The 57,671-nt window shown below is 60.9% G+C and carries 46 protein-coding genes and 1 other RNA gene (1 of these 47 running past the window's edge); 18 read left to right on the top strand and 29 right to left on the bottom strand.

Annotated elements, in window-relative coordinates:
- On the top strand, nucleotides 1-42 hold the 3' portion of the coding sequence (gene groL, locus JJB74_RS26135) for a chaperonin GroEL (protein ID WP_200597054.1). 1,608 nt of this gene lie to the left of the window's left edge; the window shows 42 of its 1,650 coding nt (coding positions 1,609-1,650); the start codon falls outside the window, past its left edge; it ends in the stop codon at nucleotides 40-42.
- Between the two features lie 111 nt (nucleotides 43-153).
- Here groL and JJB74_RS26130 read toward each other — a convergent pair whose 3' ends face one another.
- The 5 genes from JJB74_RS26130 to JJB74_RS26110 all read right to left on the bottom strand — a co-directional run bounded on the left by JJB74_RS26130 (nucleotide 154) and on the right by JJB74_RS26110 (nucleotide 6,167).
- Complete coding sequence (locus JJB74_RS26130; RefSeq protein ID WP_200597053.1) at nucleotides 154-1,935, bottom strand: hypothetical protein; 1,782 nt, start codon at nucleotides 1,933-1,935, stop codon at nucleotides 154-156.
- Nucleotides 1,936-2,064: 129 nt separating this feature from the next.
- Nucleotides 2,065-3,558, bottom strand: a complete 1,494-nt coding sequence (locus tag JJB74_RS26125) for a hypothetical protein (protein ID WP_200597051.1) — start codon at nucleotides 3,556-3,558, stop codon at nucleotides 2,065-2,067.
- A gap of 13 nt (nucleotides 3,559-3,571) precedes the next feature.
- Complete coding sequence (locus tag JJB74_RS26120; protein WP_200597050.1) at nucleotides 3,572-4,021, bottom strand: type III secretion system chaperone family protein; 450 nt, start codon at nucleotides 4,019-4,021, stop codon at nucleotides 3,572-3,574.
- A gap of 212 nt (nucleotides 4,022-4,233) precedes the next feature.
- Nucleotides 4,234-5,154, bottom strand: a complete 921-nt coding sequence (gene ylqF, locus JJB74_RS26115; protein WP_200597048.1) for a ribosome biogenesis GTPase YlqF — start codon at nucleotides 5,152-5,154, stop codon at nucleotides 4,234-4,236.
- Nucleotides 5,155-5,219: 65 nt separating this feature from the next.
- Nucleotides 5,220-6,167 carry a histone deacetylase family protein gene (locus tag JJB74_RS26110; RefSeq protein WP_200597164.1) on the bottom strand — a complete coding sequence of 316 codons (948 nt, stop codon included), beginning with the start codon at nucleotides 6,165-6,167 and terminating at the stop codon, nucleotides 5,220-5,222.
- A gap of 178 nt (nucleotides 6,168-6,345) precedes the next feature.
- Between JJB74_RS26110 and JJB74_RS26105 the strand changes: the two genes are divergently transcribed.
- From JJB74_RS26105 to JJB74_RS26075, 7 genes are all read left to right on the top strand, one after another.
- Nucleotides 6,346-7,266, top strand: coding sequence for an AAA family ATPase (locus tag JJB74_RS26105; protein WP_200597046.1), 921 nt, complete (start codon nucleotides 6,346-6,348; stop codon nucleotides 7,264-7,266).
- 7 nt (nucleotides 7,267-7,273) lie between these two features.
- Complete coding sequence (locus tag JJB74_RS26100) at nucleotides 7,274-8,272, top strand: DUF58 domain-containing protein (protein ID WP_200597045.1); 999 nt, start codon at nucleotides 7,274-7,276, stop codon at nucleotides 8,270-8,272.
- Nucleotides 8,269-10,284 (top strand): transglutaminase family protein, encoded by a 2,016-nt coding sequence (locus JJB74_RS26095; protein ID WP_200597043.1) that lies wholly within the window; start codon nucleotides 8,269-8,271, stop codon nucleotides 10,282-10,284. Before JJB74_RS26100 ends, JJB74_RS26095 begins: the two co-directional genes overlap by 4 nt.
- A complete protein-coding gene (gene mltB / locus JJB74_RS26090; RefSeq protein WP_200597041.1) occupies nucleotides 10,281-11,402 on the top strand; it encodes a lytic murein transglycosylase B in 1,122 nt (373 codons plus the stop codon). The genes JJB74_RS26095 and mltB overlap by 4 nt, the downstream gene beginning before the upstream one ends.
- A gap of 796 nt (nucleotides 11,403-12,198) precedes the next feature.
- Nucleotides 12,199-13,608, top strand: a complete 1,410-nt coding sequence (locus tag JJB74_RS26085) for a methyl-accepting chemotaxis protein (protein WP_407672430.1) — start codon at nucleotides 12,199-12,201, stop codon at nucleotides 13,606-13,608.
- A gap of 96 nt (nucleotides 13,609-13,704) precedes the next feature.
- On the top strand, nucleotides 13,705-18,834 hold the full coding sequence (locus JJB74_RS26080) for a YDG domain-containing protein (RefSeq protein WP_200597038.1): 5,130 nt from the start codon (nucleotides 13,705-13,707) through the stop codon (nucleotides 18,832-18,834).
- Nucleotides 18,835-19,107: 273 nt separating this feature from the next.
- Nucleotides 19,108-20,760: a ShlB/FhaC/HecB family hemolysin secretion/activation protein gene (locus tag JJB74_RS26075; protein WP_200597036.1), complete on the top strand. Its 1,653-nt coding sequence runs from the start codon at nucleotides 19,108-19,110 to the stop codon at nucleotides 20,758-20,760.
- A 137-nt stretch (nucleotides 20,761-20,897) separates the two neighbouring features.
- Here the strand turns inward: JJB74_RS26075 and pepA are convergent, their stop codons facing one another.
- Both pepA and JJB74_RS26065 read right to left on the bottom strand, forming a co-directional pair.
- Nucleotides 20,898-21,734 carry a flocculation-associated PEP-CTERM protein PepA gene (gene pepA, locus JJB74_RS26070; RefSeq protein WP_200597035.1) on the bottom strand — a complete coding sequence of 279 codons (837 nt, stop codon included), beginning with the start codon at nucleotides 21,732-21,734 and terminating at the stop codon, nucleotides 20,898-20,900.
- Between the two features lie 502 nt (nucleotides 21,735-22,236).
- Nucleotides 22,237-22,776 (bottom strand): YaeQ family protein, encoded by a 540-nt coding sequence (locus JJB74_RS26065; RefSeq protein WP_200597033.1) that lies wholly within the window; start codon nucleotides 22,774-22,776, stop codon nucleotides 22,237-22,239.
- A gap of 98 nt (nucleotides 22,777-22,874) precedes the next feature.
- On the opposite strand from JJB74_RS26065, the gene JJB74_RS26060 reads away from it, so the two are divergent.
- Nucleotides 22,875-23,420, top strand: a complete 546-nt coding sequence (locus JJB74_RS26060) for a DUF1415 domain-containing protein (protein ID WP_200597032.1) — start codon at nucleotides 22,875-22,877, stop codon at nucleotides 23,418-23,420.
- 277 nt (nucleotides 23,421-23,697) lie between these two features.
- A complete protein-coding gene (locus tag JJB74_RS26055) occupies nucleotides 23,698-24,048 on the top strand; it encodes a hypothetical protein (protein WP_200597031.1) in 351 nt (116 codons plus the stop codon).
- Between the two features lie 5 nt (nucleotides 24,049-24,053).
- Here the strand turns inward: JJB74_RS26055 and cysM are convergent, their stop codons facing one another.
- The 13 genes from cysM to gyrA form a co-directional block, all read right to left on the bottom strand.
- Entirely contained in the window at nucleotides 24,054-24,956 is a 903-nt protein-coding gene (gene cysM / locus JJB74_RS26050; protein WP_200597029.1) for a cysteine synthase CysM, read from the bottom strand.
- 149 nt (nucleotides 24,957-25,105) lie between these two features.
- Complete coding sequence (locus JJB74_RS26045; protein WP_234484867.1) at nucleotides 25,106-25,537, bottom strand: ComEA family DNA-binding protein; 432 nt, start codon at nucleotides 25,535-25,537, stop codon at nucleotides 25,106-25,108.
- Between the two features lie 30 nt (nucleotides 25,538-25,567).
- Entirely contained in the window at nucleotides 25,568-26,527 is a 960-nt protein-coding gene (rfaE1, locus tag JJB74_RS26040; RefSeq protein WP_200597027.1) for a D-glycero-beta-D-manno-heptose-7-phosphate kinase, read from the bottom strand.
- 19 nt (nucleotides 26,528-26,546) lie between these two features.
- Nucleotides 26,547-27,722, bottom strand: coding sequence for a lipopolysaccharide assembly protein LapB (gene lapB, locus JJB74_RS26035; RefSeq protein WP_200597025.1), 1,176 nt, complete (start codon nucleotides 27,720-27,722; stop codon nucleotides 26,547-26,549).
- A gap of 105 nt (nucleotides 27,723-27,827) precedes the next feature.
- Nucleotides 27,828-28,220 carry a LapA family protein gene (locus JJB74_RS26030; protein ID WP_407672427.1) on the bottom strand — a complete coding sequence of 131 codons (393 nt, stop codon included), beginning with the start codon at nucleotides 28,218-28,220 and terminating at the stop codon, nucleotides 27,828-27,830.
- Between the two features lie 4 nt (nucleotides 28,221-28,224).
- On the bottom strand, nucleotides 28,225-28,530 hold the full coding sequence (locus JJB74_RS26025) for an integration host factor subunit beta (RefSeq protein ID WP_200597021.1): 306 nt from the start codon (nucleotides 28,528-28,530) through the stop codon (nucleotides 28,225-28,227).
- Nucleotides 28,531-28,548: 18 nt separating this feature from the next.
- Nucleotides 28,549-30,255 carry a 30S ribosomal protein S1 gene (rpsA, locus tag JJB74_RS26020; RefSeq protein WP_200597019.1) on the bottom strand — a complete coding sequence of 569 codons (1,707 nt, stop codon included), beginning with the start codon at nucleotides 30,253-30,255 and terminating at the stop codon, nucleotides 28,549-28,551.
- Between the two features lie 200 nt (nucleotides 30,256-30,455).
- A complete protein-coding gene (gene cmk, locus JJB74_RS26015) occupies nucleotides 30,456-31,130 on the bottom strand; it encodes a (d)CMP kinase (protein WP_200597017.1) in 675 nt (224 codons plus the stop codon).
- Nucleotides 31,130-32,461, bottom strand: coding sequence for a 3-phosphoshikimate 1-carboxyvinyltransferase (gene aroA, locus JJB74_RS26010; RefSeq protein ID WP_200597016.1), 1,332 nt, complete (start codon nucleotides 32,459-32,461; stop codon nucleotides 31,130-31,132). The genes cmk and aroA overlap by 1 nt, the downstream gene beginning before the upstream one ends.
- A 15-nt stretch (nucleotides 32,462-32,476) precedes the next feature.
- On the bottom strand, nucleotides 32,477-33,409 hold the full coding sequence (locus tag JJB74_RS26005) for a prephenate dehydrogenase (RefSeq protein ID WP_234484865.1): 933 nt from the start codon (nucleotides 33,407-33,409) through the stop codon (nucleotides 32,477-32,479).
- Nucleotides 33,406-34,515, bottom strand: coding sequence for a histidinol-phosphate transaminase (gene hisC / locus JJB74_RS26000; protein ID WP_200597014.1), 1,110 nt, complete (start codon nucleotides 34,513-34,515; stop codon nucleotides 33,406-33,408). The genes JJB74_RS26005 and hisC overlap by 4 nt, the downstream gene beginning before the upstream one ends.
- Nucleotides 34,516-34,552: 37 nt before the next feature.
- The gene (gene pheA, locus JJB74_RS25995; RefSeq protein ID WP_200597013.1) at nucleotides 34,553-35,626 is read right to left on the bottom strand and encodes a prephenate dehydratase; all 1,074 of its coding nucleotides are present in this window, start codon (nucleotides 35,624-35,626) and stop codon (nucleotides 34,553-34,555) included.
- 25 nt (nucleotides 35,627-35,651) lie between these two features.
- The gene (gene gyrA, locus JJB74_RS25990) at nucleotides 35,652-38,321 is read right to left on the bottom strand and encodes a DNA gyrase subunit A (protein ID WP_200597011.1); all 2,670 of its coding nucleotides are present in this window, start codon (nucleotides 38,319-38,321) and stop codon (nucleotides 35,652-35,654) included.
- Between the two features lie 541 nt (nucleotides 38,322-38,862).
- Here gyrA and ompA point away from each other — a divergent pair.
- From ompA to ssrA, 4 genes are all read left to right on the top strand, one after another.
- Nucleotides 38,863-39,510 carry an outer membrane protein OmpA gene (gene ompA, locus JJB74_RS25985; RefSeq protein WP_200597010.1) on the top strand — a complete coding sequence of 216 codons (648 nt, stop codon included), beginning with the start codon at nucleotides 38,863-38,865 and terminating at the stop codon, nucleotides 39,508-39,510.
- 111 nt (nucleotides 39,511-39,621) lie between these two features.
- On the top strand, nucleotides 39,622-40,317 hold the full coding sequence (ubiG, locus tag JJB74_RS25980; RefSeq protein ID WP_200597008.1) for a bifunctional 2-polyprenyl-6-hydroxyphenol methylase/3-demethylubiquinol 3-O-methyltransferase UbiG: 696 nt from the start codon (nucleotides 39,622-39,624) through the stop codon (nucleotides 40,315-40,317).
- Nucleotides 40,318-40,331: 14 nt separating this feature from the next.
- Nucleotides 40,332-41,006, top strand: coding sequence for an HAD family hydrolase (locus JJB74_RS25975; RefSeq protein ID WP_200597007.1), 675 nt, complete (start codon nucleotides 40,332-40,334; stop codon nucleotides 41,004-41,006).
- Nucleotides 41,007-41,055: 49 nt separating this feature from the next.
- Nucleotides 41,056-41,431: a transfer-messenger RNA gene (gene ssrA / locus JJB74_RS25970) on the top strand.
- A gap of 375 nt (nucleotides 41,432-41,806) precedes the next feature.
- Here ssrA and JJB74_RS25965 read toward each other — a convergent pair.
- Nucleotides 41,807-42,148, bottom strand: a complete 342-nt coding sequence (locus JJB74_RS25965) for a TM2 domain-containing protein (protein WP_200597005.1) — start codon at nucleotides 42,146-42,148, stop codon at nucleotides 41,807-41,809.
- Nucleotides 42,149-42,316: 168 nt separating this feature from the next.
- On the opposite strand from JJB74_RS25965, the gene JJB74_RS25960 reads away from it, so the two are divergent.
- Both JJB74_RS25960 and JJB74_RS25955 read left to right on the top strand, forming a co-directional pair.
- Nucleotides 42,317-42,967 carry a protocatechuate 3,4-dioxygenase gene (locus tag JJB74_RS25960; protein ID WP_234484864.1) on the top strand — a complete coding sequence of 217 codons (651 nt, stop codon included), beginning with the start codon at nucleotides 42,317-42,319 and terminating at the stop codon, nucleotides 42,965-42,967.
- A gap of 131 nt (nucleotides 42,968-43,098) precedes the next feature.
- Nucleotides 43,099-43,734, top strand: coding sequence for an energy transducer TonB (locus JJB74_RS25955; RefSeq protein WP_200597004.1), 636 nt, complete (start codon nucleotides 43,099-43,101; stop codon nucleotides 43,732-43,734).
- A 12-nt stretch (nucleotides 43,735-43,746) separates the two neighbouring features.
- On the opposite strand, the gene JJB74_RS25950 is transcribed toward JJB74_RS25955, so the two are convergent.
- The 8 genes from JJB74_RS25950 to JJB74_RS25915 all read right to left on the bottom strand — a co-directional run bounded on the left by JJB74_RS25950 (nucleotide 43,747) and on the right by JJB74_RS25915 (nucleotide 54,187).
- Nucleotides 43,747-44,208 (bottom strand): type IV pilin protein, encoded by a 462-nt coding sequence (locus tag JJB74_RS25950; RefSeq protein WP_200597002.1) that lies wholly within the window; start codon nucleotides 44,206-44,208, stop codon nucleotides 43,747-43,749.
- A gap of 11 nt (nucleotides 44,209-44,219) precedes the next feature.
- Nucleotides 44,220-47,423 (bottom strand): pilus assembly protein, encoded by a 3,204-nt coding sequence (locus tag JJB74_RS25945; RefSeq protein ID WP_200597000.1) that lies wholly within the window; start codon nucleotides 47,421-47,423, stop codon nucleotides 44,220-44,222.
- Between the two features lie 15 nt (nucleotides 47,424-47,438).
- A complete protein-coding gene (gene ltrA / locus JJB74_RS25940) occupies nucleotides 47,439-49,109 on the bottom strand; it encodes a group II intron reverse transcriptase/maturase (protein ID WP_200596998.1) in 1,671 nt (556 codons plus the stop codon).
- Between the two features lie 572 nt (nucleotides 49,110-49,681).
- The gene (locus tag JJB74_RS25935; protein ID WP_200596996.1) at nucleotides 49,682-51,517 is read right to left on the bottom strand and encodes a hypothetical protein; all 1,836 of its coding nucleotides are present in this window, start codon (nucleotides 51,515-51,517) and stop codon (nucleotides 49,682-49,684) included.
- 16 nt (nucleotides 51,518-51,533) lie between these two features.
- Nucleotides 51,534-52,124, bottom strand: a complete 591-nt coding sequence (locus tag JJB74_RS25930) for a pilus assembly PilX family protein (RefSeq protein WP_200596994.1) — start codon at nucleotides 52,122-52,124, stop codon at nucleotides 51,534-51,536.
- Between the two features lie 4 nt (nucleotides 52,125-52,128).
- The gene (locus JJB74_RS25925) at nucleotides 52,129-53,052 is read right to left on the bottom strand and encodes a PilW family protein (RefSeq protein ID WP_200596992.1); all 924 of its coding nucleotides are present in this window, start codon (nucleotides 53,050-53,052) and stop codon (nucleotides 52,129-52,131) included.
- Nucleotides 53,049-53,633, bottom strand: a complete 585-nt coding sequence (gene pilV, locus JJB74_RS25920; RefSeq protein ID WP_200596990.1) for a type IV pilus modification protein PilV — start codon at nucleotides 53,631-53,633, stop codon at nucleotides 53,049-53,051. Before pilV ends, JJB74_RS25925 begins: the two co-directional genes overlap by 4 nt.
- Nucleotides 53,630-54,187 carry a GspH/FimT family pseudopilin gene (locus JJB74_RS25915; RefSeq protein WP_200596988.1) on the bottom strand — a complete coding sequence of 186 codons (558 nt, stop codon included), beginning with the start codon at nucleotides 54,185-54,187 and terminating at the stop codon, nucleotides 53,630-53,632. Before JJB74_RS25915 ends, pilV begins: the two co-directional genes overlap by 4 nt.
- Before the next feature lie 444 nt (nucleotides 54,188-54,631).
- Here JJB74_RS25915 and JJB74_RS25910 point away from each other — a divergent pair, with 444 nt between their 5' ends.
- Nucleotides 54,632-55,651 (top strand): TRAP transporter substrate-binding protein, encoded by a 1,020-nt coding sequence (locus JJB74_RS25910; protein ID WP_200596986.1) that lies wholly within the window; start codon nucleotides 54,632-54,634, stop codon nucleotides 55,649-55,651.
- A 25-nt stretch (nucleotides 55,652-55,676) separates the two neighbouring features.
- Nucleotides 55,677-57,548 carry a TRAP transporter large permease gene (locus JJB74_RS25905; RefSeq protein WP_200596984.1) on the top strand — a complete coding sequence of 624 codons (1,872 nt, stop codon included), beginning with the start codon at nucleotides 55,677-55,679 and terminating at the stop codon, nucleotides 57,546-57,548.
- The last annotated feature ends 123 nt before the right edge of the window (nucleotides 57,549-57,671 follow it).

Below are 57,671 nucleotides of genomic sequence, written 5' to 3'. Positions count from 1 at the left end.
GGTGGCATGGGCGGCATGGGTGGCATGGACGGCATGATGTAATTGTTGGTGCAAGCCAGTCGGCTGTAATTGGCTGAAAAGGAAACGCCCGCGAAAGCGGGCGTTTTTTATTGCTTGCGGCCGTCGGGTTTTTCCCAAAAAGCTGCTTGCGGCTCAGGCGCCGCGCAAGAGCGGAAAAGCAGAAGAGCTCAACCCAAAGCCTGGACTTTCTATGACTGATGCGACATAGCGCATTAAGCCTCCGGGCTGCTGTTTTCGCTCCGGTTCCGCCGGTACTGGAATGGGCTGCGATTCAGTTTCGATCACGTAATCGAGGCCGAATAGCGGTGCAAGATTTAACTTTAACCATTCAATCCGCTTTTCCGGGCTCTCCTGATTCTCCGATTCAATCAGAAGAGAACCAAGATGTTCAGGACGCATGCCAAGTTCGGTGAGGAAATTCGTAGTGCACATTTCCTTTGTCGAAACCTTACTCGGGCTCAAACCGGGTGTTGGATTCTCTTCTACGAGCTTCTCAACAAGCTGATGCAGCGCGATATAGCGATTGTTTTGCGGAAGCTCCTTCTCCCCTTCTTTTGCCAGGTATGAATTCGCTTCCCGCCTTTCTTCCTGCATCTTCCTGCCCGCGACATATCCGCGATAAGCAAACCAGCAGGCTGCCGCTAGAAAGCCAGCGAGCACAACGCCTGCCAAAATCTTCAATGCCGCGATAACAACTGGAATGGTTATAGCCAGGCCTACCAGATGCAGCACATGCGCATGCTGCAAGTAGAGAACGAGATTGCTCGCAATCAGCGCGATTCCGGATGAAGTCAGTATCGAGCCCCGTACCAAACGCACGTCAGTCATTTTCCATTCGTCCTCTGCCTGCTGCAGATTGGCATTGAAACACTGTTGAATGGATGAAAGAAGATCAAATTCGGATTCTGCCTTCTTCTTCTCGAAGTCGTTCAACGTCTTCTGCTCCTGCCCACTCTTTTCGTGATCAAGATTTTTTTTCCATTTTTTCAAATATTCTGATGCATTGTCCGACTGCTTTTTCTTTTCCCGAACAATGTCTTTGTCGGCCAAGGCTTGATTGATATCCAGCGGGCCAGCGATAACTTGTGCGGCGCCTTGAGCAAGGATCAGTCCTTCACTCGAAATGGAAGCGACCTTGAAGACCTTCTTTATATACTCGAGCAAGGAAATTATGGTGCGCGGCATCATTCCCAGCGATTCGCGACCAAATGCGGATCGCGCGCTGCCGTGCATCCGATCTCCAGTATTTTTCAGAAAACTGATTCCTTCCTTTCTGCGCATGAACTCGTTGAATAGCGCAGCTTCCTCCACGCGTATTTCGTTTTTCGCACCCAATTTTTTTACAACGTCGTCCAATTCTTTCTGGTTGTTCAGAATCCAGCATAAATTTTCGCCTTCGGACTGAAAAAGCGATGCCATTCTCGTCGCCGCCAGAGCACCGTTAACCGAGGTGGTAACGAAATATACACATGTCATGATCAGGCCGAATATACCCAAATCCGCGGAGTGATAACCCAGATTCAAGCCAGTAATGCTTGTCCTGGTCAGGCTGGCCACACTACAGGAACCGTCGTAAGCGCTGCGCTCCTTTTTTCCCATTAATTTACAGACGCTTCCCAAGAATCGAACGACGGCAAACTTTAAGTTTTCTGCAATTCCAGGCGAATGGAAAAAAAAACCGTCCTTCTCTACGATTTGGGGGGAAAACTCTTGCATGCGAGCCTGCTTTTCTTCTTCTACAGTGCGCATCGTTTTGCCGAACCAAATGTACAGCTCATTTTCTCGAGGCAAGGGCGCGGGAACAGGGGAAGGTGCTGGGTTATCCGTACTTACATGAATGTCAGCGCCTTGCTCTTGCACACCCGCGACAATGACTCCGGCATCGGTTGCACGATATTCTGGCAGATCTGGCATTCCGGGTATCATGTATATTCTTGGTCCCATGTGTATTGCGCTGCTGTTCCAACAAAAGAAAATACGTCGCAGCTTTAAGCTCTTCTGACAAAGAAACGTTGGCGCGGAACACTCTCAACTTATCAACAGTCAAGCATTTGCGAGTGAGAGCACCGGATCCGGCGCCTTATTCTCATTACCGGAAGGCTTGGTTTCGACGATTCCAAAAGCTTTGGAAATACGGGCTCGCATTTCGGAATTAGCGTTTATTTTTGCAAGGTCCATCAGTTCAGAAAGCTCATTGACAGGGAAAAGTAGCTTTATGTGTGACGGAACATTGTCTGGGTTATTAGGGTTTTTCTTGAATTCTTTAACTACCTCATCCACCATTTTTACTTTTGCATTATCAACAGGTTTCGATACCAGCGAGTCGAGCAGGTTTCTTACTTTCGGATAAAGCAATGTGGCGACGAAGCCTGCTACAGCGGCGATGCCAATACCTGCGAGAACTGCAGGCGCTATACCGGTGCCAATGCCGAATCCCAGCTTTGCTACCAACAAGCCAGTGCTCACAAATGCAGCCAACATTGCCCAAACGGCCTTGCCGCCTCGTGCAAAGCTGCTCCGTAATTTGTCGGTGGCCTCGGTATACTTCTTATCCAATTCCGCCTTTCTAGATTCCAAGGCAGGCATTTGTGCAGCGCTCAAAGGAGCAGAATCTTCTTTCGCTTTTGACAGCCTTATCTTTTCAATAGCTATCGCAGCAAGTTCCAATATCGCTTCCTTGGTTTGCACTACACCTTGCCAAAAATCTCCAACATTTCCGAAAAAATTGAAGACGTTAGCAGCAATGCCTGCCCACTCTAAGCCCGGAATTAAGTAACTAAAGGCGGCAATCAACGAGCTAACATTCCCAAAAAGGAAGGAAGTTTCGCGCATAGTATTTACTATGTTCAAAGTTTGGAACCGCTTCTTCGTTGCCTCGTATGCTTTGAGCATTCCGTCAGCAACTTTTGCAGTCAAATCTTTAACGTTACTAGGTGCATTTTTGAAAATGGTTAGTAGCGACGTTCTTACATCATTGAGAGAAGGAAATTGCACCACCCCGTCCCGTATTGCATGTATCACGAAAAGTACCGAGCACGCCACGGAAAATACGGCGCTTGCAATGCCGACAATATGATTCGTCCCTTCTTTAATCAAACCCGGAAGTGCGGCCGTTATATCTGTATATACCGCACGACATACCGTTCCAGCGACAAAAATTCCCAAAAAGACGGTGCGATAGATCTCATGAGCTTTGGAGGAATTTGGGAAGATAGATTGGATTACCCCGTTACCACCAAGTCGCGCCAACTTATTGCCGAGTTTTTCAAAGCCTTGTTTTATTTTTTCAAAAAAGCAAGGTTCCGCTGTTAACACATGGGCATGTTCTATTTTTTCTCGGAATTTTTTAGGAATAATAGCGTCCATTTTCACCATCGAATCATTGGCAGCCATTTGCTTTTTTGGAAGTGGCATCGGACTTTCACTGCATGTACTCGAGAAAACCTTATTAAACCACTCTTTAATGCAGTCGGGATTCGCTCCTCTTCCAGAAGTGACACCATAGCTAACACCAATAGCAATATGCTGAGCAGACATTTAAACCTCCCAGTCAAGCAAACCCAGTATTTTCAAACCGATGTGCGGTATGCACAGCATCATCGACAGCACCAAGAACCTCGCGCCAGCTTTCCATTACTGGCGCCAGTTGCTCATCGAGCAGTTTGGAAAGATCGGTTTCATGCAGCAATGCGGAAACCGATAAATGCAGAATCAGGATGGCGTGGCCATCGATGGGATTAATTGCCAGAAATGGCAAGTAGGGGGAGGTGTTGACGCAATTGGATTGCAGCATCATCCGGCAGACTTCGGCGGGAATTCCGGAATCCGGAGCATTCAGATCGACGACGACACGACATAAGTCCGCCACCTCGAGGTATTGCAGCCATACCGGAATGCCGCGCATCGTAATTGCGCCCTGATGCAACACCGATTCCACGTCGGTTATCCCGGCCTTTTCACAAAAATTTTCGATCGCTTGACGGTATTCCGGCATTCCCATCTCTCACCCCTCTCAACCTGTAGGACGCTTTTGATAAGGCGCCCAAATGGTGTGCGAGTTGAGTGGCGAAGGATTCCAGATACGTTCCGCAGGCAAGGTTAAACCTTTGCGCCGAAATCGATTTGCAATTGCCGATGCGCTAGATACGCAAAAAGATGCCCACATCGCATGTGGGCATTTTGGGTGAAGAGTCAGCGCTGCAGCATCAGACGCTATCTCGCTTCGTCTTCGTCATCCTCTTCGTTCTCGGCCAGCGCCAGCGACGCTGGCGGCTGGTAATTCGCCAGCAATTCCACCCGGCTCGCCGGCGTTTCCAGGCTGATGCGGCCGATGGCGCCACTGCGGTAGTCCAGCAACAGCGTATGTGCCGCCTTTTCGAAATCTGGTTCGCCGCCCTTCTGCCGATAGCCGCGGCGCTTGGCGATGCCTTCGACCACCGCCACGCCATCGATGCCTTCGGTGGCGAAGCCGTAACGCGCGGCCAGCAAGGGCGCGTAGCGCGCCAGCAATTGCTCGGCCAGGAACACCGCGACCTCTTCTTCGATGATGGCGTTGGTTCCAATCGCATGACTGGCAGCCAGCATCAGGCCATCGCTGGGATGCTCGATCTTCGGCCACATCAGGCCGGGGGTATCGATCAGGATGATGTTGTTGCCCAGATAAAGCCGCTGCTGCGTCTTGGTCACCGCCGGCTCGTCGCCGACCTTGGCGACGCGCTTCTTCAGCAGCGCATTCATCAGCGTCGATTTGCCGACGTTCGGTATGCCCATGATCATGATGCGCAGCGGCTTCAGGGGCGTGCCGCGATGCGGCGCCAGCTTGATGCACAACTGCGGAATCTTCGCGACATCGGCCGGCTTCTTGCACGACAGCGCCACCGCGTGCACATCCTTCTGCCGGTTGTAATGCGCAATCCATTCCTTGGTCGCAGCCGGATCGGCCAAATCGGCCTTGTTCAAAATCTTCAGCGCCGGCCGCTGGCGAAAGGTGCGCAGCCTTTCGATCATCGGGTTGCTGCTGGCCTGCGGTATGCGGCCGTCGAGCACCTCGATCACCATGTCGACCTTCTCCATGGACTCTTCCGCCTTCTTGCGGGCGGCGTTCATGTGACCGGGGAACCATTGAATCGACATAGCGGACTTCAGGGGAGGGAAAAGAGGCGGTATTGTACGGCAGCGGCGCCCGCCGCTCCCACGCATTAATCGAGCTCTGCGAGCGCCTTCAAATGCGCGACTACGCTGCGCCCCAGCGCCGACAGGTTGTAACCGCCCTCCAGGCAGCTGACGATGCGCCCGCCTGCATGCGCTTTCGCCACTTCCATGACCTTGCGCGTGATCCAGGCGTAATCGGCTTCGACCAGGCCCATCTGGCCCATGTCGTCCTCACGGTGGGCGTCGAAGCCGGCGGAGATGAAGATCATCTGCGGCTTGAAACTGTTCAGCGCCGGCAGCCACAGTTCGGTCACCAGTTGCCGTACCTTTTCGCCATTGCTCATTGCCGGCACCGGCACATTGACCATATGCGGATTGAATTGCGCCTCGCCGCCCACGCCGCTGTACGGATAGAACGGATGCTGGAAGAAGCTCACCATCATCACGCGCGGCTCGTACAGGAAGGCTTCCTCGGTGCCATTGCCATGGTGGACGTCGAAATCGACGATGGCGACCCGCTCCAGGCCATGCACATCGATCGCATGGCGCGCGGCGATCGCGACATTGTTGAACAGGCAGAATCCCATCGCCTCGCCCGGCCGCGCATGATGGCCCGGCGGTCGAATGGCGCAAAAGGCATTGTCGAGTTCACCAGCGATTACCGCATCGGTGGCCGCCACTGCGGCGCCGGCGGCATGCAGCGCCGCATCCCAGGTGTGCGCGTTGAGCAGCGTATCGCCGTCGATGGGCACATAGCCGCCGTTCTCCTTCGCTTCCCGGCCCTGTTCGCGCAGGCGCTCGATCGCATCGGCGCGGTGCACGCGGGCGATGTCGACGATATCCGCTGCCGGCGCTTCGCGGTGGTCGAGGTAGTTATCGATGCGGCTGGCGATGAGTTGATCTTCAATTGCCTGGAGCCGGTCCGGGCTTTCCGGGTGCCAGTCGCCCATCTCGTGGCGCTTGCACTCCGGATGACAATAAATGGCAGTGGTCATGTTGTAGAACGGAACGCCGGTGTGGCGTTCTCGCATAGAATTCCATGAGTTTAACGAAAAACGATAGGCGAACGTGTCAATTAATTCATTATTGCCGCGGCAGCCGCCTTGACATGGGACAATGTGACGCCTTCGGGCTTGCATTTCCCCATCCCTCCCATCGCAGCCGGAACTCGCTATGTATTCCAAGGTTCATGCCGTCGCCGCCCAGATCGGCGAGCTTATCGTCGGCAAGGAGTTGCAGATTCGGCAGGCGCTGGTCTGCCTGCTGGCCGGCGGCCACTTGCTGATCGAAGATGTGCCGGGCGTAGGCAAGACCACGCTGGCGCAGGCGCTGGCCATCTCGCTCGGCCTGAAATTCAACCGGGTGCAGTTCACCAGCGATCTGCTGCCGGCGGATGTGGTTGGCATCCCGGTGTTCGACCGCGAAAAGAATGGCTTCGCCTTTCATCCCGGCCCGGTATTCACCCAAGTGCTGCTGGCCGACGAAATCAACCGCGCCACACCGAAGACACAGTCGGCCTTGCTCGAAGCGATGGAAGAGCGCCAGGTATCGGTCGATGGCGCCACCCATGCACTGCCACTACCCTTCTTCGTCATCGCCACGCAAAACCCTTCGCACCAGATCGGCACCTTTTCGCTGCCGGAATCGCAACTGGATCGCTTCCTGATGTGCCTGTCGCTCGGCTATCCGGATGCCGCCGCCGAGCGCGCGCTGCTCATGGGCGAAGACCGGCGGACGATGCTGAAAACCCTGAAAGCGGCGATGACGCCGGGCGAGCTGGAAGATGCGCGCGCCGCGCTTAGGGAAGTGCATGCCTCCGCGGCACTGGTCGGCTACGTACAAGCGCTGGTGGCGGCATCGCGGCAGAACGGCCTGTTCGCGGAGGGCTTGAGTACCCGCGCGGCGCTGGCCCTGCTGCAGGCGGCGCGCGCCTGGGCGGTGCTGGAGGGGCGTAATCATGTCATACCCGAGGATGTGCAGGCAGTGCTGTTGCCCGTGGCCTCCCATCGCTTGCGGCCGCTGCGGTCTTCGGGCAGCAGCAACGCTTCCAGCCGCGACCTGGTGCAGCAGATGATGAAATCCGTCCCGGTGTAAGGCAGCGATGCTGTTGTCCGTCACGCAAGGCTTGCGCGCCTCGACCGCGGAATGGCTGTCGCGGCGCATCACGGCGCAAGGCAGCGACATCACGCTGAACCAGCGCCAGGTCTTCATTCTCCCTACCCGCGCCGGCCTCGGTTTCGGCCTGCTGCTGATCCTGCTGTTCATCGGCTCCCTGAATTACAACCTGGCGATGGGCTATGCGCTGACCTTCGTGCTGGCCGCTTGTGCGATGGTCGATATGCATATGTGCTTTCGCAATCTTGCCTATCTGCGCCTGACCGGCGGCCGGACGCTGCCGGCACATGCCGGCGAGCAGGCGCGCTTTGCGCTGCACATCGACAATCCCGGCCGGCATGAGCGCTATGCGATCCGGATCGGCTTCGCCGATGCCAATTGGTCGGTGCGCGCGCAGGCGGTCGATATCCCGGCCAACGGCAGCCGGCAGGTCGTGCTGGAGACGCCGGCGCTCGAACGGGGCTGGCTGGCCGCGCCGCGGGTGCGGCTCTCGACCTGCTTTCCCCTCGGCCTGGTGCGCGCCTGGAGCTATTGGCAGCCGGAGAGTCGCGCATTGATCTATCCGCAACCGGAAGGGCAGGCCGTGCCGCTGCCGTCGTTCGATGCGGCGTTTGATGAAGCGCGCGGCGCGGCCGGCGAAGATGATTTCGCCGGCGTGCGCGCCTACCAGCCCGGCGACAATCCGCGCCGCCTGGCCTGGCGCCACATCGCCCGCCTCGGCGGGCTCCTCGATTCCAGCATCCTGGTGACCAAGCATTTCGAAGGCGGCTCGGCTTCCGAGCTGCGCCTGGATTACGCGCTGCTGCCGCAGACGATGGATGTCGAAGCGCGCCTGTCGCGCATGACGCGCTGGATCATCGAGGCCGAGACCTGCGCCCTGCCCTATGCCTTCGCGCTGGGTGACATGCGCGCGCCGGCCGCGCTCGGCGGCGCGCACCGCGAAGCCTGCCTGCGTGCACTGGCCCTGTTCGGGAAGCAGCCATGAATGCGATTTCCGAGCCGATCAGCGCGCGCCTTGCGCATGGCCTGGCACGCGACAAATCCGACACCCTGCTTCTGCTCGGCGCCTGCGCACTGGTGATGATGCCGCATGCCTGGCATCTGCCGGCCTGGGCCACGCTGTCGGCTGCGGCGCTGCTGTTCTGGCGCGGCTGGCTGACCTTCCATGGCAAGCGAATGCCGCCGCGCTGGCTGCTGCTGCCGGTGGTCGGCATGCTCATGGGCGGCGTTTATGCCAGCTACCACAGCTTTCTCGGACGCGAACCCGGCGTGGCGATGCTGGTGCTGCTCTTGACGCTCAAACTGCTCGAGATGCGCGCGCAACGCGATCTGTTCGTGGTGCTGTTCCTGTCCTTCTTCGTGCTGCTGACGAATTTCTTCTATTCGCAGACCATCGTCACCGCGCTGCTGGCCGCCTGCGGCATCGTCGCGATCCTGACCGCGCAGATTTCCTTCCAGTTCACCGGCACCCATCCGCCGCTGCGCCGGCGCGTCGCGCTGGCATCGCGCATGTTCCTGCTGGCCGCGCCGCTGACGCTGGTGCTGTTTCTGTTCTTTCCTCGCGTGCAGGGCCCGCTGTGGGGCATGCCGGAAGATGCGGCGAGCGGCCACACCGGCCTGTCCGACAGCATGGACCCGGGCACTTTCGCGCCATTGAAACTGTCGCGCGACATCGCTTTCCGGGTGCATTTCACCGGCAACACGCCGCCCTCCTCGGACATGTACTGGCGCGGCCCGGTGCTGGGCCATTTCGACGGCCGCACCTGGGCGCCAGTAGCCGGGCACGGCCCCAGGCAAAGCTTGCGGCCGCAGCGACTCGGACGCGATGTGCGTTATGAGGTCACGCTTGAGCCCAGCGGCCGTCGCTCACTGTTCGCACTGGATGTGCCGGCGCTGCCGCCGCAATTGTTCGACAACCCGGTGCAGTTTCGCACCGACGGTCAATTGCTCGCCCGGCAGCCGCTGCAGGCGCGGGTGCGCTATACAGCGCATTCCTTCCTCGACTACCAGCTCCAGCCCGATGCCGACCCGAGCGCGCTGCTCGACTGGTTGCAACTCCCTGATGATGGCAACCCGCGCAGCCGCGAATTCGCTGCCCGGTTGCGAAACGACACGAAAACGGATTCACAACGGGTGCAGGCGGTGCTGCGCCTGTTCCGTGAGCAGCCCTTCCGCTATACGTTGCGGCCGCCGCGCCTGGGCGACGACATCGTCGACGATTTCCTGTTCACTACCCGGGCCGGCTACTGCGAACACTATTCGACCGCCTTCGTGGTGCTGATGCGGATGATGGCGATCCCGGCGCGAGTCGTTACCGGATACCAGGGCGGCGAATTGAACCGGGTGGATGGCGATTTGACGGTGCGGCAATCGGATGCGCATGCCTGGGCCGAGGTGTGGCTGCCAAAAGCCGGCTGGATCCGGATCGACCCGACCGCCGCTGTGGCGCCGGAACGGGTCGAGCGCGATGCCGCCGATCTCTTGCCGGAAGGCGCGTTCGGCGGCTTGCTGCAGGGCGCCGCCGGTCCATGGATGGCGCTGTTGCGCCAGCTGCGCGACAACCGCGACGCGGTCAATCACGCCTGGAACCAGTGGGTACTGAACTACACGCCCGAACGCCAGCGCGGCTTGCTGCAGAGCCTGGGCATCGACGATCCCGACTGGAGCAGCTTCGCCGCATTGCTGCTCGGCCTGGGCGCGGCAGCCACCGCGCTGATTGCGCTGCCGCTGTTGCGCCGACGCCAGAAAACCGATCCGATCGACGCCCTGTACCGGCGGCTGTGCGACGGCCTGGCGCGCGAAGGCTATGCGCGTGCAGTGCATGAGGGTCCGCGCAGTTACCGGCTGTGGCTTGCGGCCGCGCCGCTGGCCGAACAGCGACTGGCGGCGATCCTGCGTTTTCTCGAACTCTATGAATCCGGGCGTTACTCCGCCAAACCCAACGAGGGCGCCGCCCTCCTTAACCAACTCCGTTACCTGTTGAAGCAATCCCGATGAAGCCTTTCCGTATCCTGTCCGTCACGCTCCTGTTGTCCTCCCTGCTGGCAGGCTGCCAGACCGAAGCGGTCGAAAGCCGCAAGCGCGCGCAAGCCGAGAAACCCGCGAAACCTGCAAAAGCGGCGCATGCCGCGAAAAAGGCGCCGGCCGACACCGATGAATTCGTCAATTTCAACGACTGGAGCGATGTGCAAAGCTTCATCGACGGCATGGTCGAACGCTACGGATTCTCCAGGGAAGAACTGCAGCGCACCTTGGGCAAGGTGCGCTATGTCGATTCCGCGGTGCGCCTGATGCGTCCGGCGCCGCCGGGACGGCCGAAGAACTGGACAGCCTATCGGGCGCGCTTTGTCGAGCCGGTGCGCATCGACGCCGGCGTGGCGTTCTGGAACCGCTATGCGGATGCGCTGGCTCGCGCCGAAGAACAATACGGCGTGCCTGCGGAAATCATCGTCGGCATACTCGGCGTGGAAACCATCTACGGCCGCAACACCGGCGATTTCCGGGTGATGGATGCGATCACGACCCTGGCCTTTGCCTATCCGGATACGCCGACGCGCCAGACGCGCATGGCGTATTTCCGTGAAGAGCTCGCCAATACCCTGCTGCTGGCGCGCGATGCCGGCATCGATCCGTTCTCGCTGCGCGGCTCCTATGCCGGCGCAGTCGGCTGGCCGCAGTTCATGCCCGGCAGCATCCGCAAGTTCGGCGTCGATTTCGATGGCGATGGCCGGATCGACCTGCGTAACTCTCCGGTCGATGCGATCGGCAGCATCGCCAACTTCCTGGTCATGCACGGCTGGCGCCGTGGCGAGCCGCTGGTGTTTCCGGCGAGCGTGGATGCGGCCGCGGGCAGCGGCTGGGAATTGTTCCTGAACCAGGGACTGGAAGCGAAATTCCGCCTGAATGAAATGCGCGCCGCCGGCGTCAAGCCGGAAACCACGGCGCCGGACGATCTTCTTTACGGTCTGGTCGATTTGCAGAATGGCGAGGCGCCGACCGAATACTGGCTGGGCGCGAACAATTTCTTCGCCATTACTCAGTACAACCGGAGTTTCTTTTACGCGATGTCGGTGATTGATCTTGGGCGGGCGGTTCGGGTGGCTCGGGGGATTTGAACGCATTTGTGCGCTGACGCATAAGCTGCGATTTGGACTTCGTAAGTAGATATTCCAAACAATTTCAACAGCTACTCTTGAGCCGCCGCCTTATTTGTAAGCCGCGCTCTGCGATGTCGGAGTCCTGCCAGAACGCAGCATTCTTTCTGCTGTGGAGCGCCGGGATGCAATCAAGTTTTTCAAAGCCGAATATACCGGCAAGAAGAAGCTCACGCGGCGAGACCGTTTTCTGGCTGAGCTCGAGGCAGTAAGCCCGTGCTCCGGCTTGATTGCCGGCTTGAGTCGCAATATCCGAAGGTTGAAGGACGCGGTCGCCCACCGATTGGTCTGGCGCCCGTGCTGCCCTTGTATGTGGTGCAGCAATGCTGTGGCCTCTCTGAGAAAGGCATGAAAGTAACGGTTCACGAGGCACAGCAAAATGCTGGCGCGGAGATTCCGAAAACAATCGTAAATAACCGTTAAAAATGTGAAATTCTAAGCATAGCCAAACATTTTTCATAAATATGTTGATTTAAGCATTCCCTGTTAGTATCCTGCTGGAAACTTTATAACCACTTTTTAAGGTTCCAGGATGAAAAACGGTAAAAACGGAATGCGTCTGGCGCATCGTTTGGGCATGCTGATCGCTGTATTCGTACTGGGTTTCGGACTATTTGGTCTATGTGCATTTCGCGTCCTGCAGAAGCTTGAGGTCAATGGCCCGGTCTATCAGCGCATTGCCCTCGGCAAGGATCTGGTGGCCGATATCCTGCCACCGCCGGCCTATATCATCGAGGCTTACCAGGTCAGCCTGGAAATGGCCGCTGGTTTGCATTTGACGCCGGAAATCGGCGTGAACCGACTGAAAAAGCTCCAGGTGCAGTACCAGGAGCGCCACGCCTTCTGGGCGCAACAGCACCTGAAGAAGGATCTGGCCGATGCCTTCCTCGTCGACTCCCATGCCCCGGCCCAGTCGTTTTTCAAAATCGCCATTGCAGAATTTGCCCCCGCCTTGCAGGAAGGGAACGCGGCAGGCGCAACCGCCGCGCTGAAGAAAATGCAGACTGTCTACGAGACGCATCGAGCCGCAATCGACAAGGCGGTCCTCATCGTCACCGCGCTCAACGAGGCGGAAGAAGGGGACGCCAGAAGTGAAATCAGCAGCAATACCGTGATTCTTGCGGCAATTTTCTGCGGTTCGCTCGGTCTGGCGATTGCGGTGGCGGGCCTGCTTGTCAGAAAACTGTTGAAAGAACTCGGCGGCGAGCCCGATGAGGCGGCGTCGATTGCCCGCCGCATTGCTTCGGGGGACTTGAGCACGGAGATTGCCCTGAAAAATGGCGATACGAGCAGCCTGCTCCATGCCATCAAGTCGATGCAGCAAATGCTGGCCGGGACGGTATCAGTGATCCAGGTTTCGGTGGATGCGGTACGCAACGGTTCGCAGGAAATCGCTTCGGGCAATATGGATCTTTCCGCGCGCACCGAGCACCATGCCAGCGCGATCCAGCAGACGGCGGCAACGCTCGAAAGACTCACGCAAACCATTCAGCAAACCGCAACCAGCGCTCGGGAGGCGAGCAAGCTGGCCCATGGCGCCTCGGGTATTGCCGTGCAGGGTGGAACCGTCATGCACCAGGTAGTGGACATCATGGCCGCGATCAGCGATTCCTCGGACCGCATCACGGAAATCACCACGGAAATCGACGGGATCGCCTTTCAGACCAATATCCTGTCGCTCAATGCCGCCGTGGAAGCTGCCAGAGCCGGCACGCAGGGTGCAGGATTTGCAGTCGTGGCCAATGAAGTGAGGAACCTGGCGCAACGCTCCGCCGCCGCTTCAAAACGCATCCGTGCGTTAATCGACGACGCCACGCGCGACGTCGGCGCCGGGCGCGGTCTGGTCCATGAGGCGAGCCGGACCATGAAGCAGATTGTGGACAGCGCTGGCGAGGTAACGCAACTCATCGCCGGCATTAGCAAGGTTACCGGTGAGCAGAGCGCCAGCCTGGGCGAAGTGAATGCGGCTGTCACGCAGATGGGCGAGGTAACGCAGCAGAATGCGGCACTGGTTGAGGAAGCCGCCGCCGCATCCAGCTCGCTGCATGAACAGGCGGACAAGCTGCTGGCGCTGGCGAATCACTTCACCGTCACACCACGCCTGGGCAGGGAGCTGCATCGCCTGCCATCAACAACATCCAATACAAACAATCTTTCGTACACCTGATACAACAGGTTAAAAATTTCCCTGGGGAATATTAATTCCTGCAGGAAATATTGCTAGACTTCCGGTCTTATTCATTCGAGGCAGGAAGAGACAGTCGTGAATCGGATCTATTGCGTGGTGTGGAATGCAGCCAAAGGCACATGGCAAGCAGCATCGGAATTCGGCGGGCGTCGCGTAAAAGCCCTCTCCTGTCGCGCCGCGAGGCGCAAGAACATGGCGGCGCTTTCGCTGATGCTGGCCGGCTCGGGCGCCCTCGCCGCCGGCGCGCTGCCTACCGGCGGCAATGTCGTAGCCGGCCAGGCGAACATCGCGCAAGCCGGTTCCGGCATGACGATCACGCAATCCAGCTCGCGCGCGGCTATCGAATGGCAGGGTTTTTCGATAGGCCAGGGCAACACCGTCAATTTCGTGCAACCATCGCGCGATGCGGTGACGCTGAACCGCGTGCTCGGCCCGGACGCGTCCACCATCCAGGGCGCGTTGCAGGCCAATGGCCAGGTGTTTCTCGTCAACCCGAACGGCATCCTGTTCAGCCCAAGCGCGCAGGTCAATGTCGGTGGCCTGGTCGCCAGCACGCTGCAGATTTCCAATGAAGATTTCCTCGCAGGCCGCTACCAGTTTTCCGGCAACAGCAGCAATGCGGTCGTCAACCAGGGCAATCTGCAGGCGGCAAGCGGCGGCAATATCGCGCTGATTGCGGCAAAGGTTTCCAACACCGGCACCATCGCCGCGGATGCCGGCAATGCGTTGCTCGGCGCCGGCAGCCAGGTGCTGCTCGATTTCGGCGGCCCGGTGAAGCTGCAGGTGCAGGCAGGCGCCCTTGATGCGCTGATCGAAAACGGCGGCGCCATCCGCGCCGATGGCGGCACGGTGTATCTGAGCGCGAAGGCCGCCGGCGAACTGGCCGGCACCGTGATCAACAACACCGGGATTGTGCAGGCGCGCACGCTTGCCACCGGTGAGCAGGGTCAGATCGTGCTGCTCGGCGATATGGAACGCGGCAGCATCCATGTCGGCGGCACGCTGGACGCCAGCGCACCTCGGGGCGGCAATGGCGGCGCGATTGAAACCAGCGCGGCAACGGTGAACATCGATCCGGCAGCCGTGGTCACCACGCTGGCGCCGAACGGCGTTACCGGCCAATGGCTGATCGATCCATACAACGTGACCATTGCCGCATCGGGCGGCAACATCACCGGCGCGGCGCTGGCCACGCAGCTCAATACCACCAACGTCACCATCGACACCAGCAGCAACGCCTACTCTTCCGTCAGCGGCGTCGGCGACATCACCGTCAGTGACGCCATTGCCAAGACCGGCGCCGTTGACACGACCCTGACGCTGCGCGCTGATCACAACATCGTCGTCAACAGCCCGATCTCCTCGACCAACAGCCGGCTTGGCATCACGCTCCTGGCCGGCATGGCTTCCGCAGCGACCAGCGGCGGCGTCAATGTCAATGCCAATCTCACATCCAATGGCGGCGACATCGTCATCGGCGGCGGCGGCACCAGCAACGCACCTTCGTCCTATGCGAATGCGAATGGCATCGGCTACGCGCTCAACCTCAGCAACACGTCGGCTGCGGTGATCATCGGCACCTCGCGCACGATTTCCTCGGACAGCGCCACCCTCGGCGGCGGCAACATCACGATCAACGGCAAGTCGACGGCCACCGCCAGCGGCGGTTTGTACGTGGCAAACACCGCGGGCGTGTACATCATGACCGGCGGCACCATCAATGTCGGCTCGGGACGGCTGTACCTGAACGGCGAAAGCGACGGCAGCGACCATGTGTTCGGACTGGCTTTCCAGGGCGGATCCAACAACGATCCGATCTCGAGCATCATCGCGTCCTCGCGTTCCTCGCTGCTCATCAGCGGCACGAACTACAGCGGCAACGTCGACAACGCCACCACGCAGCAGGGCGCCATCGGCCTGAGCAGCAACGGCGGCGCGAGCACGATCCGTTTCCGCGCGCCCTCGGTGGCGGATTGGCTCATCAAGCTCAATGGCGCGGCGCAGAACATCACCTACTCCACCAGCGCGCTGAACACCAACTCGCTGTACGGCGGAACGATGACCGTGCCCGCTGCCAACGGCAGCTACAACAAGGCGGTGTTCGAGACCAATGATGCGGCATGGCATGTGTCCTATGTGCTGGCCACCGGCGGCTCGAAGACCTATGACGGCACCACCGCCGCCACGAACCTGAGCTACACGACCACCGGCAATGACGCCTCGTTCACGCTCGGCTCGCTCACCGCGGGCAGCTACAACTTCCTGACGCCGAGCAAGAATGCCGGCACCTATAGCCCGCTGCTTGCCGACCCGGCCAATGGAGTGGCCTATACCAGCGGCGGCGTGCGATATGCGCTCGGTTATTTCTCGACCGGCAATTACACGATCACACCCAAGACCCTCACGCCCATCGCGGCGGACAAGGTCTACGACGGCAACACCAATGCCGCCGTCACCGCTTCCGGCATCCTTGGCGGCGACAACGTGACCCTCAGCGGCACCGGTTCCTTTGCCAGCAAAAACGTCGGCCAGTACAGCGTCAGCATCAGCGGCATTTCGCTTGCCGGCGCCGACAAGAACAACTACACCCTGTCGGGCACCTCGGCCAGCGCCACTGCGAACATCACGGCGCGCACCGTGACCGTAAGCGCCAGCAAGACTTACGATGGCTCGACCAGCATGGCCGGCGCCGTCACCCTGGGCAATCTGGTCGCTGGCGAAGACCTCACCTATACCGGCGCGGTGGCCAATAGCGCCAATGTCGGCGGCGCGCAGTACGTGAGCGGCATCACGCTGGCCGACGGTGCGACCGGCGCGGCCAGCAACTACAAGCTGCCCTCGCTCACCGCCGCCAGCAGCGGCAATACGGCCTCGATCACACCAAAGGCGCTGACCGTGACCGGCATGACGGCGCAGGACAAGATCTATGACGGCAGCGCCAATGCAACGCTGTCCGGCGGCACGCTCTCTGGACTGGTCAACGGCGAAACCCTGTCGATTGCCGGGGAAAGCGGCAGCTTCGCCGACAAGAATGTCGGCACCGGCAAGGCTGTCACGGTCACCGGCGTGACGCTGGCCAATGGCACCGGATCGGCATCGAACTACACGGTGACCAATCCGACCGACGTTACCGCGTCGATCACGCCGAAAGCGCTGACCGTGACTGGCATGAACGCGCAGACCAAGACCTATGACGGCACGACTGCAGCAACGCTGTCCGGCGGCGCGCTTTCCGGTTTGGTCAACGGCGAAACGCTGGGCTTCTCGGGACAAACCGGCAGCTTTGCCGATGCGAATGCCGGCACTGGCAAGGCCGTCACCGTGACTGGTGTGACGCTGGCCAACGGCAGCGGCCTGGCATCGAACTATACGGTCGCCAATCCGACCAATGTCACCGGCTCGATCACGCCGAAGGCATTGACCGTCACCGGCATGACGGCACAGGACAAGGTCTATGACGGCAGCACCGCCGCAACGCTGTCCGGCGGCACGCTCTCCGGCCTGGTCAATGGCGAAACCTTGAGCTTCTCGGGACAGACCGGCAGCTTCGCCAATAGGAATGCCGGCGCGAACAAGGCTGTGACGGTCACCGGCGTCACACTTGGCAATGGCACCGGCCTGGCATCGAACTACACCATCGCCAATCCCACTGACGTCACCGGCTCGATCACGCCCAAGGCACTCACCATTTCCGGCATTACCGCCGCCGACAAGATTTATGACGGCACGACGACTGCCACGCTCGGAAGCGCCGGACTGCTGATGTCCGGGTTGCTGGGGAGCGACCAGGTTGGCGTTTCCGCCACCGGCGCCTTCGCCAACAGCAATGCCGGCAACGGCAAGACGGTCAACATCAACGGTGTGCTGACCGGCGCCGACGCGGCGAACTATGCGCTCACCGGCCAGAGCACCACGACGGCCAGCATCACGCCGAAGGCACTGACCGTGACTGGCATGACCGCGCAAAACAGGACCTATGACGGCACGAGCGCGGCAAGCCTGTCCGGCGGCACGCTCGTCGGCCTGGTCAATGGCGAGACCCTTGGTTTCTCCGGCCAGACCGGCAGCTTCGCCGACAAGAATGCGGGTGCGAACAAGGCGGTGACGGTAACCGGCATTGCGCTTGGCAACGGCACCGGACTGGCATCGAACTACACCGTCGCCAATCCGACCGGATTGAGCGCGACCATCGCGCCGAAGTCGCTGACGGTTTCCGGCATCACGGCCGCCGACAAGACTTACGACGGCACGACCGGCGCCACGGTCAGCACTGCGGGCGCACAGCTCGCTGGTCTGGTGGCGGGCGATGCGGTCAATGTGACGGCCAGCGGCAGCTTCGCCGACCGCAACGCCGGCAACGGCAAGACCGTCAGCCTGAGCAGCGCCTATAGCGGCACCGATGTCGGCAACTACAGCATCACGTCACAAGCGTCGACGACGGCCAGCATTCTTGCGAAGGCGCTGGCTGTTTCCGGGACGGTGGCTGCGGACAAGAGCTTCGACGGCACGACGACAGCCACGCTGGTAACAGCCGGCAAGCTCGACGGCGCGCTCGCCGGCGACGATATCGCGCTCGACGCTGCCCATGCCCAGGCCAGCTTCGCCCAGGCCGCGCCGGCATCCGGCATTGCGGTCAATGTCACTGGCCTGGCGCTGCAGGGCGCCAACGCCGGCAACTACCGCATCGATGGCAATGCCGTCACCAGCGCCAGCATCCTGGCCGCAGCGCCGACGCCTGTTGCGCCGACGCCTGCAATCCCGGCGCCTGCGATCCCGTTGCAGGTGGTGGCAAGCGCAACGCCGGCGCAGCTGCCGATCGCCGCAGCCGCCAATGCTTCGCAACTGGTGGCGCCGGTACGGCCCACGCCGGCGCCAAGCGTGGGTGCGCTGAACTATCTGGCGGTGCCGGACACGCCGGCAGCGGCTAACGCAGCTCCGGCCGCGGCCAGCGTGCCGGCGGCAAATGCGGCAAGCACGGTGAACACCGTGAACGGCGTGAATAGCGGCGCGGAGGGACCGACATCCCCCGCCCAGAACAGCGATGCGCCGGCCGTGGCGTCGAACCGGCAAAGCGCAACGCAAGGCCTGAGCGCCGGGCGCGATGTGAAGTTCCTGAATGTCTTCGTGGTGTCCGGCGGCATCCGCATGCCGGCAACCACCGCACCGGCCGCCACGTCGGCCGCAACTGAGTCGATCAGCAATTAATACCAATCCCGGCCCATAACGCACCATGAAACCGTGTCTTTTTCCGCCTGGCGGCGTTGCGCTCGTCGTGAATAGGCATAGCTATTCACTCCTCCCGCGCTTGCAGCGCGCACACTGGCTTGCAAGCCAGTGCCGCTCGAAACCCCGGCTTCGCCCTTGCCAGACGAAAAAATCCACCGGTTTCATTTGGTACGTTACGGGCCGGGATTGGTATAAGCGCTCCTGAAGCGGCGCGCGGCAAAGTCCGCGCGCCGCGCCTCATTCTTCCCAAGCATGAAACTCCATCACACCTTTCTTCCCGCCGCGGCGCTGGCGATTGCGGCAACGCCGGTTCTTGCGCAGCAGCAGCCCGATGCCGGCCGCCTGCTGCAGGAAACCACACAAACCCTGCCACGCCCGGCGCAAAATCCTGGCGTAGCGATCGATATTCTCAAACCCGCCGACATGCAGATGCCCGGCGGACTGCAGGTGAAGATCGACAGCATCCGTATCGACGGTAACAGCCGCATTCCGCAAGCGCAGTTGCTGGACGCGCTCGGCCCGGTCAGCGGCAAGACCTATGATTTCGCCGGCCTGTCCGCTCTTGCTGCGAAACTGACCGCGTATTACCAGGCCCAGGGTTATCCCTTCGCCCGGGTCTATCTGCCGCAACAGGATCTGGCCGGCGGCCAGTTGCAGTTGCACGTGCTCGAAGGCCGCTACGGCCGGGTGACGGCGCATGGCGAGCCGGCCTTCATCGAAGGCGCCCAGGGCTTTCTGTCGCATCTGCCCGTTGGCGCCATCATGGAAAGCCCGGATCTCGAACGCGTCACGCTGATCCTCGACGACCAGCCGGGCGTGCGCACCCGGCCGGTGGTGCGTCCCGGACGGGAAGTCGGCACCGGCGATCTGCTGGTCGAAGTGCAGCGCGACCATCGCTACAAGGGCGAAGTCGGTATCGATGACTACGGCAACCGCTACACCGGCCGGGTGCGTGCCCATGCGAACCTCGATATCGACAGCCCGTTTCGTCTCGGCGACCAGATTGCGCTGCAGTCGCTGTACACGCAGGAGCGGATGTGGTTCGGCTCGCTCGCCTATGCCGCGCCGCTGGGCTATTCCGGCCTGCGCGGACGCGTCGGCTATGCGCATACCTATTACACGCTCGGCGGCAGCTTTTCCGGGCTGGGCGCGAACGGCACGGCTGATATCGCCAGCCTTGGACTCAGCTATCCGCTGATCCGCTCGCAGGCGCGCAATGTGACGCTGTCCGCCGGCCTGGATCACAAGCGCCTGCACGATCGCCAGGATACGACCGCGACCAGCAGTGAAAAATCGAGCGATACGTTGCCGCTGGCGCTGTCCTTCGATGTGCGCGATGGTTTCCTGCGCGCCGGCATCACCTATGGCGCACTGACCTGGACGCCGGGCCGGCTGCATCTGGACGATACCCTTGCGGCCATCGATCAGACGACCGCACGCAGCGCTGGCCGTTTCTCGAAGATCAATCTCGATGTCGCGCGGATCCAGTCGGTGTCCGAGCATGTCGATGTCTACGGACGCATGTCGGCGCAGTGGGCCGGTGGCAACCTCGACTCTTCGGAAAAATTCGGGCTCGGCGGCATCAATGGCGTGCGCGCCTATCCGAGCGGTGAAGGCTACGGCGATTCGGGCTGGCTGGCGCAACTGGAACTTCGCTATGCAGCGGGCTCCTGCATGCCCTATCTGTTCTACGATGCCGGCCGTGTGACCACCAACCGTGATCCGTGGAGCGCCGTGGCAAACAATCACCGCAGTGTTGCCGGCGCCGGCGCCGGTGTGCGCGGCACTTATGGCGATTGGACCGGCAACCTGACGCTGGCCTGGAAAACCCGCGGCGGCGCGGCGCTGTCCGACCCGCATGACGAGCGCCCGGTAGTCTGGGCCAGCGCGCAATACCGCTTTTAAGCGCGATACTCCGGCCGGAAAGCAAGAAGCCGCGGCGATTTGCATCGCCGCGGCTTCTTGCCTTTTCCCCCACCCCCGCCTTCCTGCGAAGACGGCGGCGGAAAGCGGCGCACTTTGATCGTTGCGCCGCCTTTTTCTTACGCCTGTTTCTTGCGGCGCGACAGACCCAGACCCATCAGGCCCAGACCAATCAGCGCAACGCTGGCCGGCTCAGGCACGGCGTTGCCGAAGATGACGTCCATCGAGCCGTTGATCACCTGCGTGCCGGTCGGGCTGAAGTTGTTCAGCTGGCCCGACTGGAAGGACACGTTGTAGAACGGGTTCGGCGCGGTGAAGAAGGAACTGCCGGCCGTGGTCAGGTTGAAGGTGGACGACGAACCGAAGCTGCCGCAGTTGATGCCGCTGCCGCCGGTGCCGCTGCAGGTCGACAGGGTCGGGTCGAGCGTGCCCTGGCCGGAACGCGGCTGACCGTTGGCGATCAGGATGTCATCGGTCGAGCTGCCGGTGGTCCATGCGGTGGAGCCATTGGACGGCTGGCCGAAGGTGGTGTTGGTGCTCGGATCGAGGAACACTTGCAGGCTGCCGCCCGGCGTAAAGTTGAAGGTCGTGCTGCCGTTGGCGTTCGTAGCGAAAGTGCCGTTGCCGGTGTACAGCGCATACATGCCGTACTGTTGCGACAGCGCCGAACCGGTCTGGCCGAGTTGCGAAGCCACCGGCGATTTGCCGTCGTTGGCGACGAACTGGCCGGCATTCCACAGCAGCGACACATTGAAGGTATTGCCGCTGAAGGTGATGACTTCGGTGTAGTTGCCGGTCACTTTATCGGCGGTGAAGGTGTTGGTGGATGCGCCCGGCACCGAAGCTTCTGTGACCTGGAAATCCGGAAATGTCTGGGCCATGGCGCCAGAGGCTGCGAAGCCGAGAACACCGGTCAAAGCTGCTGCGATGAGAGTCTTGTTGATTGCCTTTTTCATATTACCTTCCAGAAATCGTTTGTTTTTGCTTTGCAGACCGAGACCGATAATCAGTCTGGACGCACTCCGGTCTGCTTTCTTGTCTGTAATCAATTGTTATTTGACTGTCAGCTATAAGCCAGAACTGTGCCAGCCAATTGCTTGCCATATAAATCAATGATTTACAGAGTAAAATAAGTTGCAAATATTAAATATGTAAATCGAATCGACATGATTTATCGCAAATCATGTTGCAATCTATCTATGTTTTTACGAAGCTTGTTTTCACGAAATTTTCCGCGACGTAACCTTTGATGGGCATGGAATGACATGCAAGTCGATATGACATGCACGAATGCGTTGCATTGCCGCGTTGTGCAGCAAAGCTGTTTCGCTAAGGGAAGGAGGCAGCCGGGTCGGCTATCGAAAGGGAAAGTGCTAGCAGGGACTGAATGGCGTCATGCCGGATAGGCGACGTTGTGCCGGTTCACTTGCAGCGTCCGGCACATGCCAACGTGAAGACTTATTCGGATTTGAGGGGCTGGAATTGCACCGGCACTGTTTGCTCGCCGCTGCTGATCCAGAGGTCACCGTCCTGCACGGTACATTGAATTTGCATGCCGCGCTGCGCAAGTTCGGCCAGCGCGGCGCTGGTTTCAGGCGCGATGGTATAAACCCGCAAATTCTCGGCTTTCTGCACCCGGGCACCGATTCCGCTCCACCAGGTGGGGCTGACGCTGCCGTAGCTGTACACGACGACTTCAGCCGACCGGCCGCAGGCACGCAGTATGCGGCGCTCATCGGGGTTGCCAACTTCGATCCAGAGTTGGATGGCGCCGGTCAGGTCCTTCTGCCACAGGTCCGGCTCGTCGGCATCGGACAAGCCCTTGCCGAATTGCAGCGCGGCATCGGCATGCCGGATGAAAGCCAGCAGCCGCATCATCAGGCGTTCTTCGGTTTCGGACGGATGGCGCGCCAGGGTAAGGGCATGATCGCCGTAATAAGGCCTGTCCATATCCGCAATTTGTACTTCCGCCTTATATATCGTTGATTTCAGCGCCATAATCTCGTTTTCTGGAATTTCGGGGGAGCGCAAGCATAGCCGATCGCCCGGTCGAAACCGTGCTTTTTGTTCGCTCTCTACTCTTCTTTGGCATCGCTATGCAAGAACAGATCATCGACAACGTTAAGACTTGGCTGGAACGCGCGGTAATAGGCTTGAATCTCTGTCCTTTTGCCAAGGCTGTACACACGAAGGGGCAAATTCGCTATGTCGTCAGCGAAGCGCAGGAGCCGAAACAGCTGGGCGAGGAACTGATGCGCGAATTGAAACTCCTGCATGCCTGCGATCCTTCCCAAACCGACACGACGCTGCTGATTCATCCATGGGTGCTGACCGACTTCTTCGACTACAACGAATTTCTCGATACTGCTGATGAAATCGTCGCTGGACTGGATCTGGAAGGGGAAATTCAGGTAGCGAGCTTCCATCCCCACTATCAGTTCGCCGATACGAAACCCGAAGATATCGAAAACTATACGAACCGCGCGCCCTATCCGATGCTCCATTTGCTGCGCGAAGCCAGCATCGAGAAGGCTGTAGCCGCATTTCCTGACGCAAAGTCGATTTACAAAAGGAACATCGCGACCCTGCGCGAACTTGGAGAGGACGGTTGGAGACGTTTGTTTGCCGAATCGGGTGGTTGACGCCTTGGCAGCAGGGAAGCCGATAAAGAAAACAGTGTGCGGCCATCATCAATCGAGCGACTGTTAAGCAACAGGCAATGGCCAAGCATGAGAATTTGCTGGTAAAAATTTGTTTCTGATGCGAAATTTTTTCCCGCTGGTGCTGTCCAAAAGCTACTATATCGAAAAAATTTTGCACTAATGCATGGCCTTCTTCGGAGCAGCGCCTCGCATGATGTGACATTGCGGCACGGTGAAAGCTTCCCGGCCTCGAACTTGCAATAAGGAATTCACTGAAATGACAAACTCGAACGAGTCCAATCCCAGCAATCGCCTGGCTGACCAGATCCATTACGACCCGAACAACCTGCTCGATTCCCTGATCGAAAAGTTAAACCTGAAGAACGATGCCGCACTGTCGCGCGCCCTGGAAGTGGCGCCGCCTGTCATCAGCAAGATTCGTCATCGTCGTCTGCCAGTCGGCGCTTCGCTGCTGATCCGTATGCATGAAGTCAGCGATTTGAGCATCAAGGAACTGCGCGTACTGATGGGCGACCGGCGCGAAAAATTCCGCATTAGCGACAAGCAATTCAAGCCCAAGGGCGATGCACTGCAAGCCGCTGACGCCATGGACGACGATCAGGAGTAAGACTCTCAGGCCGGGAACACCCCGGTCGACAGATACCGGTCGCCACGATCGCAAACGATAAAAACGATCGTGGCATTCTCGACAGTCTGTGAAATACGCAAGGCCACTTCACAGGCACCGGCCGCAGAAATCCCGCAAAAGATTCCCTCTTCCACCGCCATTCGCCGCGCCATGTGTTCCGCGGCCGCCTGGCTCACGTTTTCCACCTGATCCACGCGCGAGCGATCGAAGATTTTCGGCAGATAGGCTTCTGGCCACTTGCGTATGCCCGGAATCTGCGAACCTTCTTCCGGCTGTGCGCCGATGATGCGCACTCCGGGATTCTGTTCCTTCAGGTAGTGCGACACGCCCATGATTGTGCCGGTGGTGCCCATGGCGCTGACGAAGTGGGTGATTCTGCCTTCGGTATCGCGCCAGATTTCTGGGCCGGTGCTCTCGTAATGCGAGCGTGGATTATCAGGATTGCCAAATTGATCAAGGATGATGCCCTGACCTTCGCGCTGCATCTTGTCGGCCAGGTCGCGCGCATATTCCATGCCGCCGGTCTTCGGTGTCAGGATGATCTGCGCACCGTAGGCAGCCATGCTCTGGCGCCGCTCCAGGCTCAGGTTCTCGGGCATGATCAGCACCATCTTGTAGCCGCGCATGGATGCGGCCATTGCCAGTGCGATGCCGGTATTGCCGCTGGTAGCTTCGATTAGCGTATCGCCAGGCTTGATATCGCCGCGCTCTTCCGCGCCCTTGATCATCGCCAGCGCTGGTCTATCCTTCACCGACCCGGCGGGGTTGTTACCCTCGAGCTTGCCGAGGATGACGTTGTTGCGCCGCGCGGCATCGTCGCCGGGTATGCGTTTGAGTTGCACCAGTGGCGTGTTGCCGACTGTGTCTTCAATAGTCTTGTATGCCATGGCCGATCAGCTTCAGAGAGGTAAATCAGGCATTCTAATCGCAGTCAACAATGTGCGTATGGCGGTGCGTACAGCAGCGGCCATGGTGCGGTAGTCGCAGCAGCAGAAAAAAGCCCCGCATGGGCGGGGCTTGGTGATTCGACTGCAACTTACTTCTTGGCTTCGTCCTTTTTCGCCGACTTGCCTGCCGCGGCCTGGGTAGCAGCGCTGGCCTGCAGCGGCTGGCCGTTGATCCGCAATCCGGCGTCAGACAGGCGCATCGCCTTTTTCTCCTTGACGCCCTTGACCCGCTTTTCAAAATCGCCCCAGTCCTTGAAATCGCCTTTCTTGCGCTCCTCCAGAATGCTGCTGGAGAGCGAGGGACCGATGCCTTTTACGCCATCCAGCGCCGCCTGATCAGCCTTGTTGATTTCGACGTCAGCAGCGTGAGCAAAGACGGCGGCAAGGCAGAAAGATGCGGCAAGCAAGACTTTTTTGATCATGTTTTTCTCCGATTGAAGGGTTGATAGCCATTCGATGCGTGAAACCGGCATGATCCATGCCTGCGCGCATAAACGGCTGATGCCGAATACGGTTGACATTCGGCATCTTCAATCTTCATCGGCGCATGTTCAGCCGAAGAGCTCCTCGCGGGTCACCGTGGCCGTGCCGAGCTTGCCGACCACGATGCCGCCGGCGCGGTTTGCCGTGTGCACCGCTTCGCTCAGCGGCCGCCCGGCGCCGAGCATCGTCGCCAGAGTGGCGATGACGGTGTCGCCGGCGCCGGAGACGTCATAGACTTCGCGCGCCATCGCCGGAAAGTGTTCGACCGCATCTGCGGTGTACAGCGTCATGCCTTCCTCGGAACGCGTAACCAGCAGCGCTTCCAGCGCCAACGCATTGCGCAGGCGCTGCGCCTTTTCGCTGAGTTCCGCTTCACTTTTCCAATTGCCGACGATGTGCCGCAGCTCCGCCCGGTTCGGCGTCAGGATCGACGCGCCGGCATACTGGGAGAAATCATCGCCCTTGGGATCGACCAGTACCCGTTTTCCGAGCGTGCGCGCGGCAGTGATCATGTCGCGTACGTTCACCAGCGCGCCCTTCGCATAATCGGACAACACCACCAGGTCGTAATCAGGCAGCAGCGCATTGAAGCGGGTCAGCTTGTCGCGCAACACGGTATCGCTGGGTGCCTCTTCGAAATCGATGCGCAGCAGTTGCTGCTGCCGGCCGATAACCCGCAGCTTGATGATCGTGGAGATGTCCGGATCACGGCTCAGAAAGCTTGCCACGCCGATGTCGCCAAGCATGTCTTCGACGGTGGAGCCCGCTTCATCGGCGCCAACCACACCGAGCAGGCCTGTCTTCGCACCCAGCGCGGCGGCGTTACGCGCCACGTTGGCGGCGCCGCCCAGCCTTTCCTCACGCCGCTCGACGCGTACCACCGGTACAGGCGCCTCCGGAGAGATGCGGTTGACGTCGCCGAACCAGTAGCGGTCCAGCATGATGTCGCCGACGATCAACACGCGCGTGGCTGGAAGTGCGGTCGGCGCGGCGTCGCGCGTGGCTGGGGAAATTTGATGGATGCTCATGGATAGTGTCTTCGCGCGTTCATGTCATGACATTCAGTTCTTCGGTGCGCCGCGGCGGATAGGTCTCCCAATGGCTGCAGCCGGGGCATTGCCAGTAGAACTGGCGCGCCTTGAAGCCGCAATGGCTGCACTGGTAGCGCGCCAGCTTCTGCGCATAGCCGTGCACTAGATCGCGCACCATGGCCAGTTCGGATTGATATTCCGGCGCGACGACCAGCATGCGCGCCTCGAGCATCTTGTCCAGGCCGAGCAGCGTCGGGGTGCGCCGCAGTTCATTGATCACCACCTGGTTCGCCGCTTCGACGCCATCCAGTTCCAGCACTGCCTTGAAGACGACTTCGAGCAGATCGATGGACGATGCCTCGGCCAGATAAGCCTTGAGCAGATTCACGCCTTCCTGCGGTCGACCGACGGCGCGATAGCCATCCATCAGCCGCTGCGCGACCAGGGCCACATGCGGCACGCTTTGCTGCTCTACCCGGCGCCACGCCAGGAGTGCCGCTTCGGTATCGCCGCGCGCGAGATGCACATCGCCGATCAGCATCGTGGCGCGCACGTTCTTGCGGTCTGCCGCCAGCGCGTGTTCAAGCATGGCAAGCGCAGCCTCGGGATGGGTATGCACCAGCTCATCCTGGGCCAGCTCGCAGTAGAACTGCGCGATTTCCTTTTGCCGGCCGCCGGCACCGGCCTCCTGCAAAGCCTGCGCCGCTTCAATGGCGCGCTTCCATTCCTTTTCGCGCTGATAGATTTCCAGCAGCGCGCGCCGTGCCTGCGCCGCATACGGCGTGTCGATGAGCTTGTTGAAGGATTCCTCGGCGCGATCCAGCAGGCCGGCCTTCAGGTAATCCTGGCCGAGTTCGTACAGCGCCTGTATCCCGTCCTCGGCGGGCAGGTCCGGTCGGGCGAGGAGGTTTTGGTGCACCCGGATCGCCCGTTCGATTTCACCGCGTCGGCGGAACAGGTTGCCTAGCGCATAGTGCAGCTCCACGGTTTCAGGGTCGAGCTTGACGATTTCGATGAATGCATCGATGGCCTTGTCCGGCTGCTCCTGCAGCAAAAAATTCAAGCCCTTGAAATAGCCGGTCGGCAGGGTGCGCGATTCGGACACCAGTTCGCGGATGTCGACGCGCGCTGCGATCCAGCCAAGAGCGAAGAAAATGGGTATGCCCAGCAGCCACCAGGTTTCGAATTCCATGCGGATGTATAGCGTGTTCGCTTGTTCTTTAGGCGGCGTTTGCCGCATGTTGTTGTGATTGCTGCGTTGCCGATGCCTGCCGACTGTGCATTCAGGCCGAGACGCTCAGTAAGCATCCGCAGGTGGCGACGCGTTGCCTCGGTCAGGTGTCGCCCCATTTTTTTGCAGGACGACGATCGCATGCTTGTGCTTGCCGAGTTCGCGGCGGTAGCGGAACACCATCGGTGTCATCGCCAACACGCCGAGCACAGCGCCGATGGCAAAAAAGCCCAGCAGCAAAAGCACCAGCGGACCGCGCAGCTCGTAATCAAGAAAAAAGCGCAGCGCCACTTCCTGGGTATTCTTCAAGGCGAAACCGAAGAACAGCACGAACAGCACGGCAGCGAGGAGGCGAAACAAGAGCTTCATGTCCGGTGATTCCTTCTGGTCCGGGCGAAAAAGCGAAATTGTACGCGAAAAAAAACGGCATCCGAGAATGCCGTTTTTTCTGGTGCGCAATGACTCAGTCTTCCTTAATCGGCTGGCCGACCATCGCATCCACGCGCTCGCGCAGCTCCTTGCCGGGCTTGAAGTGCGGCGCCCATTTTTCCGGCACCATCACTTTCTCGCCCGACTTCGGGTTGCGTCCGGTCCGCGGAGGACGAACGTTCACCGCAAAGCTGCCGAAGCCGCGGATCTCGATGCGCTGACCCGCGGCCAGCGCATCGGCGATCGCATCGAGAATGATCTTGACGACGAAATCCGCATCCTTTGCTACCAGCTGCGGATACCGTTCAGCCAGACGGGCAATCAATTCCGACTTGGTCATGGACGAAGCGCCCCTTTATCAGCCCTTGTTGTCGAGCTTGGCCTTGAGCAGCGCGCCCAGGCTGGTGGTGCCCGAAGCAGCGTTGGAATCGGCCGACATCTTCTGCATCGCTTCCTGGGTCTCGGCGTTGTCTTTCGCCTTGATCGAGAGCTGGATGCTGCGCGATTTGCGATCGATATTGATCACCATCGCTTCGAGCTTGTCGCCAACCTTCACGTGGGTCGATGCATCTTCCACGCGATCGCGGGAGATTTCCGACGCACGCAGATAGCCTTCGACTTCCTCGGACAGCTGGATCACGGCGCCCTTCGGCTCGACCGACTTGACCGTGCCGTTAACCAGCGCGCCCTTGTCGTTCATCGCAACGAAGTTGTTGAACGGATCGCCTTCCAGTTGCTTGACGCCCAGAGAAACGCGCTCGCGCTCGACGTCGATGGCCAGAACCACGGCTTCCAGCTCGTCGCCCTTCTTGAACTTGCGCACGGCTTCTTCGCCGGACTCGGTCCAGGACAGGTCGGACAGGTGCACCAGGCCGTCGATGTTGCCCGGCAGGCCGATGAACACGCCGAAGTCGGTGATCGACTTGATGGCGCCGGTGACGCGATCACCCTTCTTGTGGGTGATGGCGAAATCGTCCCAGGGATTCGGCTTGCACTGCTTCATGCCCAGGCTGATGCGGCGACGCTCTTCGTCGATTTCCAGGACCATGACTTCGACTTCGTCGCCCAGCTGGACAACCTTGTTCGGAGCCACGTTCTTGTTGGTCCAATCCATTTCGGAGACGTGCACCAGGCCTTCGATGCCCTGCTCGACTTCCACGAACGCGCCGTAGTCGGTCAGGTTGGTGACCTTGCCGAACAGACGGGTGCCTTGCGGATAGCGACGGGACAGACCGGTCCAAGGATCGTCGCCCAGCTGCTTGACGCCCAGCGAGACGCGGTTCTTTTCCTGGTCGTACTTGAGGACCTTGGCGGTGATTTCCTGGCCGACGGACAGCACTTCCGACGGGTGACGCACACGACGCCATGCCAGGTCGGTGATGTGCAGCAGGCCGTCGATGCCGCCGAGGTCAACGAACGCGCCGTAGTCGGTGATGTTCTTGACGATACCGGTGACGATGGTGCCTTCCTTCAGGGTTTCCATCAGCTTGGCGCGCTCTTCGCCCATCGACTCTTCGATGACGGCGCGGCGGGACAGCACAACGTTGTTGCGCTTGCGATCCAGCTTGATGACCTTGAATTCCAGGGTCTTGCCTTCGTACGGGGTGGTGTCCTTGACCGGACGGGTGTCGACCAGCGAACCCGGCAGGAAGGCACGAATGCCGTTGGTCAGAACGGTCAGGCCGCCCTTGACCTTGCCATTGACGGTACCGGTGACGATTTCGCCGGATTCCATGGCTTTTTCCAGCGACAGCCAGGAAGCCAGACGCTTGGCCTTGTCGCGGGACAGGATGGTGTCGCCGAAACCGTTTTCCAGCGACTCGATGGCCACGGTGATGAAGTCGCCGACATTGACTTCGACTTCACCGTTGTCATTCTTGAATTCTTCGATGGGGATGAAGGCTTCCGACTTCAGGCCGGCGTTGACGATCACGAAATTGTGGTCGAGGCGCACGACTTCAGCGGAGATCACTTCACCAGAACGCATGTCCTGACGGGACAGCGATTCCTCGAACAGAGCTGCAAAGCTTTCCATTTGAGGAGCAGCTTCCGACTGGGAGGACATTTGCACAGTAGACATAAAGTTAGTAAGGGTTAGCCGGCGCAACGCGGGATTGCGAGACATCCGGGAAAAGTTGCTGACAACCGCATCGCACTTTGCATGCGTGCGGCACCATTTTTACTGCGAGAACAGCTGCCTATATGCCGACCGTGGCGGCGGAATCAACCATCAAGTTGGTGAATTGTTTCGCCAATCGGATTTCATCAGGCTTTTTTTCTTGCCGCTGCGTACCACTGCAGCACCTGTTCGACCGCCTCATCGGCATTCATTTCGGAGGTATCCAGCAGGCAGGCATCTTCGGCAGGTTTGAGGGGCGCAATCGCACGGTTCGCGTCTCGGGCGTCCCGCTCGGTCAAATCCTGAAGAAGACCGGCCATGTTAGCAGCAAAGCCCTTGTCAATCAATTGCTTATATCGCCTTTCCGCACGGGCCTGCACACTTGCGGTAAGGAAAACCTTTAGTTGTGCACTGGGAAAGATGACGGTACCCATGTCGCGTCCATCGGCCACCAGCCCCGGCGGCTTCCTGAAGCCGAGCTGCAGCTTCACCAGCGCATGCCGCACCGCCGGCAGCGCGGCAATGCGTGAAGCAGTGTTACCGACATCCTCGGCGCGGATGGCATGGCTGACGTCCTCCTTACCGAGATAAACATGCTCGCCGGCGAACGAGCACGGCAGTCCTGCGGCAAGCTTGGCAAGCGCATGCTCGTCGTTGATCGGCGTCGCATGGCGCAGCGCGGACAGCGCGGTCAGGCGGTACAGCGCGCCGGAATCGAGGTAATGGAATCCGAGGCGGTCGGCAACGCGGTGTGCAACCGTGCCCTTGCCAGATGCGGTCGGGCCGTCGATCGTGATGACGGGAATCGCGGCGGCAGTCATCAGAACAGCTCGTCCTTGGTGATCGAGGCGAAGGCTTCGAAGTAATCGGGGAAGGTCTTGGCCACGCATTTTGGATCGTTGATCCGGATGCGCGCGCCGGCGCGTGCGGCGCCGGTCAGCGCCGCCAGCGAAAAGCACATTGCCATGCGGTGGTCATCGTAGGTGTCGATGGCAGCAGGAAGAATCGTGGCCGGCGGCGTGATGCGCAGATAGTCAGCACCCTCCTCTACTTCGGCGCCGAGCTTGCGCAGCTCGGTGGCCATCGCCGCCAGGCGGTCGGTTTCCTTGACGCGCCAGCTGCCGATGTTGCGCAAGGTCGACGTGCCATCCGCGAACAGCGCGGCGACCGCAATCGTCATCGCCGCGTCCGGAATATGGTTGAAGTCGGCATCGATCGCGCGCAGCGGGCCATTGGCATTGGCGACAGCCTCGATCCAGTTGTCGCCCATCGTGATGGTCGCGCCCATCCGCTCGAGCGCATCGACGAAGCGCACATCGCCCTGGATGCTGTCGCGACCCACGCCAATGACGCGCACCGGGCCACCAGCGATCGCGCCCGCAGCCAGGAAATACGACGCCGACGATGCATCGCCTTCCACATGGATCGCACCCGGGCTGGTGTAGCGCTGGCCGGCTTCGACGGTGAACGCCTGCCAGCCGTCGCGCCGCACTTCCACGCCGAAACGGCGCATCAGGTTCAGCGTGATTTCGATATAGGGTTTGGAAATCAGCTCGCCGACCACCTCGATCGTGACCGCTTCCTCGCGCGCCATCAGCGGCGCGGCCATCAACAGCGCGGTCAGGAACTGGCTCGACACATTGCCGCGCACCTTCAGCTGTCGTGCCCGGATCAGGCCGCGCCGGATATGCAGCGGCGGAAAACCCGGCTCGCCGGTGTATTCGATGCGCGCGCCGACTGCGTTCAGCGCATCGACCAGGTCGCCGATCGGGCGTTCATGCATGCGCGCCACGCCATGCAGCGTGTAGTCGCCGCCGGTAACGGCCAGCGCTGCGGTCAGCGGACGGATCGCAGTGCCGGCATTGCCCATGAACAGGTCGGCCTGGTGCGTCGGAAAGACGCCGCCGACGCCATGCACGATGTAATCCTGGCTCTCGCCGATCTGCTCCCAGCGCACGCCGAGTTTTTGCAGCGCCATCAGCATCACATGGGTATCGTCGGAAGCCAGCAGCTCGTGGATGTGGGTCGTGCCTTCGGACAGCGCCGCCAGCAGCAGCGTGCGGTTGGAAATGCTCTTCGAGCCGGGCAGGCGCACGGCGCCTTTCGCATGGATCGCAGGCTGCAGGTCGAGGGAATGGGGATAGCGCTTCATGATGTACCGCCTGAATTAGTCACCGCCTGATTGGGATTGCTTTTCGCTGGCTTCGATCGCGCTGATCCAGGCATGGCGCGCGCGCTGCGCATTCGCATACACCGCTTCCAGCGCGGCGCCGTCGGCGGCGACCAGCATGGCGCGCAGTTTGCCGAGCTGGGCCAGATAGGAATCGAGTTCGGCAAGCATCGCGTCCCGGTTGGCAAGCGTGATGTCGCGCCACATTTCCGGCGATGAACCGGCGATCCGGGTGAAATCGCGGAATCCGCTCGCGGCGTACTGGAACAGCAGGTCGGCATGCGGCTTGGCGGCGATATCGTCCACCAGCGCATAAGCCAGCAGATGCGGCAAATGGCTGACCGCGGCAAAGATGCGGTCATGCTCTTCGGGACTGAGCCTGTGCACGACCGCGCCGCAATGCTGCCACGCCGCCGCAACGCGTTCCACGTCCTGCGAGCGGTTTTCCGGCAAAGCCGCCAGCACCACTTTCTTGCCGACGTACAAATCCGGAATCGCCGCGTCCGGACCGTTCAGCTCGCGGCCGGCGATCGGATGGCCGGGTATGAATTGTCCGATGCGATCACCCAGTGCGGTGCGCGCTGCGGCAACCACATCGGACTTGGTGCTGCCGGCATCGGTGACGATGGCGTCCGGCCGCAGGAATGGACGGATTGCCGACAGGATCGCTCCGGTCTGCGCCACCGGCGCGGCGACAAGCACCAGGTCCGCATCCCGTACCGCCTCTTCGGCGGAAGGCGCGCCGGCATCGACTATGCCCAGCTCAACAGCACGCGCCAGCGTTGCCGGATTGCGCGACACGCCCACGATGCGCTCGGCAGCGCCGGCACGCTTCATGGCCAGCGCAAAGGAGCCGCCGATCAGGCCGACGCCGAAGATCGCAACCTGGCGAAATAGCGGCATCGTCTTGGCGGACGCCGTAGCCGTCATGCGGCCAACGCCTGCTTCAATGCGGTGAGGAAAGCGGCATTTTCTTCCGGCAAGCCGATCGAGATACGCAGCCATTGCGGCAGCCCGTAACCGTTCACAGGCCGCACGATGATGCCCTGCTTTAACAGCGCCAGATTGACGCGGCTGCCTGCCCCGTCATCGGCGCCGACCTTGACCAGCACGAAATTGCCGTAGGACGGCACGTATTCCAGGCCGAGCGCATCGAAGCCCGCGGTCAATTGACGGTAGCCGGCAGCATTGATCTGCGCACTGCGCTCCAGAAACTCCCGGTCGTTCAGCGCAGCGATCGCGGCGGCTTGCGCGAGGCTGTTCACATTGAACGGCTGACGCACCCGGTTCAGCAGATCGGTCAGCTGCGGCTGCGCGATCGCGAAACCGACGCGCAAACCGGCCAGGCCGTATGCCTTGGACATGGTGCGCGACACCAGCAGATTCGGATACCGGCGCACCCAGGCAATCGAATCGTATTGCAGTTCGGCGGCCAGGTATTCGTTATAGGCCTCGTCCAGCACCACCACGACCTGCGGCGGCACTTGCGCGAGGAAAGCCTCGAGTTCGGCCGCAGGCACGAAGGTGCCGGTCGGATTGTTCGGATTGGCGATGAACACCAGCTTCGTATCCGCCTCGATCGCACGTCCCATCGCAGGGATGTCATGCCCGTAATTCAGCGACGGCACTTCGATGCCACGCGCGCCAACGCCCTGCGTAGCCAGCGGATATACCGCGAACGAATACTGGGAATAGACGATGGATTCGCCCGGCGCCACCAGGGCATGGGCAGCAAGCTCGAGGATGTCGTTGCTGCCATTGCCCAGCGTAATCCAGTCCATCGGCACATCGTATTTCGCCGCGATCGCCGCCTTCAGCTCGAAACCGTTGGAATCGGGATAGCGGCCCAGGTCGGCGAGCGCGGCCTCGATCGCCCGGCGCGACGATTCGGGCATGCCGAGCGGATTTTCATTCGAGGCCAGCTTGACGATATTGGCTTCATCAAGACCGAATTCGCGCGCGACTTCGGAGATCGGCCGGCCGGCCTGGTAAGGGGCGATGCGCCGCACATGGGCGGGTCCAAATTCGAAAGACATAGCGTTCCAGCGACTGAAGAAGATTGACGAAGCGGATTCAAAGACTGCAGGGATAGGAACCAAGCACCTTGAAGAAAGCGGCGTTTTCCTTCAATTCCGTTAATGCCGTGGCCATGCGCGTTTCGTCGGCATGACCTTCGACATCAACATAGAAATAGTATTCCCAGGTTCCCATGCGCGCCGGACGCGATTCAAACCGCGTCATCGACACGCCATTCCTGGCAAGCGGCGCGAGCAGATTGTAGACCGCGCCCGCTTTGTTCGCGACCGACAGCACCAGAGCGGTCCGGTCATGGCCGCTAGGCGCGGTGCGCAGCCGTCCGATCACGCCGAAACGCGTGCGATTATGCGGATCGTCCTGCACCTGGCTGTTGACCACGCGCAGACCATGCTTTTCACCGGCCATTTCGCCAGCGATTGCCGCGACCGCATGATCCTGCGCTGCAATCCGCGCCGCCTCGCCGTTCGAGGAGACCGGGTCGCGTGCAAGCGCGGGATAGTGCTGATTCAACCAGCCCTGGCATTGCGCCAACGCCTGCGGATGGGCGCAGATGCGACGGATGCCGTCCATGCTGCCGCTTGCGGTCATCAAACAGTGATGCACCGGCAGCGACACTTCGCCGCTGATCGTCAGCGTGGTTTGCAGCAGCAAATCCAACGTGCGATTTACCGCGCCTTCGGTAGAGTTTTCCACCGGCACCACGCCAAAATCCGCCACGCCAGCTTCGGTGGCACGGAATACCTCGTCGATGGACGCGCACGGCAAGCCGTTCACCGCATGGCCGAAATGGCTGTAGACCGCCGCTTCGCTGAACGTGCCTTCGGGACCGAGGTAGGCGACCGTCATGCGCCGCTCCAGCGCGCGGCAGGCCGACATGATTTCCCGAAAGATGGTCTGCAGATCGCTGTCGATCAGCGGGCCGGGATTACGCTCGGCCACGTTGCGCAGCACCTGCAGTTCACGCTCGGGCCGGAAGATCGGCGCATTGGTCTCGGCCTTCACATGACCAACTTCCTGCGCAACCTTCGCACGCTGGTTCAGCAAGTCCAGGAGTTGCGCATCGATCGCATCGATGCGCGCCCGCAGCGGAGTCAGTTTGTCATCGCTCATCGCGTCTTTCGCATTACGGCCGGGATCAGGCTGCGCCATTGTCGTTCTCGCCATCGGCAAGCGGCGCGTCCGATGCTTCGCCCGCCTCCACTGCATCGGCTGCTTCGTCCTCAAGATCGGCAACATCCGATTCAACGATGCGCTGCAGGCCGGAGAGACGGGTGCCGTCCTCGACCGCGATCAAGGTCACGCCCTGGGTCGCACGACCCATTTCTCGGATTTCGGCGACACGGGTGCGGATCAGCACGCCGCCAGTAGTAATCATCATGATTTCATCGCCAGGTTCGACCAGCGTCGCGGCGACCACTCGGCCGTTGCGCTCGGAAGTCTGAATCGCGATCATGCCCTTCGTGCCGCGGCCATGGCGGGTGTACTCAGTGATGGGGGTGCGCTTGCCGTAACCGTTTTCGGTTGCAGTCAACACCGATTGCTGCTCGTTTTCCGCGACCAGCAACGCGATCACCTGCTGACCGTCCTCCAGGTTCATGCCGCGCACGCCGCGCGCAGTGCGTCCCATCGGTCGCACATCGTTTTCATCGAAACGCACCGCCTTGCCGGCGTCGGAGAACAGCATCACATCATGCTTGCCGTCGGTCAGCGCAGCGCCGATCAGGAAGTCGCCTTCGTCGAGGTCGACCGCAATGATGCCGGCCTTGCGCGGATTGCTGAAGTCCGACAGCGGGGTCTTCTTCACGGTACCCAGGCTGGTCGACATGAAGATGAAGTGATCCTCGGGGAAACTGCGGTTTTCGCCGGACAACGGCAGCACCACGGTAATCTTCTCGCCATCTTGCAGCGGGAACATGTTGACAATCGGCCGGCCGCGGGAATTGCGCGAACCCTGTGGCACTTCCCATACCTTGAGCCAGTACATCCGGCCACGGTTCGAGAAGCACAGGATGTAATCGTGAGTGTTGGCGATGAAGAGCTGGTCGATCCAGTCATCTTCTTTCGTCGCCATCGCCTGGCGACCACGTCCACCACGCTTTTGCGCACGATATTCGGAAACCGGCTGCGCCTTCATGTAGCCGGAGTGCGACAGCGTCACCACCATGTCTTGTGGCGTGATCAGGTCTTCCGTGCCGAGGTCGGTGGCGTTGTGCTCGATGGTCGAACGACGTGCATCCTTATTGCCGCCGTATTCATTGCGTGCCGCAGTCAGTTCATCGGCAATGATCGCCGTCACCCGCTCGGAACGCGCAAGGATGTCGAGCAGATCGGCGATGGTTTCCATCACTTCACGGTATTCGTTGACGATCTTGTCCTGCTCCAGACCGGTCAGGCGCTGCAGGCGCATCTGCAGGATTTCCTGGGCCTGGTCATCGGAAAGCTTGTACAGGCCGTCCGGCTGGATACCGTAATGCCGCGGCAGGCTGGCCGGACGGAAGGCTTCGATGCCGCCGGCATTGTTTTCGCCCGCGCGAGCAAGCATTTCGCGCACCATCGACGAATCCCAGGCACGCGACATCAGTTCAGTCTTTGCGATAGGCGGCGTCGGCGCGGCGCGGATGATCGCAATGAAATCGTCGATGTTCGCCAGCGCCACCGCGAGACCTTCCAGCAGATGACCGCGTTCGCGCGCCTTGCGCAGTTCGAACACGGTACGACGCGTGACCACTTCCCGTCGGTGCGACAGGAAGCATTCAATCATCTGCTTCAGATTCAGCAGCTTCGGCTGGCCATCGACCAAGGCCACCATGTTCATACCGAAGGTGTCTTGCAGCTGCGTTTGCTTGTACAAGTTGTTCAGTACAACTTCGCCGACCTCGCCGCGCTTGAGTTCGATCATCACCCGCATACCCGATTTATCGGACTCATCGCGGATATCAGAGATGCCCTCAAGCTTCTTCTCGCGCACCAGTTCAGCGATGCGCTCGAGCAGAGATTTCTTGTTAACCTGGTAAGGTAGTTCGTCGACGATGATCGCGGTGCGATCCTTGCCGACTTCTTCGAAGTGAGTCTTTGCGCGCATCACGACGCGACCACGTCCGGTCCGATAACCGTCGCGCACTCCGGAAATGCCGTAGATGATGCCGCCAGTCGGGAAATCCGGCGCTGGCACCAATTCGATCAATTCTTCGACCGTCGCATCCGGATTGCGCAGGACATGCAGTGCCCCATCAATGACTTCGGTAATGTTGTGCGGCGGAATGTTCGTCGCCATGCCGACCGCAATGCCGGAGGAACCGTTAATCAGCAGGTTCGGAATCCGTGTCGGCAGGACAGTGGGTTCCTTTTCCTTGCCGTCGTAGTTCGGCTGGAAGTCAACGGTTTCCTTGTCGATATCGGCGAGCATCTCGCCGGCGATCTTGTCCAGGCGGCACTCGGTGTAGCGCATCGCCGCGGCGCCGTCGCCGTCAACCGAGCCGAAATTCCCCTGCCCATCTACCAGCATGTACCGCAGCGAGAAAGGCTGGGCCATCCGGACCAGGGTGTCATAAATGGAAGCGTCGCCATGCGGGTGATACTTACCCATGGTGTCGCCAACCACGCGCGCGCATTTCACGTATGGACGATTCCATACATTGTTCATTTCATGCATCGCATACAACACGCGTCTGTGCACCGGCTTCAAGCCGTCGCGCACATCGGGCAAAGCGCGACCCACAATGACGCTCATCGCGTAATCGAGGTAGCTCTTGCGCATCTCTTCTTCAAGAGAAATGGGGATAGTTTCTTTTGCGAATTGATCCATGGAGGGCGTGGGCTCTTGCCAGACAAGTCTCTAAAAAGCGGACTTGAAGTGAATTGACGATTTTTTAAAACCTCACATCTTACCATGCGCAGATGCGTACCGCCCGTTACCGGCTGGCTAACCGACGGTGAAACCCTGCATAGACCGCACCTATAAATGTTGCAGAATACGCATTACAAGTTACCTCCATCATCGAAGTTGACAAAATCACATTGTTTAATTTTAGGCAATGAAGTGTTAGCAAAATCCACGAAAATATGCACAAGCGGTTTCAAGAAAGCTGGTTTTTCCCGGTAAAGGGGCGCAATCCCATGTCGTTGCTAAAACGCGACAAAGCATCAAAAACGTGGTTTGAGCTATTTGACAAGCCCTGTTTGCCTAGGGAGCCTGTGGCAAAATGTAGGTTAGTTAAGATCATTGCATATAGCCAATTTATATGTGTGATGACCTGAACCGCATGGTATTATCCGTCAATCAACTTTTTTGAAATTATCGATTGTTGCGCAGTTCATCTGCGGATATCTCACCCGAGAGGAGAAACATGAATAAATTAGTAAAACTCGTCTTCGCTGCGTCCGCAGTCGTAGCTTTTAGTGCATCGGCACAAGAAATCACCGACATCAAGGCTCCGACCCCGAACAGCGCATATCTGCAAGACGCTCGTGGCGTTGTTGTTCGTGATCCGTTTGGCCTGTGCTGGCGCAATGGCTACTGGACCCCGGCTGATGCTGCTCCTGGCTGCGATGGTCCGCTGGTTCAGGCACAAGCCCCGGCGCCCGCTCCGGCACCTGCCCCGGCTCCGGCACCTGCCCCGGCTCCCGCAGCACCGACCTCCGAAAAAGTTACCTTTGCTGCTGATACCTTCTTCGACTTCGACAAGGCCGTTCTGAAGCGCGATGGTAAAGCCAAGCTGGACGATCTGGTCTCCAAGCTGAAAGACATCAACCTGGAAGTCATCATTGCTGTCGGCCATACTGACTCCATCGGCACCAAGTCTTATAACCAGCGCCTCTCGGTCCGCCGTGCCAACGCTGTCAAGGCTTACCTGGTATCCAAAGGTATCGAAGCCAACCGTGTGTACACCGAAGGTAAAGGCGAAAGCCAGCCGATCGCGGATAACAAGACCGCTGCCGGCCGCGCTAAGAACCGTCGTGTGGAAATCGAAGTTGTCGGAACGCGCAACAAGTAATCGATCTTTCTCTCACAACCCCGCTTCGGCGGGGTTTTTTTATGTCCGATCTCGCATACCTATTGCGATGACCGCGAGCAGGCTTCGCATTTTCGTCTTATCATCCGCGCCATGAATGCCGATCCTTTAGAACTACAGAAATTCAGTGAGCTCGCCCATCGCTGGTGGGATCCCACGAGTGAATTCCGTCCATTGCATGAGATTAATCCCCTTCGTCTGGAGTGGATTCATGCGCGTGTTCCGCTTGCAGGCAAAAAAGTTCTCGACATTGGCTGCGGCGGCGGCATTCTGGCTGAATCTATGGCCAGAAAAGGCGCCGATGTAACCGGAATAGATTTGTCCGAAAAAGCTTTAAAAGTTGCCGATCTGCACAGCCTGGAAAGTGGCGTGGCAGTGCGCTACGAATTAATATCGGCCGAAGACATTGCGGCGCGCGAACCAGGAAGCTATGACGTTGTTACATGCATGGAAATGCTTGAGCATGTACCGGATCCCGCCGCTATCGTTCATGCCTGTGCCAGCCTGGTAAAGCCTGGCGGACATGTATTTTTCTCAACGATCAATCGTAATCCGAAGTCTTACCTCTTCGCGGTGATTGGCGCCGAGTATGTGCTGCGACTCCTGCCAAAGGGCACGCATGATTATGCGAAGTTCATTACGCCATCAGAATTGGCGCAGTACATTCGCAATGCCATGCTGGAAGTTCAAGCACTGAAGGGCATGACTTACAACCCGCTCACCAAAATCTATAGTTTGAATCAGGATACAAGCGTCAATTATCTGGTCGCCGCCAGGCGGCCGGCTTAGGGCGCTTTCAACCCATGCATGCACTTCTGCCCCGCCCGCGGGCTATTCTGTTTGATCTGGATGGCACGCTCGCTGATACTGCGCCCGATCTCGCGCAAGCGCTCAACAAGCTTCGCACCGACCGCGGGCTCGATCCGGCCCCTTACGAGAACCTTCGCCCCTATGCATCCGCCGGCGCACGAGGCCTGATTGGCGCCGGCTTCGGATTGCAGCCCGGCGCCGATGAGTATGAGGAATTGCGGATCGAGTTTCTCGACAATTACGCGGCCGCAATTTCTGTTCACAGTCGCTTGTTCACCGGCGTTCCGGAACTGCTGGCCTATTTGCGGCAAACCAGCGTGGCCTGGGGCATCGTTACAAACAAGGCAATGCGTTTCACGCATCCGCTGGTACCGTTGCTGGGTCTTGCCGATGCTGACTGCGTCATTGGTGGTGACACCACGCCACATCCAAAACCGCATCCTGCACCCTTGCTGGAGGCGGCAAGAAGGCTGACATTGGCACCGCAGGACTGCTGGTATGTCGGCGACGACCTTCGTGACATCCAGGCAGGCAAGGCAGCGGGCATGACAACGATCGCCGCAGGATGGGGCTATTGCGGCGATGAAGGCCCGACCAATTGGAACGCGGACGCCGTGGCCGTCGCGCCTATGGATTTGATGGACTTGTTTTCGCTCACAAGCTCTTGAAACGTCCGGCAATCGCCCTATCTTCTGCAGTACAATAGCGTTTCTGTTTGGGGGCGACTTGGTCTCGACAGGGGTTGCGAAGCAGTGCAGGGCATACCGAGGACTGGTTACCTCGTAAAACCATCCAGATAGCAATAAATGCTAACGATGAAGCTTACGCTCTCGCAGCGTAATACCTAGAAACTTAATAACTTTCTAGCTCCACACCGCCTCGTCCCTGGGGCGGGCCGGCAACGGCAGTGGAGTCACTCACAGGGAATCGCGTTACGTCGGGTCACTTGGCGCAACGTTAAAAATAGGTGACTCGCTTTGCCGAAGCGCGTGCGTCCGCGTCGGCAGGGTCAAAACCAAATGGCTGCACTAAGTATGTAGAACTGTCTGTAGAGGACTTCTGGACGCGGGTTCGATTCCCGCCGCCTCCACCACCAATAAAAATGCCACCGCAAGGTGGCTTTTTTATTGGTGTTTCAGATGCCGTATCGAACCCGCGGGACGCGGGGCGAGTCAGGGTTGCGGCGAGCATGCTCGCCGCTGCCGAGCGCCGGTGCGCTTGCAAGCGCACCGGCCGGGAGACTCCCGCCGCCTCCACCACCAATAAAAATGCCACCGCAAGGTGGCTTTTTTATTGGTGTTTCAGATGCCGTATCAAACCCGCGGGACGCGGGGCGAGGCAGGGTTGCGGCGAGCATGCTCGCCGCTGCCGAGCGCCGATGCGCTTGCAAGCGCATCGGCCGGGAGATTCCCGCCGCCTGCCTGCCAATACATTCTCAGCAAGGCATGACACCGCCACACGGCAATGCTCAGAAGTCGTATCCCGCACCAATTGCGGCGAGGATGGCGACGAACACCACCAGTGGCACAACGAACAGTGCAATCGGCAGCCAGCGTGGCACCGGTCTTCCCGGTATGCCGCCGTTGTAACGTGCAGCCCAGGCGTCAGCGCTCATGAAGCCGTAACGATAAGCTTCCAGCGAGGCAAGCACGCCAGGTACGCCGGTCCAGCAAAACAGCAGGTACAGCATGCCCAGATAGGGCTCGCCGAGATAGAAGTGATGCAGGCCGAAGTCGCCGAGCAGCGCGGCCAGGAGCACGGCACGGGTCTGATCCCTCGAGAGCCGGGAGGCGGGAATCGGCTGTTTCATATGCGGGCTTGCTCCTGCCAAAGTTGCTGGTCGAACGCGCGTGGCATGCGGCTGACTCGATGTTTCCAACCTCAAGCGGCGAGGCTTCAGCGCCCCGATTGATGAACGGACAAGCCTGGAGACGGCAATGTCGCACACTATCCGATCCCGGACAGGAAGGAGCTTCCAATGAAACTCGATCGCGATCACATCAACCCGCTCAGGCGGCGCATGCTGCTCGGCGCACTGGCATGCGCGGCGCAACCGGCGCTGGCGCAAAACCGGGCGCCAACGCCGCCACAAACCGAAGGACCGTTCTACCCTGATCGGCTGCCGCTCGACCAGGATAACGATCTGACCATGGTTACCGGCCATCCATTCCCGGCGGCGGGTGAGATCACCGATTTGACCGGGCGCATCACGGATCTGAACGGTAAGCCCCTGCGCGGCGTGGTCATCGAGATCTGGCAAGTCGACAACAACGGCCATTACCTTCATACCGCCGATCCCGGCGCTGACAAGGATGCAAACTTCCAGGGCTATGGCCGCTTCGAGACCGGTCTGGATGGCACCTACCGTTTCCGCACCATCAAGCCGGTGCCGTATCCCGGGCGCACGCCGCATATCCACGTGAAGCTGCAGCGTGGCGGCCGCGAATTGCTGACCACGCAGATGTACGTGCAGGGTCATCCGCTCAATGAACGCGACGCGATCCTGCGCGGCATCCACGATGCGCAACAGCGTGCCTCCGTGCTGGTGCCGTTTCTCCCGAGCCGCGAACGGCCCGCAGAGCTGACAGCCAGGTTCGATATCGTGCTCGGAATCACACCGGTATCGTGAAATGTGCATCCCGGGACAATTGCCCGGGCATCTCGGCGCATCATTTTTTGCGCAATGTTTCCTGTTTCCCAAAGACAAGACAACATGCGGTGTTTTATCCTGTGCGGCCGACACCCCCGCCAACCCAACGGATGAAATCCGCCGTCTCGAAAACCGCAGGCAAGCGCACGGAAACCCGAGCGGATCGTGCATTGATGCACGCCAGCCTGCTTCTGCTGGCGCTGCTGCTGCATCTGCAACTGCTGCAATGGCTTGCGCCGCATTTCACGGCGAGCGGCGAACGCGTGCAAGAGCGCGTGCTCCGCATCAGGACCTTGCCGGCGCCCGCCATGCCAGCCGCCAAAGCGCCGATTGCGCCGGTAAAATCGGAATCGCATCGTGCCGATACGCCGGCACCGGCCGCCGTTTCCCGAACGGATCCGATACCAGCTCCCACGCCCGCCGAGAAATCCGCCACGGCACAGCTCGCCGCGCCACCCTCCTTCACCCACTCGCTGCATGCGCTCACGCGCCAGCCCGAGCTGCAGGGCGACGGTCCGCAACTGGTGCAGCTGCCCGAGGACATGCAGCAGCCGGGCAGCATCCTGCTGCGGCTGTTCATCGACAGGCATGGCATCGTCAATGGCGTGAACGTGTTGCGCTCAACGCTTCCGCGCGAGATCGAAGGCCAGATCGTGCTGCAGTTCTACCGGGCGGCTTATCGGCCCGGGGAAATCGATGGCGAGCCGGTGGACAGCGAAATGCTGCTCCAGATCTCCACGCAGTAAGGAAGCGATCCCTTACCAGCAGGCCCCGATCGACGCAGCCGTCGCTGGCGATTTCGCGCCGGTGCTGTCGAGCTGCAGCGTGCCGCAGGGCGCGCTGGCATTGCTCGGCGTGGCGGTGATCTTGTAGGCATCGGTGATCGTGGTGACGCTGCCATCGATGGTGCCGGCCTCGACCTTGATCTTGTACTTGAAGTTCGACGCGCTGCTGCCGGTGTAATTGGTCCAGCCCGACGGCGCCGCCGCCGGCGCTTCAGCATAGGCGAGATAGCTGCCGTTGTTGGTGTAGTAGCGTTCCTGCGTCTGCGCGATGTCGAGCATTGCGGTCTTGGCTTCGGCGAGCTCGCCGCGCTGCACATAGCTGCGGTAACTCGGCCACGCCACGGCCGCGAGGATGCCGACGATGACAACCGCGATCATCAATTCGATCAGGGTGAAGCCGCGCGCGGCGCGGCGATGGCGGATGGGGAAATGCATGAGGTCGTCCTTCATCGATTGATCTGGCGCCAGTCGAGGCGGCCGAAGCGGCCCGGGTTGGTCTTGGCCACGCAGACCGGCGTGGAGTCGCCAACCGCGGCCGGAAAGCAGGTCAGCCCGTACAGCGCGGCGCTCGCGGTCGGCCCTTGCAGATTGCGCACGAACCCCCAACCCGGAATGAAGCTGCTGTCGCAGGCAATGCCCGAGGTGCCGCCGCAGACCTGGCGCGTTGCGGCGGTCTGTCCGCTGACGATCGCCTGCCCGGCCGCGCTGGCATTGAATGTGGCGCCATTGTCAGTCGCGCCGCCGGCGATGGTCCGCGACGACACCACCACGTTCACCGCCTGCGTGCCGGAATTCGGCACCGTGCCGGTGGCGATAAAGCCGGTCGCATTGTTCGGGAACACATACACCGGGCTGCTCGGCGCGCCGCCATACAGCGTAGCCAGGTTGTATTCGATGCCGATGGTGTTGCCGGTGCAGGGATCGGTGGCGGGCATGAGCGTGGTGAAACTCACCACGCCGCCGGAGGTGGAAAGCGTCGGCGCGCTGGAGCGGGTGCGCTCGCCGCTGCCCGGCAGATCGAATACCCAGCCCAGTTGCCGCTGCCCGGTATTGGATGGCGCCACCAGGGCCGACGGACACAGCGCGGTTGCGGCCGTGGTCTTGGCCACGCCGGCATAGTTCGGCTGGCAGTTCGACATCACGCCGTAGCAGCCATCCGTGCCCGCGGTGCAGGCCACGCCGGCGGACGTCACATAACTCAACATTTGCTGCGGCTGCAGCTGCGAACGGGCGACCGTAGTCGCATGATCGTCGCGGTCCCAGATGCCGTAGAGGCTTTCGGTGTTGAACGGCCCGAACGGGTCGGCCACATCGACCCAGGAGCCGGTGCCGAACAGCACCATGTAGCCGCCCTGCGGATGCGCGGCGACTTCGATGCCGGTGGTGATCTGCTGTACCGCGCCGCCGCTGGTCTTCGCGGTGAACAACGGCGCTGGCTGGCTGTTCGCCGCCAGGTCGACTTTCCAGTTGCCCGGCGTGGCCGACGACAAATCGAGCTTCCACAGCTGGCCGTAGCGATCGCCGGCGTAGAGGATGTCTACTGTGCCATTCTGATCGCGGTCCACGGCGGCAAGTGCCGACACGCCGTTCGGCGTAGAGACCGATTCGCCAGCGGCGGGCAGCGCGATCTTGAAGTAGTTGGTATTCAGGGTCCAGCGCCGGCCGGCGCCGGGACCATCGATGTAGGCGATGTAGACATAGGCGCGGCCGCTGCTGCTGGCGCTGCCGTCGGCGGCGGTATTGTTGTAGCCGCCGCCGAAGATCACCGCCCACTTCCTGTTGTTCAGCTGGCGGATGACCGGCTTGCCGAAGGTATAGCCGAGGTCGGCATCGTCGCGGTCGGTGAATTCCCACAGCACCTTGCTCGTGCCGAAGGCAGTCGGGTCAGTCACATCCAGCGCATAGATGCCCTGCCCGCCCGCGTTCAGGCCGCCGGCCAGTACCGTCTTCCACGAGGCCTGCGCATCGCAGGCGGTGCCGGCAGCATTGCCGAAGCAGGCGTCCGACACCGTCGGGCTGCCGTCGACGAAGAACTTGTGGCTGTAGTTCGGCGACATTAGTTGCGGCAGATTCCGGTACACCGGGCTGGGCACATAGGCGAACAGCTCGGCGCCGCTGGTCGAGGTGGGCGATGGCGCGCCGCTTGCATCGACGGTGTAGGACGCGTCATACGCATGCAGCATGCCGTCATTGCCGCCGACGTACAGCGCGGGACGGCGGTTGCGGTTGGCCTGCGCGAATGCGGCGTAGCCGACGCCGGACAGCGCTGATGGCTGCGCCACGAACACCGGGTTGGAATTGATCACGTCGCCGAGCAGATCCGTCGCGCCGGTGGTTGCCGACGGTGCGCGCGAGCGCCAGCCGTAGTTCGGATTCGGATTGGCCGTGGTCGTGCCCGCCGCGTTAGCTTCCTTCGACTGGTCGCCAAGAATCCAGCTGATGCGGTCCGCGCCGAGGGTATCCGGCGTGCCGAACGGGTCTGCATTCAGGAGCGCCTGCTGGCGCGAAGACAGGCTGCCGAAATGCGCGGCGTCGAAGGCCACGCCGGTGCGCGCATTCGCGGTGCTTTCCGCGCTGCCGTCGGCGGCCAGGCCATCGTTGAAGCTGAACACCTTGCGCGCGCCGAAGGCCGGCAGTTTGGCCGACGCCTTCCACGCCGGCGCGGCCGCAATGTTGCCCGCGATGTCGATCGCCAGCGCCTGCACATCGCCCTGCCAGCCGCCGGAGTTGTAGGTGGCGCGGTAGATGTAGGCGCCGGTGCCGGTGTCGAGCGTGCCCGAGGATTGCGCCAGCGCCGCTTCGTCGCCGATCTGCGCGGCGATGGTGGAAATCGCGCTGCGCACCGAGCTGATCATCGATTGCGGATCGCCGGCGCGCAGCAGGTTCTTTGGCCAGGACACGGTGGAGCCGGTGGCGCTGTAGCCCGGCGGCGGGTTCGAGGCGCAATTTCCCGCGGGCAGCGTGATGCTGCTCATCGCCGGATTGGCCGTGGTCAGCCATTGGCCGGCGGCGTCGTAGGAGTCGGGAATGCCATATTTGGCGGTGAGCCAGAACTGGCTCTGGTAGCCGCAGTCGCGCGCTTCCTGCACGTCGATCACGTAGCTCTGCACATGCTGGGTGCCGGCCAGATCGGGCCGGAAATCCTTGCTCGCCGCCCACCAGGACAAACCCGCCATGCCGAAGCCCGCGCCGCCGGCGCCGGTGTTGGCCGTCGGCAGGCCCGACATGCCTTCGAGCGTGCCGACCGTGGACATCGCGGCGGACACGTTCACGCCGCTGTCGCCGGCCAGCGAACCGTAGTCGGCCGCATGCGCGTTGCCGTTGGCATCGGTGTAGGCATTGCAGACCGAATTGCCCACGGACCCATGCGTGTCGCCCGGCAGGCGCTTGTCGCACCAGGTGTGGACGTCGCCGATGGTGATGATGTAGTTCTTCTGGCAGGAATACTGGACCGGGTCGTCCCAGTTCGTGATCACCGGGAAGCCGTCGCTGTTGGAAGCCTTCGCGCCCTTGTAGAAGTCCGCGGTCGGGTTCTTGCCGCCGCGCAGATACTTCAGCGTCTCGTAGTACAGCTTGCCGACGCCGGGTAGCGGGGAACCATCGCTGGTTCCCGCCCCCTCAGAACCGTGCGTGCGCCTTTCGACGCACACGGCTCAAGCGGATCACTATGCATCCCGTGCCTTTGCTCCATGGATTTGCTGATGACAGTACAAGTGCAGTAGACGTATGTTTTCCCGCTCGTTCCCGCCGCCCCGGCTTCGCCAGACTTGGTGGTGTTCGTGCAGTTCCTCGCCATTAACAAGCGGGGTTCGGCAGACCGGACACAACCCTTTCTGTTTCTTGGCCAAATCCCTTTGCCGTGGCGGCAAGTCGGCAATTTTCACCTTCCTTCGCTCCGACCAATATTCTTGAAGGGATGGGTCGTCAGGCGAGGCACGCCCCTGAATAAGGACATGCCTGACGATAGGCGTCCAACCGAACATCAGGAGATGCGCGTTTGTCCGCTTGTCCCCGAATACCCAATGGTTATCTCTGCCGCGGCGGAGTTTCCCCCAGTATTTCTCGCGGCACCATTTAAAGGATTTATTCGGGTGGCGGTGTTTTACATACCTGACGCAGCGCCGGAACATGAAGGCATCCAAGGTATAGAAAACGTGCTTGGAGACCCCAATTCGGAAGTAATTCGCCCAACCCCGAATGATCGGATTGAGACGTATAAGCACCTGCGATACGTTGTGCCCCTTGAGGGAGCGCCATTCGTCCCGCAGTTTTTTCCGAATCGCTTCCTGCGACTTGCGACTTGGTTTGATTAGCAGCTTCCAGCCCGAACGGCTGGTTTTCTCCGCTCGGTAATGGCGAATGTTATAACCAAGGAAGTCGAAGCCGTCCGTAAGATGGACTATCCGAGTTTTTGACGGGGATAGTCGCAACCCTCGTTCTGCGAACCATGCCGAGATTTCAGCCTTTGCCGCTTGGGCGTCGCTTTCCGACTCGCAAAACACCACGAAGTCGTCTGCATATCTCACCAATGCACGCGGTCCCACGAGTTCCCCTTGGGTCTTGTATCTGACGCCAAGAGCTTTTTCCATCCCGTGAAACACGATGTTTGCCAACAGTGGGCTAATCACGCCACCTTGCGGTGTTCCTGCCTCGGTCGCGTGAAGCTCGCCCACTTCCACGTAGCCTGCTTTCAGCCATTGCCGGATCAGTTCCCTACCGGGAGCTGGGCCGAGGGCCTTAAGCAGAGCCTCGTGTCCGATATTGTCAAATGCGCCTTCGATATCAGCATCCAGCACCCACTTCTTGCGCTTATTGGGTCGTGCAATATTGTAGATTCTGGCGATGGCATCGTGGCAGCCCCGTCCCGGTCTGAAGCCATAACTGGATATTTCAAACTGCGCTTCCCAGTAAGGTTCCAGCGCGTTTTTCATTACCGCCTGCATTGCGCGGTCGATCATGGTCGGGATGCCTAACGGGCGCATCTTCCCATTGGCTTTTGGTATGTAAACACGTCTTGCCGGTTTCACTCGCCACGGTTGATATTGCCCCAAAAGGGACACCAATCGAGCGCGTTCTTCCGGTGTTTTTACCAGCACTTTATCGACACCGGGGGTGTTCTTCCCGGCGTTGACCTGCGTCACCCTGCGCACCGAGACCAGTGCGTTCGAGTGACTACGGAGCATTAGCTTTTGCAGAGAAGCCGCCTTGCGGTGGTCTCCCTGCTGGGATGCCCGGAAGATACGTTGTCGCAGATTGCGCACGCTCTGTTCGGCCCGCGCCCAATTGGTCGCGTTCCAGTCAGTGCGTTCTTCGGTTCCGTTTGCAGTTGCCTGCATCCAACTTTCACCTCAGCTAGCAATCCACACATCACCCTTCGGATGATCCACCAGATTCGCGTCAGCACCCTTTCGGGTCAGGTATTTCCATGCCTTTCAACATGGCCTTATCCGGCAGGTTATGTATTCCCTTTGCCTTTCGGCTGCCGGCCTTCGCTTCTCGAATCCTCCTACATCCGCTGAGGAATTGAGCCTTCCTTACGGTCGGCCTACTACGAGTTGCCTCGCAGACCCCATCGGAGTTCCACGTTCCGCATGACGGAGATACGGTCGGGGTGGGTGCCCTCTGTACGCCGGGATCGTGATGCTCTCCCCCGAGATAACGACCGTCTCAGGGCACAATGATCCAATATCGCCGTGACATCCATCGTTTCGACGACCAACCTTAACGACGCTTCAGACAAGGGTTCCTCGCGTCACCCGTCCGACCTTCACCTTGCCCGGCTCGACCGGATGGTTCGGTCTCCCCTTGGGCGTTTCCCCTCGGCTTCGTACCCGTCCATTACTGGTCGCGCACGCGAGGGTGGTGACAGAACTGAGCATTGTTCTGGATCTATATGAGATCACTCCTTTCAAGCGACATCGTGTCGCAAATCGTCATAGGTCTTGTACGACTTCGACACGCTGCCGAACTTGTTGATGTAATTGATCACGCCGGTATTGCTGGTGCTGCCGATGAATGAGTTCACGGTCGCGCTGTCGCCGGCGTCCGGATTGGCATACAGCGTGCCGTCGCCCGCCGCCCATTCCGCGTTCGGATTGGCCACTGTCTGCCCCGCCGAGGAATACATCGTCGGCGCGACGTACTTGGCCTTGGAGCGCAGCACCGCGTTGTCGATGTCGTTGGCCTGGAAATACGAGGTCACGCCGAAACGCATGATGTCGCCGTTCTGCTGGATGGTGCCGGTCGGCTTGTAGCTGCTGCCGTACTGCTTGCAATTGGATTCCAGCGAAACGGTCGGATCGCACACCTGCACCCGCACGTTGTAGGTCTGGCTGCTGCCGAAGGCGACGCTGTACGACGAGACGTAGTAATACACGCCGCTGCTGCTGGTGGTGCCCGGATAGCTCGAGATGTAATAGCTGGCCTGCGTCGTGTTCGACTTGTAGGTCAGCGTGTACTGGGTGTAGTAGGTGTACTTGCCGCCGCCGATCGAGGTACTCGCGGTGCTGCTGTTCCTGACGCTGTTGCTGACATAGGTTTCGTTCGTGCTGGTCGCGCCGCCGGTGGTGAATCCAAAGCTGCTGTTGCAGTAGTAGACGCCCTTGTTGTCGGCCTTGAACGAAGTACAGGTCGCGACATCGCCATTGCTCATCGGGCAATTGATTGCGGTGCTGCCCGACACCGCGCTGCAGCTGACGTTTTCCGAAACCTGGCCGCCCTGCGTGGTCGTGGTGAAGCTGCTCGTGCTGTTGCCGCTGCCCGTGGGCGCGAAGGTGTAGCTGGCGCTGCCGCTGGAGAAGGTGTTGAAGCTCGAGCAGAGATAGGGCGAAGCCGAGGTGCCGCTGCCGCTCCAGGTGTTGCAGGTGCCGGTGGCGCCGCCGGACATCGTCAGGTCGCAGAAGAACGGCGAACTGGCAAAGCTCGGGTTCGCGCAGGTCACCGTGGTTGACGAGGAGCTGCTGCCGCTGCTCGCGCTGGACACGCTTCTTTGCGATGCCGAGGAAGCGGTGATGCCGCCCGCATAGCTGAACGCGGTGCAGAGGTAGGGCGAGGAACTCGTGCCGCTGCCGCTCCAGGCGGTGCAGGTCGCCGTCGTACCGGAACTGGTCAGCACGATGCTGCCGCAGCTGAAGCTGCCGTTGGCAAGCGTGGGATTGTTGCAGTTGGCCACATCGGTGCCGTTGGGCGTGACCAGCATCTGCGCGCCGCGGTTCCAGTTCTGTATCGTCAGCGCCGAGCCCGTCACCGGATACGGCGTGGTGGTGCCGTTTTCGACGAAGGTCTTGTCCGTGAAATTCGATGAAGCCGAACCCTGGTTCGGCAGGTAGGTGCGCTCCAGCACCGTCAGCGACGCGCTGTCGACGACGCGCTGCCCGCCCGTCATCGCATAGCGGAATTCATCCAGGCCGGTCATCGTGGCCCAGTTCAGGAAGTTGCCGCTCCAGGTGCTGCACGCATGGTTGTTGGCCGCGGCGACCGGATAAAAGTAACCGCTCGAGGTGTTGTAGCTGTAGCACTTGTTCGGGTCGAAATAGCCGAGGTATTCGTTCGTCGCCGAGTAATCGCTCGCGCCCTGGTAGGCCGCGGTGATCGCGGTCGGGAATTCGGTGGACAGCGCGAACATCACGTTCGGTGGCACGCCGCCCTTCAGGCTTAGCGGCACGTCGGCCAGCGTGCCGGCCGAGGCCAGTTGCGGCAGCAGCAGGAACAGCGCAGGGATGAGCGCATGGAAAAATCGTGTCATCGCGATGAATGCCTCTTCATTTCTTGATGTCGAGCGGCCGATAGACTTCCTGCAGCACGACGCGGCTGTTGGGCAGGCGGCCGCGACCCTGGGCGGTGATGCGGAACGCCTTGTTGCAGCTGCCGCCCGTGAGCGAGCCGAACGTGGTGCAGACCATCTCGATCATGTAGCGCGGCTGCCAGGCGCTGCGCACGCCGGAAATCTGCGGCGAACCGGTTACGGCGCCGATGACGATGCTGGCAGCGCCCGTGCCGCTGCCGTAGAAGTCGAGCGCATCGACCGGTTGAAAGGTCTGCTGCTGCGCCGACGTGGCATCGCACAGGCCATTGGTGCAGGACAGCGTGAAGTCCAGCGGGTCGACCGGCTTGTACGGCCACTGCCAGGCGCCGGTGATCTGCAGCTCCGCGTCGCGCAGCGCTGCTTCGGCCGCGGCAAAGGCGATATCGAGATCGCGGGCATTGCGCGACACCTTTTCCTCGGACATCGTCGAATTCGCCAGCGACAGGCCGACCATCGTCAGCACCAGCAGGAAGACCAGCGCCGTGATGAGCGCTACGCCGCGCTGCGTCACGCCGGAAAGCTTGCGGATCGTCGTCACTGGCTTCATCGCTTCATTGTCCGCAGTAGCCGAAATTGCGCACCGCGATCTCGGTGTTGAACAGCTTGCGCAAACGGCTGTCCGCCGGCGCAGTGAACTGCGCGCCGGCGTCATTGTTGGCCAGCACCATCGTCGCCGGATAAGCCGGCGCGGCGCTGGTGCCGCCGAAATGCGCGAACGTGGTCGTTCCCGGACCCAGCGCCACCGGGTTCGGGCTGCGCGCCACCAGCGACACCTTCACCGCCGCCACCTTGTGCGCCTGCGCCACCAGCTGCCAGGGCACATAGCGATTGACGATGCCGTCGCTGTCGCTGTCCTCCCCGAACAGCAATTGCAGGCTTTCCACGCCAGCCACCAGCGGCAGCGCGCCCGGATGACTGGCCGTTGCCGGCGCCGGATTGCTGGTGTAGCACCACAGCGTCGGCTCATTGTTGTTGGCCGGATCGGCAGCCACGTACAGCGTGTCCTCGACCAGCGTATTGGCCGCGACCGGATAGCCGTGGCAGTCGGCCAGCGCCACGGTCGCGTTCGCCGCTTCGCCGTAGTAGCGCACCCGCAGCACATCGCTGGCGTTGGCGATCGCGGTCTGGGTGCCGCCGGAAAAGTCGGCGCTGGCCGGATTGATGCTCACGCGGTCGTTGCTGCCCTGGATGGGCGCCAGCGGATTGGGACCGCTCGGACAGAATTCCGCGACCGCGCCGCTGCCGATCTGCCAGGTATTGCGAAAGCCGGCCTTGCGCAATTCGCGGCCGACCAGGTCGGACGCAAAGCGCGCGGTCTCGGACAAGCCCGTGGCATCGTCCTGCGTGCTCTTGACCGCCATCGCGCCGAGATAAACCCGCGCGGTGGCCGCGGCCAGCACCAGCGAGATCGTCAGCGCCACCATCATCTCGATCAGGGTGAGGCCAGCTTCGGCGGCATGCGGATGGCGCTTCATAGTCCGGTCCAGGTGCAGAGCATGCCGCTGCCGCCGGCGGCGAAGCCAGCGGCGGCCGTAGCGCCGCCAGGCGTCGGCGTGCGCGCATCGTCCCAGCACACCTTGACGACGAACTGCCCGGCGCCGCTGCAATTCCAGTTGATCGTGGCGCCGGATACGGCAGGCGCATTGGTCGCGGCCGCGTCGTCGCGGCACACGGTGCCTGCGCCGCGCGGCAGCGCCGCGGCCACCGCGCTTTGCCACATCGCCACGGCATTGCCGACGTAGTCATTGCGCGCGCAGCCGCTCGAACCGAGGCAGGCGTTGGCCGCGGCAGCCGTCGGCGCGGCGAAGCTCGCATCGGTGCCGGTGACACCCAGCGCCGAGGGATTGGCGCGCAACACCTCGGCCATGGCCTGCGCCTGCTGCGCAGCTACAGAGCGGTAGTTGGCGGAACCTGTCAGGCGCAGTCCCTTGCTGGTCAGATTCAGCATGCCGAACAGGCCGACCGACAGCAGCAGCAGCGCGACCATGGTTTCGATCAGGGTGTAGCCGCGCGCTGGTCGCCGCGCCTGATGGCGGCGGGAGGAAGGGCGAATCATGGGCAGGTGACCTTCATCGACGAAGGTCGGCCGCTGGCATCGACCCGCACCTGGCGCCCGCTCGTGCCGGACCCGGCGCACAGCCTGATGCTGCCGCCGGCAGCCGGAGCGCCGCCCTGCAGCAGCCCGCCATAAGGACTGAAGGTGATCACGGCATCGGTGAAGCCGGCCACGGTCGCGCTGAGATTGCCGGAAATGCCATCGGCGAGCTGCAGCAGCGCTTCGCTGCCCGCCTGCCGGCTGCCGCTGCGGTCGACATCGACGAATACCATCCAGCCGCGCGACCAGTTCGCGCCGGACGTGGAACAGCTCGCGCCATGGTCGGTGGTCGGACACAGCACCACCCACGCGCCGCGCGACGCCGCCTCGCTGCGTGCCAGGCGCATCCCGGACAACAGGCTGCCCGCCTGGCTGTCCACGCGCGAACGGATCAACCAGGTGGAAAAACTCGGCACCGCCACCGCGGCTAGAGTGGCCGCGATGCTCAGCGTTACCAGCATTTCCATCAGGGTAAAGCCGCGCGGCGTGATCGGGATTGGGCCAGGGCTAGTCATGCATGCGAAGGCATCGTGGCGTGGTGAAATTCGGAAATGAGCAAGCCTACGCGATATTTTTCCGCATGGAAATAAGAACGGACGTGCATGTATCACTTAACGCACATTTGTTGTGACGTTTTCCTTTCTTGCAACGTGCAGCCGCCCCGGGTACGGGTTTCCGCGCAAGGATGAATGTGACGCCGCGGATTTCTGCGCAGGCTCTACGCCGACCCTCCTTCCCAGCGTGTGCTTGCTCTGCGGAAGTGCCTGCCCTACCCTGCAGCGTCTATAATGGCCGCCGCAACAACAGTCGACTTTCGGACTAATGAGCGTTCAACGAACATGACCCGAAAGCCGTCACTGTTAAAAAGAATGACGCGAACCGGCCGCCGGCGCCCCAATGCACCGACGCACCGACGGCCTCACAGGTTCGCCCGGTTTTCCATCCACACAGGAGACTCCATGTCCGACCTCAATCGGCGCAAATTCCTTGCGCAAGCTGGCGCGCTCAGCCTGGGCGCCGCCATCGCCGCCAAACCCGCCTTCGCGCAAACCGCCGAATACACGCTGCGCTTCGGCAGCAACCTGCCGGCCATCCACCCGCTGAACGTGCGCGCCAATGCCGCCGCCGATGCGATCCGCAAGGAAACCAATGGCCGGGTCGATATCCAGGTTCATCCGAACAACCAGCTCGGCTCCGACACCGACATGCTGTCGCAGGTGCGCTCGGGCGCGATCGACTTCATGACCCTGTCCGGCCTGATCCTGTCCACGCTGGTGCCGGTGGCATCCATCAACGGCATCGGCTTCGCCTTCAAGGATGACCAGCAGGTCTGGGCGGCGATGGACGGCGAGCTCGGCGCCCATGTGCGCGGCGCCATCCAGAAGGCCGGCCTGCATCCGTTCGAGAAAATCTGGGATAACGGCTTCCGCCAGATCACCAGCTCCACCAAGCCGATCGCCACGCCGGCCGACCTGAAAGGCTTCAAGATCCGCGTGCCGGTCAGCCCGCTGTGGACCTCCTTGTTCAAGTCGCTGGACGCTGCTCCCGCCAGCATCAACTTCGCCGAAGTCTATTCGGCGCTGCAGACCAAGATCGTCGAAGGCCAGGAAAACCCGCTGGCCATCGTGCAGACCGCCAAGCTGTATGAAGTGCAGAAGTACTGCTCGCTGACCAGCCACATGTGGGACGGCTTCTGGTTCCTGGCCAACGGCAAGATGTGGAACAAGCTGCCGAAGGATCTGCAGACCATCGTTGCCAAGCACATCAATGCCGCCGGCCTGGCCCAGCGCGACGACGTGCGCCGCCTGAACAACTCGGTCGAAGTGGAATTGAAGGGCAAGGGCATGGTCTTCAACAACGTCGACAAGGAAGCGTTCCGCGCCACGCTGAAGAAGGCCGGCTTCTATAGCGAATGGCAGAAGAAGTACGGTCCGGAAGCCTGGGCGCTGCTGGAGAAATACACCGGCAAGCTCGGCTGAGCACTTAACCTCGCAGGAAAAACCGATGCAAGCCACCACCACCGACCATGCCGGCTTCGGCATGGCGGCGCGCCGCCCGTTCTTCGCGCTCGCGGATCGCGCCATCGCCTGGATCACCGAAGTGCCGGCGGCGCTTCTGGTCGCCGTCGAAATCATCGTGCTGCTCGCCGGCGTGATTTCGCGCTATGTGTTCAATGCGCCGCTGACCTGGTCCGATGAACTCGCCTCCATCCTGTTCCTGTGGCTGGCGATGCTCGGCGCGGTGGTGGCCTTGCGCCGCGGCGAGCACATGCGCCTGACCACGCTGGCGCAGCGCCTGCCGCCGCGCGCGCGGCGGGTGGTGGCGCTCGGCGCGGAACTGGTGGTGGCGGTCTTCCTGCTGATGATCATCATGCCGGCCATCGAGTACTTCCAGGACCAGCTAATGATCACCACGCCGGCGCTGGAAATCCAGGATGGTTATCGGGTGCTGGCCATTGCCACCGGCGCGGCGCTGATGATCGCGATCACGCTGCTGCGGCTGGCCGAGCGCAGCAAGCCGGGCGAACTGATTGCCATGCTGGCGCTGTTTGCCGTCCTCATCGCCGGGCTGTGGCTGGCGCGGCCGGTGTTCTTCAAGCTTGGCAACATCAATCTCCTGATCTTTTTCGTTGGTTTGGTGGCGATCAGCGTGGCCTGCGCGGTGCCGATCGCGTTCGCTTTCGGCGTGGCTACGCTGGCCTACCTGGCGCTGACTACCAATACGCCGCTGACCGTGGTCGTCGGCCGCATGGATGAAGGCATGTCCGGCCTGGTGCTGCTGTCGGTGCCGCTGTTCGTCTTCCTCGGCCTGTTGATCGAAATGACCGGCGTGGCCAAGGCCATGGTCGATTTCCTCGCCGCGCTCCTGGGCCATGTGCGCGGCGGCCTGGCCTATGTGCTCTTGGGCGCGATGTACCTGGTGTCGGGCATCTCGGGCTCGAAAGCGGCGGACATGGCCGCGGTGGCGCCGGCGCTGTTCCCGGAAATGAAGCGGCGCGGCGCCGATGAAGGCCGGCTGATCGCTCTCTTGTCCGCCTCGGGCGCGATGTCGGAAACCATACCGCCGAGCCTGGTGCTGATCACGATCGGCTCGGTCACGGGCGTGTCGATTGCGGCGCTGTTTACCGGCGGCCTGCTGCCGGCGCTGGTCGGCGCGGCGGCGCTGGCAGTGGTCGTGTTTTTCCATAACCGCGGCGAAAATCTCGACGGCGTGGCGCGGGCCAGCGGCGGCCAGATCGTGCGTTCCTTCCTCATCGCGCTGCCGGCGCTGGCCCTGCCCTTCGTGATCCGCGCGGTGGTGGTCGAAGGCGTGGCCACCGCCACGGAAGTCTCGACTGTGGGCATTGTCTACACGGTGCTGGTGGGCCTGTTCATTTATCGCCGTTTCGACTGGAAGCGGATTTATCCGATGCTGGTGGAAACCGCGGCGCTGTCCGGTGCGATTCTGTTGATCATCGGCTGCGCCACCGCGATGGCGTGGGCGCTGACGCGTTCCGGCTTTTCGCATCAGCTCGCGTCAGCCATGTCGGCCATGCCAGGCGGACGCGCGGGCTTTCTGGCGGTATCGGTGCTGGCCTTCATCGTGCTGGGCAGCGTGCTGGAAGGCATCCCGGCGATCGTGCTGTTCGGCCCGCTGCTGTTCCCGATCGCGCGCGCCATCGGCGTGCATGAGGTGCATTACGCGATGGTGGTGATCTTCGCCATGGGCCTGGGTCTGTTCGCCCCGCCCTTCGGCGTCGGCTTCTATGCCGCCTGCGCCATCGGCCGGGTGAATCCGGATCATGCGATGCGCCACATCTGGCCGTATCTGGCGGCGCTCTTCGTCGCGCTGGTGCTGATCGCGGCGGTGCCCTGGATTTCGATCGGATTCCTCTAGCGCGGTTGTCGAATTAATGTAGGGTATAACCGCAGAGCTGGAACCAGCTTTTGGCATCGGACTCGGTAATGTGGTCAATAGCTTGTTTGAGCGCCTCGTCGAGGGCGGTGCGCGTGCGGGCTT

It is taken from the genome of Noviherbaspirillum pedocola, assembly GCF_016632335.1.
GTDB classification, from domain to species: Bacteria; Pseudomonadota; Gammaproteobacteria; order Burkholderiales; family Burkholderiaceae_D; genus Noviherbaspirillum_A; species Noviherbaspirillum_A pedocola.
The sequence above is the reverse complement of the archived record's forward strand: the minus strand, read 5'-3'. Positions and strand labels throughout refer to the sequence as shown.

Coding starts and splice junctions, on each gene's coding strand:
- JJB74_RS26005 (WP_234484865.1), bottom strand. CDS start 33,409: ATGACGGCTACGGCGTCCGCCAAGACGATGCCGCTATTTCGCCAGGTT.
- cmk (WP_200597017.1), bottom strand. CDS start 31,130: ATGACTGCCGCCGCGATTCCCGTCATCACGATCGACGGCCCGACCGCA.
- JJB74_RS25915 (WP_200596988.1), bottom strand. CDS start 54,187: ATGACTAGCCCTGGCCCAATCCCGATCACGCCGCGCGGCTTTACCCTG.
- JJB74_RS26105 (WP_200597046.1), top strand. CDS start 6,346: ATGTATTCCAAGGTTCATGCCGTCGCCGCCCAGATCGGCGAGCTTATC.
- JJB74_RS26055 (WP_200597031.1), top strand. CDS start 23,698: ATGACAAACTCGAACGAGTCCAATCCCAGCAATCGCCTGGCTGACCAG.
- rfaE1 (WP_200597027.1), bottom strand. CDS start 26,527: ATGAGCATCCATCAAATTTCCCCAGCCACGCGCGACGCCGCGCCGACC.
- JJB74_RS25910 (WP_200596986.1), top strand. CDS start 54,632: ATGTCCGACCTCAATCGGCGCAAATTCCTTGCGCAAGCTGGCGCGCTC.
- pepA (WP_200597035.1), bottom strand. CDS start 21,734: ATGAAAAAGGCAATCAACAAGACTCTCATCGCAGCAGCTTTGACCGGT.
- mltB (WP_200597041.1), top strand. CDS start 10,281: ATGAAGCCTTTCCGTATCCTGTCCGTCACGCTCCTGTTGTCCTCCCTG.
- JJB74_RS26075 (WP_200597036.1), top strand. CDS start 19,108: ATGAAACTCCATCACACCTTTCTTCCCGCCGCGGCGCTGGCGATTGCG.
- hisC (WP_200597014.1), bottom strand. CDS start 34,515: ATGTCTTTCGAATTTGGACCCGCCCATGTGCGGCGCATCGCCCCTTAC.
- JJB74_RS26095 (WP_200597043.1), top strand. CDS start 8,269: ATGAATGCGATTTCCGAGCCGATCAGCGCGCGCCTTGCGCATGGCCTG.
- JJB74_RS26125 (WP_200597051.1), bottom strand. CDS start 3,558: ATGTCTGCTCAGCATATTGCTATTGGTGTTAGCTATGGTGTCACTTCT.
- JJB74_RS26100 (WP_200597045.1), top strand. CDS start 7,274: ATGCTGTTGTCCGTCACGCAAGGCTTGCGCGCCTCGACCGCGGAATGG.
- pilV (WP_200596990.1), bottom strand. CDS start 53,633: ATGATTCGCCCTTCCTCCCGCCGCCATCAGGCGCGGCGACCAGCGCGC.
- JJB74_RS26060 (WP_200597032.1), top strand. CDS start 22,875: ATGCAAGAACAGATCATCGACAACGTTAAGACTTGGCTGGAACGCGCG.
- JJB74_RS26120 (WP_200597050.1), bottom strand. CDS start 4,021: ATGGGAATGCCGGAATACCGTCAAGCGATCGAAAATTTTTGTGAAAAG.
- JJB74_RS25930 (WP_200596994.1), bottom strand. CDS start 52,124: ATGAAGCCAGTGACGACGATCCGCAAGCTTTCCGGCGTGACGCAGCGC.
- pheA (WP_200597013.1), bottom strand. CDS start 35,626: ATGAGCGATGACAAACTGACTCCGCTGCGGGCGCGCATCGATGCGATC.
- aroA (WP_200597016.1), bottom strand. CDS start 32,461: ATGAAGCGCTATCCCCATTCCCTCGACCTGCAGCCTGCGATCCATGCG.
- ubiG (WP_200597008.1), top strand. CDS start 39,622: ATGAATGCCGATCCTTTAGAACTACAGAAATTCAGTGAGCTCGCCCAT.
- JJB74_RS26130 (WP_200597053.1), bottom strand. CDS start 1,935: ATGCCAGATCTGCCAGAATATCGTGCAACCGATGCCGGAGTCATTGTC.
- JJB74_RS25960 (WP_234484864.1), top strand. CDS start 42,317: ATGAAACTCGATCGCGATCACATCAACCCGCTCAGGCGGCGCATGCTG.
- JJB74_RS25965 (WP_200597005.1), bottom strand. CDS start 42,148: ATGAAACAGCCGATTCCCGCCTCCCGGCTCTCGAGGGATCAGACCCGT.
- JJB74_RS26065 (WP_200597033.1), bottom strand. CDS start 22,776: ATGGCGCTGAAATCAACGATATATAAGGCGGAAGTACAAATTGCGGAT.
- JJB74_RS25935 (WP_200596996.1), bottom strand. CDS start 51,517: ATGACACGATTTTTCCATGCGCTCATCCCTGCGCTGTTCCTGCTGCTG.
- lapB (WP_200597025.1), bottom strand. CDS start 27,722: ATGGAATTCGAAACCTGGTGGCTGCTGGGCATACCCATTTTCTTCGCT.
- JJB74_RS25975 (WP_200597007.1), top strand. CDS start 40,332: ATGCATGCACTTCTGCCCCGCCCGCGGGCTATTCTGTTTGATCTGGAT.
- ylqF (WP_200597048.1), bottom strand. CDS start 5,154: ATGTCGATTCAATGGTTCCCCGGTCACATGAACGCCGCCCGCAAGAAG.
- ltrA (WP_200596998.1), bottom strand. CDS start 49,109: ATGCAGGCAACTGCAAACGGAACCGAAGAACGCACTGACTGGAACGCG.
- JJB74_RS26045 (WP_234484867.1), bottom strand. CDS start 25,537: ATGTCAACCGTATTCGGCATCAGCCGTTTATGCGCGCAGGCATGGATC.
- JJB74_RS25905 (WP_200596984.1), top strand. CDS start 55,677: ATGCAAGCCACCACCACCGACCATGCCGGCTTCGGCATGGCGGCGCGC.
- JJB74_RS25925 (WP_200596992.1), bottom strand. CDS start 53,052: ATGAAGCGCCATCCGCATGCCGCCGAAGCTGGCCTCACCCTGATCGAG.
- cysM (WP_200597029.1), bottom strand. CDS start 24,956: ATGGCATACAAGACTATTGAAGACACAGTCGGCAACACGCCACTGGTG.
- JJB74_RS26085 (WP_407672430.1), top strand. CDS start 12,199: ATGGCCGCTGGTTTGCATTTGACGCCGGAAATCGGCGTGAACCGACTG.
- JJB74_RS26110 (WP_200597164.1), bottom strand. CDS start 6,167: ATGACCACTGCCATTTATTGTCATCCGGAGTGCAAGCGCCACGAGATG.
- ompA (WP_200597010.1), top strand. CDS start 38,863: ATGAATAAATTAGTAAAACTCGTCTTCGCTGCGTCCGCAGTCGTAGCT.
- JJB74_RS25955 (WP_200597004.1), top strand. CDS start 43,099: ATGAAATCCGCCGTCTCGAAAACCGCAGGCAAGCGCACGGAAACCCGA.
- JJB74_RS25950 (WP_200597002.1), bottom strand. CDS start 44,208: ATGCATTTCCCCATCCGCCATCGCCGCGCCGCGCGCGGCTTCACCCTG.
- gyrA (WP_200597011.1), bottom strand. CDS start 38,321: ATGGATCAATTCGCAAAAGAAACTATCCCCATTTCTCTTGAAGAAGAG.
- rpsA (WP_200597019.1), bottom strand. CDS start 30,255: ATGTCCTCCCAGTCGGAAGCTGCTCCTCAAATGGAAAGCTTTGCAGCT.
- JJB74_RS26025 (WP_200597021.1), bottom strand. CDS start 28,530: ATGACCAAGTCGGAATTGATTGCCCGTCTGGCTGAACGGTATCCGCAG.